Here is a 54158-nt window from a genome sequence, read left to right as displayed (position 1 = left end):
GCGCCAGGGGATGACCGCCCCTGTGTACTGGATCGGAAGTTACCCCGCCAGGCACGCGGCGGCGGTCAGGATAAGATACGGAAGCGACGAAATCCGGAGAGATCAATGGCTTTGCGTGACGGAGCGTATATGGCGCGCTGCAAGGAGCGAAGCCCCTTGTCAGCCGCGATCAATGGCCACGGTCGCGTCTTTCCACAGGCGCGATGCACCGTGGTGAAGGGGCAGGCGATTTTTGATCGCGATGGAAGAGAGCTCTGGCGATGCGATGCCGCATATGCGGAAGTGCATTTCGAGCTTGAGAGGATTGAAGCTTCGCGAGGTTCGACAGGCGAGGGCGCCTGAAAAGCGATGACACTATCTTTCGATGTGGTCAAGACGGTCTACCGGCAGGCGATCGATCCCCGGGCAAGTGACCGCGAACCGTCAGTCTGGTGGGACGCCGTCGCGCTAGAGATGCGTGAGGTCGTGTTGGCCGGCACTGACCGGGAGGCAGCGGCGGTCATCGAGTGGTGGCACAACGACTGGGCATCGGTTTCCGATACGCCAGTGGCGGCGGCGCGGCGGATCCGTCATACAGCCCGCCAGATGATGAGCCGCGTCCGGGAGCGGACATGATGCGAACACATATGCCGTCGGACTATCAGATCGATTCCCCGCAAACCCGGGAAAGGGTGATGCATTTCTTTAGTGAAATTGGAATTCGCGCCCGGTACGAAGGCGGTGCGAACGGCTTTTCCAGAGGCTGCCGTCTTGATCGGGGAGCACTCGCTGTCGATCCCGCATGCCGTATCTCGACGATGCTCCATGAGGCGGGGCACCTGGCGATTACACCACGCTGCTTCCGGTCACTGATGGACGGAAACCTTTACGCCGGCCAGCGCGAAATGCTGAGGATGGTCGAGGACGCCGACCTGCACCCGGACGAACCCCTCTATCGGGCTGTGATTCAATGTTCAGATCCGGAGGCCACTGCGTGGGCGTGGGCTGCAGGCGTCGAGCTTGCGTTGCCCGGCGAAGAAATCATTCGTGACGACGAATACGGCGGCGACGGTGAGGCGATCCGGCTGGCCTTGCAGATGCGTGCGTACATCGGTGTGCACGGGCTCGCGCACGCCGGATTTTGTGCGATTCGTGAGCGTAACGGCAAAGCCGCCTGGCCATGCCTGAATTTCTGGACGCAGGAAGTTGGCTACCCGGCGCCGGGCGAGGCCACTGTTTTGACGAAGGAGGATTGGCAACTTGAAGACGCCAGGTAAGCCTTGCGCATCGTGTCCCTGGCGCCGCGCAGCGGCGGCGGGGGATATCCCAAATTTCAGCCTTGAACTGGCCGAAAAGCTGGCCGCCACTTGCCCTGATCATCGCGGCATGGGACCTGACTTCGGTGCCAGCATGTTTGCGTGTCACCAGTCGCGGGAGGGAGAGGAATTCGCCTGCGCGGGCTGGCTGGCAAAGGTTGGTCATTGCCATCCGGCAGTGCGTTTTGCGGTAGCGTCTGGCCGCCTCGATCCTGCCGTACTGGCGCCCGACGATGACTGGCCCGAGCTGCATGACAGCTATGTGGAAGTGCTGGACAAGCTTCGCGCCTCCTGAGAGCTGCGATGCCAACGACGACGAAGCCTCCACGGCACGGCCATCAAGCAACTTCTCACAAGCTGCTGGATGGACAATCAACGCATGGGGAGATCGTCCCCGGGAATACGGGGGGAGCGCCAGTCGAAGGCGATGGACTGGAGGCCAATGCGGGTATCCAACCAGTGTTCGCGAGGGAAATAGCGCGCTTCCTGCGCTGGCTCAAGGTTTTTGAGGGCGTATCCCGAACACGCCCCATGGGGATGTCGCGATGGTACAGAGGGAACGTGCTCGCCGCGTACTGTAGAAGTGGCACGCCCGGAGCTCGTCTGCGAGGAGGCAAAGCACTTTGCCTCGCTAATATTGAAGTGAGCCCGGAGTACCGCGGCAAGGGCTTCTTTACGTTGCTGATAGAGGCCATAAGCAGCGAATTTGAGTTGCGTTTCGATCGCATCGAGATCCAGGAGGTACAGAATGATCGATTCGCTATTTGGCTGGAGCGCAACGGATTTCAACAAAACGGACGAGCAGGAGCGCTCGATGGTGTTGCTCACACGTTCAGTCGTCCATAAGGTACCAAAACGATGAGTCTTACATCTCTACAGGCCGAACACGTAGCGAAGGTCTACCCGGAGTGTCGTGCCGAAATGACTGGCTACCTTGAAGGTTCTGCTCAAGTGGTCATTTACCGGCAAGACGAATGCGGTGACGATGTGCCGCCCTATGCGATTCGCGTGGAAGGAACCGACTTCTGGATTGATTGTTGCGCAACACCTGAGGATGCGAGGAAGCGGGCGGAAATGCTCGGGCTCATGGTTCTAAAGGCACTGGGCTAGTCCTGGATGTCGGATTTGTGCGAGAGCGTTTCCAGCGCGGTTGTGAGACGTGCATGGAGTCGATCGAGTACCGCCCGCGCGTGTTCCTGGCGATGCGCGCAGCGCTCGTCGGGTGGCTTGTCCCGGATCGCTTCAACATCCAATAGCAAAGAGTCCGCGTTGCGCTGCCCTGCGGCCCGGAAAGGAGCGCTTATCCGCACCACTGCGGCCGGATCGCCTTGGTGACCGTTCGCGCAGATTCTCAGGTGACACTTTCAGTTCGCAGGCGCCACGCTACGGATTCCATTGAGGATCTTGTTGATTTCGCGGCGACGGGTGTGGTTGTTGACACATTTACCGTCGAAGTTGTGACACTTTTAGTACGGTCTACGTCGGCGCGGTGCCGGCTCGTCGCGAACGCGACCAGGATGCGCTGGATGCGGCCGAGCACGCCACGCGCAGACGTCCCCGGTGCCCGGCGGTCGCCGAGATAGTGCGCGACAGCCGTACGGGCATCGAGCCCGGTGTGCCACGCCCGCAATGCGGCCAGCTCGGCGTCGTCGGGAAAGGCGACGGATTCAGTCTCACGCGTTTTCATGCTTGCCAGTTTAGGCTAAATTCGCATATGGACTGATAATATTCCTTATCGGTCCATCTCCGTTCGAAGCCATGATTGCGCTGTCCCTTGGCGTCCGTTCCCGCTAGCCCGCAGGCGAAGGAGTTCGCGTCGCTCCAGGGGGCGAACAAGGAAGGCGCTTTATGCGCTGCGGCGCATAAGCGCTTTCCTCAGTAGCCTCGCGGACGCGCGGCGACACAATGCCGCTCCAGCGGCATTTCAATGCGAAGCGGGTACGCTCGGTGCAGCCGAGCGAGGCTCGGGAAAACTGACCGCTACGATGTGAGGCGACGTTCCCGGCGCGGGATGTTTGCCGGCATGACCAATCGGCTAGTCGCGCTGGAGTGAGCGACTTGGCTGGCGAGGCACGTCGCGACCGACTGGCAGGCCAATCGCCGAAAGAAGGCATCGGGCCTGGGCGAAACCGCTCTCGGGATAGCGCTCGAAAATTCGGTTGAACGCTTCGACGAGCGGACGGGCACGCTCCGGCACGGGCGCGTCGGGCCCCAGCATCAAGGCAGTCTGTCCAAACTTGACAGGTCCAGCCTTTATCAGGGCGCGCAGCCCGGCATTCGCGCTGCCGCGCCCGAACAGCTCGACGCCATATGCACGAATCATGGCGCGCACGATCGCTTCGGCAGCAGGCGTGAGCGGCGGCATGGCCTCGACCAGGCGCAGGTGCGGTGAGCGCACATCCGGCGCGGTGAAACGTCCGATATCGTCGATGTCGGCTTCCAGACGCTGCACCGGCAGATCAGCGCTGAAGAGCAGGAGCCGGATGCGTTCATAAAGCGCGTCCTTGTCGGGATCGATGACTGCGATGTCTGTCATTCTCTTTTCCTCGAGGTGGCTTGAGCCCAATTGGTTCCGGAGGCACAGCGAACTGGAACCGGATCGACCATCAAATCGCACGTGTTCACTTCGCGCCCGGACGGCAGTTGCTGACTGGGAGCCCGGTCCGTCGGACATACCGGTCCGAAACGACTGAGCGTTGCTGGATCCATGCGACGGCGAGCTCCAGCGCTTCATCGCGCGCCTCCTGGGGGGTGGCGAACTCCCGGTCCACACCGAGCGTGCGCGTTTCGTCGGCCCGGTCGGTGACGATGGCCACAGCTGCGTAACGGCCCTTCCCGGTGGCGGTGACCACGGGCCGGACCTCGCAGCCGTGATACTCGATGACTTTGTCCGTTTTCATATCACCCCTCCGGCAGGGCGCTCCCACCCAAAGCGCAAGCGCCCGCAACGACGCTGTTTCCCTGTCAGTTCAACATGGCATTCCACATGGCACCGCAGGCCTGGGCTCCCGTCGGTGCGACCGGGCGCGACCACGACGACTCGTGTCGCCCCGAGCTTGCCCGGGGGGCCCCGGCAACCTCGCGACCGCGCCTCACGGCGAGGACGACAAGCCTGGCGTTGCGATCACGCAGCCATTCAGCCTGCGCGTCCCGGCACCACAATATCCGTCGTGCGGCCAGCCAGCACGGAGGGCGTTTCCGGCCCTTTCCCACCGTCGTTGCCGGCGGTCTTCCGGCTTCGACGCGGTGCGTCGCCCGGGTGGAGCGCGTCGAGGAACGTTCTGCCCTTCCCGGTCAGGTATGCGCGGCGAACGCCCTCGGCGCAATGTTCCAGCATGACCAGCTGGCGCTCGAGCAGCGCGTCGAGCTCGGCGCGATTCATGTCGAGCTGGTCCGGCGCCTGACGGACCAGCATCAGGGTCGCAAATTCGTGTGGACTGAGCATTTTCTTCTCCCGTAAAACAGATCCCGCAAGCAGGGGCCTCCTGCTGAAAAATGACACGTAGTGCAAGCCAGACAAGGGCCGCGCTACCATGCAGCGCGGCGCTGTCACGCGAGGAAGCGCGCCGGCGAACCCGTGTCGTTGAGACAGCCCGCGTTGATCGCGCGTATCGCATACTCGACCGTCTCCCGGTGCGCCTCGTCCACGCTTGCCCAATGCTGGGCGTAGCGTGGCAGGTGCCAGTCCGCGACCGTCTGCTCCGCGCGCCGGATGCGCACGACGGCCACGTACGTATCCCGGTCGGCAGGAGGCAGCGCGCAGTGCCGGACCGGAAACGCGCTGGTCTCGATCAGGAAGCCCTTCCAGCTTTGGCTGCGTACGTTGTCCATAAATTCCTCCGCGTGGCGGGTCATGCGGCGCGGGCCGTGCGGGCCACTCCGCATGACCGGACTTGTGCCTGGGCATACGCCTAACCAACGCTCACCTGAATGCGCCGCGGCTTTGCCTCCTCACGACGAGGAATGGTGAGCTTCAAGACGCCATCGCGCAGCTGTGCGTCGATGCGCGAGACGTCGAAATCGGGGCTGAGCGTGAAGGCGCGCCAGAAGTGCGGGTGGCGCACCTCGCCATGCTGCAGGCGCAGCCCGGATGGGGTCGGGATCACCGCCTCAGCCTCGATGTTCAGGCTGCCGTCCTGCACCCGCACTTCGAGCTTTTCGCGCGGCACACCCGGCAGGTCCGCGTACAGCGTGATGCCGTGGCTGTCCTCGAAGACGTCCACCGCAGGTGCGATCCGGGTGAGCTGCTTCGCCGGTTGCGCCCCCTCGCGCGCGGCAACGCCGGTGTGCGACTCACGGGTAGCCAGTTCAGTGCTGTCGTTCATGATGTCCTCCGTAACGCTCATGTCGGGTCGAGGGGCTTACTGGACGGCGATGGCGCGTGGCTTCGACGCCTCGGAACGTCCGACGCTCACCGTCAGACAACCGTTCACGTAGCGCGCACTGACCTTGTCGGGATCCGCGTGCTGCGGCAGCTCGATCACGCGCCGGAACGCACCCATGAAGCGTTCCCTGGCGTAGACGCGCGTCTCATCGTCCGCTGCAGGTCCGGGCGGCTTGCGTTCGCCGCTGATGGTGAGCAGTCCCTTGTCGATCGAAACGTCGATTGCTGCCGGATCGAGTCCTGGCGCGAACGCGACGATCTCGACGCTGTCGTCGGTGCTGCCGATGTTGACAGGAGGAAAGGTTTCGCTGCGCATCGCGCGCAGGCTTGCGGGAAAGCCCGCGAAGACGCTGGCCATCTGCCGTTGCAGGCGGTCGAATTCGCCCAGCAGATCGGTGCTGAAGAAAAGATCGCTCATGACTGGCTCCTTGAAACCGGGGCCTCTCACGAAGAACGAACCGGACCACGCGCTCCAGTCCGCCTGCCGGTGGGAGATCCCTCTGACAAACAAATCGAAACACGCAGCGCTTGATCGCGACTGCCTGAGCGATGAATAAAATAGCGCAAGGAACGGAAATTTCAAGAGGCCCTGCAACATGTCAACCGGGAGGCTTCATGGACCTTTTCGACAGGCTTCAGGAACAGATCGACACCGTGCGCCTGCCGCTCTTTGCCGTCACCGTCACGGCGGCGGCGCAGGTGAATACGCCGCTCATCGCAATACTCCACTGGCACGGATTCCGGCGCGCGACGCCGCTTGTCCTGCCCGGCGTGGAGATCCCGCCACGACCGGTTCCGGGATCGGCGGTCCAGCTCGATGCACCGTGGCACAGCTTCGAGACCGTGGACGCCATGCTTCTGGATGCGGCCTGGCAATCCGGTGCGTGGGATGTCGAGCGCGTCGAGCAGCGCGGCTGCAACGTGATCGGCGCCAGCGCTGCCGAGACGCTCGCCTGCCGGCAAGCGTTCGGCGACTATGGAAAGGACATGGCCCGCGACCCGCTACTTCTCGATGACAAGACCGATCGCGACGGGCTGATGCAGCTTGCCGCGCGCAGGGGCTATGTGCGCTGGCTGTTCCGCCCCGTCAAGGGCGGCCTGTGGCGCACGCCCAATGAGCCGGACGATACCCTTGACGTCGACGGCGGACGCCAGCCGCCCTGTCCCGTTTCACCCCAGCCCCGCCGACCGGATGGGCGCGGCCGCACGGTTTATCGCCTTGGCGCGGTCCATCGCATCCTGCTGTCGCGCTGAAACAATTTGTTACATATGCCGAATTGTACGCCCCCTTGAAGCGCCCGATGGGCGCCTCTATTTCGCTTTCCGCCAGACATTGGCTCGGCTGCACGGAGGCGCATCACGCACCCCGGACCCGCAGCCGGATTCCCTTATTGGTGATCCTTTAATCGCTCAGGAGATGGAAATGCAGGTTCGTCCCCTCTACGACCGGGTTATCGTCAAGCGGATCGCAACGCAGCGGACGACGGCCTCGGGCATCGTGATTCCCGATTCAGCGGCAGAAAAACCCGAACAGGGCGAAGTCGTCGCAGTCGGCAGTGGCCGGCTGTTGCAGGATGGAACGCTGCGCGCGCTCCAGCTGAAAGTCGGTGACCAGGTTCTCTTTGGCAAATACGCCGGCCAGACCGTCAAGGTCGATGGCGAGGAACTCCTCGTCATGCGTGAGGAAGACGTCATGGGCGTCCTCGAGGTCGACGCGGGCGCCGCCCGCAAGGCCGCCTGAAATCCCGTTATGGTCGCGGACACCCGGCCGGTCGTTCGCGACGCGTTGAGTCAACGACTTTACCCGGAGCAGGAACATGAGTGCAAAAGACGTCAAATTCCATGACGGCGCACGTGCCCGTATCGTCAAGGGCGTGAACGTGCTCGCCGATGCCGTGAAGGTCACGCTCGGGCCGAAAGGCCGCAACGTGCTGATCGAGCGCAGCTTCGGCGCGCCGACCATCACGAAGGATGGCGTGTCGGTCGCCAGGGAAATCGAGCTGAAGGACCGCTTCGAGAACATGGGTGCGCAGGTGGTCAAGCAGGTCGCCTCGAAGACCGCCGATGTCGCCGGCGACGGCACGACGACGGCAACGGTGCTCGCGCAGGCTATCGTGCAGGAAGGCATGAAGCACGTCGCCGCGGGCATGAACCCGATGGATCTGAAGCGCGGCATCGACAAGGCCGTGGCTGCCGTGCTTGATGAACTGCGCGCACTCTCGAAGCCGATTTCCACCAACCGCGAAATCGCCCAGGTCGGCTCGATCTCGGCAAATTCTGACGAGGCGATCGGCAGGATCATTGCCGACGCCATGGAGCGGGTCGGCAAGGAAGGCGTGATCACGGTCGAGGACGGCAAGTCGCTCGAGAACGAACTCGACGTGGTCGAGGGCATGCAGTTCGACCGCGGCTACGTGAGCCCCTACTTCATCAACGATCCGGACAAGCAGGCGGCGTATCTCGACGATGCCCTGATCCTGCTGCACGACAAAAAAATCTCGGCCATCCGCGACCTGCTGCCGGTGCTCGAGGCGACGTCCAAGGCCGGCAAGCCGCTGCTGATTGTCGCGGAAGATATCGACGGTGAGGCACTGGCCACGCTCGTCGTCAACGCGATGCGCGGCATCCTGAAGGTGGCGGCCGTCAAGGCGCCCGGCTTCGGCGACCGGCGCAAAGCCATGCTGGACGACATCGCCATCCTGACTGGCGCGACGGTCATCTCGGAAGAGACCGGCAAGCAGTTGCAGAAGGCGACGCTGGACGATCTCGGACGTGCGAAGCGCGTCGAGGTGCGCAAGGACGACACGATCATCATCGACGGCGCGGGCGACGAGGCGCGCATCGAGGCGCGCGTGAAGGCCATCCGGGCGCAGATCGAGGAAACGACGAGCGACTATGATCGCGAAAAGTTGCAGGAGCGCGTGGCGAAGCTCGCAGGCGGTGTGGCCGTCATCAAGGTAGGCGCGGCAACCGAAGTCGAAATGAAGGAGAAAAAGGACCGCGTGGATGACGCGCTGCACGCGACGCGCGCGGCGGTCGAGGAAGGCATTGTGCCAGGTGGTGGCGTGGCGCTTCTGCGCGCGCGCCCGGCGGTCACAAGCCTGAAGGGCGCCAACAGTGATCAGGACGCGGGCGTCCAGATCGTGCTGCGCGCGCTCGAGGCGCCGCTGCGCGTGATCGCCGCCAACGCGGGGGATGAGCCTTCGGTAGTTATCGCGAAGGTGCTCGAAGGCAGGGGCAACTTCGGCTACAACGCGGCCACCGGCGAGTACGGCGATCTTGTCGAGGCGGGTGTGGTCGATCCGACCAAGGTCACACGCACGGCGCTGCAGAACGCGGCGTCGATTGCCGGGCTGATCCTGACGACGGACGCGACGGTCGCCGAGGCGCCGAAGGACGAGAAGCCGGCGCAGACCTCCGCACCGGAGTTTGACTACTGATCCGGCAGCGTTTCCTGCATGCGCGGGCCAACAGTCGCGGCCGGTGCAACCCGTTCGGCGCTGCACGCTGTCTCCGTCATGCGGCGCCGCCTTTTACCGGAGACCGACATGAAACTTGAACTTCGCATTGACTCAAGGCCGCTCGACATCGAGATCGACGACGTGGTGGCGGGACTGCTGGCTGTCCGGCTTGATCTGCCCGCAGGCGCAGACAATCAGGACGCCCTCGCGCGCTATCTCAGCGAGAAGGGTGCGCCCTGGACTCTCGACGAGCAACACATGCGCAGGCGCATCCTGCGCAGGCTCATTCTGGATATCGCTGACCCGGCACTCGTGATTCGCCATCTCATGGCTGACGAGTGAACTGGGCTGGTCAGTCCCGGTCGGGAAGTTACGGCACGACCAGGTTTTCCATTCGTATAGTTGTCCTTCGGAATCTGACATCACGATGCCCAGCGATCCTCGCTCGCCTGTCAGCCCATCAGGCAGGCTTCCTGCTGGTGTGCTCGGCAGGGACTACCTCAAGTTTTTACAGCTCTCGGTGGATGATGAGTTCCCTGTTGAGGAGTCACTCGACGATGTAGCGCTGGAGGACGCTTTGGCCGCCATCCGCTGCGGTTCAATGCGCGCGGTGCGGCCGGCCATGAAGATTTTCTTTGACGGCTGCCAGTTCTGGATTGCCAGTCACTTTCACCGCTATGAGGCGGCCCGCCGTCTCGGTGCCCGTCATCAGGAATTCTGGTGTGAGATTCAACCTGGCCCGAAGGACCACGCCGTGCGATATGCGTCGAGAATCCCCGGCATCCTGCGTTTCCGTCGAGATCCTTCCACCCCGGCTGGCTAATCGCTGTCTGTAGCCTGGTCGAACCTGGCGCCGTCCTTGCCCCGAGGCGGGCGCTTTTAATGTCCCAGATGCCGGGGGGCTGTTTTGCTGCCTGCGCCTGGTCGACGGCAGCAGTCAAGCGGAGCCGCGAGCCACGTGTGCCGGGTGGCGTCGGATGCCCGGTTCATGTGGGCCGTACTGGATTCGAACCAGTGACCAACGGATTAAAAGTCCGCTGCTCTACCCGCTGAGCTAACGGCCCATTCCTCTTTTTCGCCCGCCGCCTGGCGCTTTGCATGCTCGCCCTAACCGATATCGATTGTGCGACTCGTGGATGGCGCCGGCTCCGTTTTCGGCACGGTCAACGTGAGTACGCCGTTATCGAACTTTGCGAGGGCGCGACCGGGATCGGCGTATTCCGGCATCGGGATCGTGCGCACGAAGCGTCCGTGGGCACGCTCCAGCCGGTAGCAGCCGTTTTCCTCACTGCGCACATCCTGCTTTTTCTCACCGCGCAGCACGATCGCGCCGTCCTCGACGCTCACCTTCACGTCTTCGCGCTCCAACCCGGGCAGTTCTGCGGTCACGCGCAGCACCGGTCCCTCATCGACGACGTCGATGCGCGGCTGGAAGCGCGATGAACTGAAGTCGCCGAACCATCGTTCGAGCGCGCCACGACCTGCAAACGGGTCGTGAAAAAACTCCTCCACGGCGCGCCATGGTTCTCGTGAGAACAATCGCGCAATGTCGGGCAGGGAGGCGCGCCATGGTTCGTTTTCGTTCGCCGGCGGGCTCTCCGGGCTGTCCGCATCGGACTTGCGCACAGCGCCGCGAAGGAACTTGAAGGGATTCCACTTTTTCGGATCGGGGTTCATCGTTTCCTCCTCTGGTATCTGGCAGGAGAACCGTATTCCGGTCATGGCGCCCGCGCCGCCGCTTTTCCGCCGTCGACGTTTTCAGACTGGGGCTCGGCAGCGGTGGCCGCGGCCACCCTGCGCTGCGCGGCCGCCTGTTCCCTTTCCAGTCCGCCTGACGGCGCAAGACAGCGCGTCGCGCTGCGTTTGTGCAGCGCCCAGCCACCGCCGTGCAAGTCGGTGCCGGTGCCAGACGGCCATCGCACTTAATCCCGGCCACGGACATCGCTGTCGGGAACGGCGGGCTCACCCGGGCCTGCGCTGTCGGAGGGTGGCAGCCAGGCAGCCGCCACCCGGTGTGCTTCCTGCCGTTGCTGCCCGCGCGCCGACGTCAGCCCGTACGCACTTCGATCCGCCGCGGGCGCGCCTCGTCGCGGCGTGGGATCGTGAGCTTCAGTACGCCGTCCTTCAGACTCGCCTCGATCTTCGACGTATCGAAGTCCGGGGAGAGCGTGAACGTGCGCGCAAAGCGCGGCTCACGAACCTCGGCATGCTGCAGCCGCAGATTTGCCGGTGTCGGCACAACCGCCTCGGCCTCGATGGCGAGATTGCCGTCATGGACCCGCACATCGAGCTTGTCCCGGGTGACCCCGGGCAGGTCGGCCCACAACGTGACGCCCTGGCTGTCCTCGTAGATATCGACGGCGGGAGTAATCGTCATCCGCCGCGCGGACGGCGCACTTTCGCTGCGCGTGACCGCCGACGGGTCGCGCTTGCTCAGTTCGGTGGTATCACTCATTTTCGGCTCCCCGGACTACTGGACGGTGATTGCACGAGGCTTCGAGGATTCGCGCTTGCCGATAGCGATCGACAGGCAACCATTCTCGTAGCGCGCCTGAACCTTGTCGGGCTCTGCGTTCTCCGGCAGCTCGATGACCCGCCGGAACGCGCCAGTGAAGCGCTCCTGCGCATAAACCCGTGTGTCCTCGCTGGTATCCGGTTGTGCCGGCTTGCGCTCACCGCTGATGGTCAGCAGCCCCTTGTCGATCGATACGTCGAGTTCCGTCGCACTGATGCCCGGGGCAAACGCGACGATCTCGATCGAGTCGTCGGTGGCGCCAATATTGACGGGCGGGAACGTGCCGAAGCGGCTCGCCCGGAGACTGGAGGGGAAAGTACCGAAGAGGTTCGCCATCTGCTGCTGCAGCCGGTCGAACTCGCTGAAGAGGTCAGTTCCAAAGAGATCGCTCATGACGCTGTTCTCCTCAAGGGATGCATGGAGGCGAACGGGCCCACGCGCTCCAGTTCGCCTGCCATCTGGCAAAACAAATCGAAACACGCAGCGCACGGGACGTCGGGACCCGCGCGTCTGCCTGGGCGAATCCTAAGATAGGTACTCTGGCGAGGATTTCAAGGAGCAAAAGCAGCGTTGCGCCCCTGGAAAATTTTTGCCGGTTCCTGGCATCGCAGCGGAACAGCACCGCGACCGGAGGACAACGTGGAATTCGATACCGACTGGCTGACCCTGGGCCGGCACCGCGTGCGGCTGCGCTCGACCAGGGGATTCCGACGCAAGCAATGCGCACGGCGGTCGAAGTCATCCGCATTGCGATCGACCACAACATGAGTGTCCGTGCCTGGCTGGTCGAGGTGATCGGCCGGCAGGAAAAGAGCGATGACGTCCTGATCGGAACCACCTTGACCGAGGACAAGGTTTGTGCGCCGCAACTTGAAGCCGCGATTGCCGTCGTGCTGGGCGTCCTGCCGGACCAGATCGACCCGACGGTCACGACGGTGGCGCAGACCGGGGTGGAGCTTCACTTTGGTGTGTACGAGCGGATGCTCGCCGGGAAACCGGGAAACCGGGAAACTGGGCGCGGTGCTGCCGATCCAGTGATCCGGGCAGCGAACGGTATGGTCGGGCCGGCTGCCGGAGTGTGCCTCCAGCGTGACCGGAACATGACCCTCGGGGAAGGAATTCCGCTACCCGCCACGCGCAATGAACAGCGCCAACGATCCGACACCCTGCGGAGGCCGGCAACGTGCAGCAAAGTCGGGATCGCATGTAAAGGTCTCAAGCATGCTTCGCGCCGGAGCCGACTGGCCGACAGGTCGACAGCGTGTGCGGTGCCACCCGGCGGCCCACAGGACCTGGTCATCGGGCCGCCGCCTGCCCTGGGCGCGGCGTCAGCCTTGCGGCTTCAAGTCGACTGGAAAGCGGATTTCGAAGGTCGTGCCTTGCCCCTCGCGGGACTCGAAGTGGATCTCGCCCTCGAGTGCGCGGCACAGCTCCCGGACAATCGCCAGACCCAGACCGGCGCCCGGGATGTCGTTGCCGGCGACCCGCTCGAACTCCCTGAACACACGCTCCGTGTCTGACGGCGCAATGCCGACACCGGTATCGGCCACGCGCATGAACCACCGGCTGTCACCGCACCTCGCGATGACCAGTTCGACTTCCCCCTCCCGGGTATATTTCGTTGCATTCGACAGCAGGTTCAGCGCAACCTGCTTGAGCCTGATGCGGCTCGACTGCACGCGGACCAGTCCGGCATCAAGAGAGGCAGACAGACGCAGGCCCTTCGCTTCGATCGCTGGCCGGGCGCTCGTGACCAGTTCGTCAAACAGCATGGGCAGATCAACCGGCTCGACGCCGATCGGGCTGCGGTCGCCGACGACAACCGAGTATTCCACCATTTCGTCGACCAGCTGCTTCATGTCCTGCGCCTGCCGGGTCGCGAGCGCGAGTCCCGCCTCGGCTCTGGATGGAACGCGCGCAATCAGTTGCAGGTCGATCGAAAAGGCGTTCAGAAAGTTGCGCAGGTCGTGCACGAGGCTGCGCGTGATCTGCATGCGCGAGCGGTGCAGTTCACTGACCTCGCGTTGCTGCTCCCGCAGCTCCCGGTTGGCGCGCTCCAGCTGGGTTGTGTATTGCGCAATGGTGCGGTCACGCTCGCCGATGACCTCGCGGATCGATGTCAGGGTGACAAAACTGAGCGCCTCGTCAATCAGGCGCCGGGCACGGGATTCGTGGTCGCGGTTGAACGCGCCGTCGGACTCCGCAAAGGCCCGGACGGCGTCGGCCAGTTCCTGCCGGAACAGCTCCAGTTCACGCACGAGTTCATCAATGCGGTAACCCTGCTGCCAGCGCACCTTCCCGTGTTCCCTCGCATTGCGTTCAATGGCCCGTTCGGCCGGTTGGAGATCCTGCTCTTCGAGCGCGAGGCAGATGCCGCTCAGGATGGCGGGCAGGTGATCGGCCAGCTGCCCCCAGGTCAGCCGGTCCGCCTCGACGAGGTCGGCATCGGCAGCAACGGCCTGCATCCATCTCTGCGTCAGGCGCGCCTGTTCCCGACGGAGAAATCCGGCAAGGGCGTGCAGATTGCCCATTTGAGAATCGGTCATGATCCGCCCACAATGTGTGACATCGTTGTGCAAGACGTGCATGCGAAGAGCCATTATCGTTCCCTCGCACCGCCTGCGGGCCAGCATTGATCCAGACGGTGATCGGGAACGCTATTTGCTTCGCGTGGCGGAAACAAGTCTACCGACTCGCAAAATGCCTTCTATCCTGCTTGTCGACGATCAGCCTGAGCTGCTCGATGCGTACCGCCTCATGCTCACCGCCGAAGGGTATGCGGTACGCTGTGCACACAACGGCGTGGAGGCGCTCGACCACGCCCTGCGCCAGCCGCCAGATTTGATCATAACGGACTGGATGATGCCGCTGATGGGTGGCGGTGAACTGTGCCGCCAGATCCGGGCGCATCCGGCGCTGGCACACATCCCGATCCTTGTTCATACGGCGATGCCGCCGTCTTCGCCGGGGCCGGCGCAGTGGGACGACCTCATCAAGCCAGTCCCGGCGGCGCTGCTGCTCGCCACCGTGAAAAGGTGGTGTCCGCCTTGAAGCACGGCCGGATATCCTGACGCGATCCGGTCCGCACAGGCAACGCCGGTTTTCCGCCCCCCGGATAACCGGGTGCCGGCGCGCGCCAGGCCGGGTTGGCGGGATCCGTCGCACCACCTTGAAAATTTTCATCAGTGAAACTAACTTATATCCAGCTCAGGCAGTGTGCCCGGTGATCGACCGGCCGCACACTGCGTGTTTCGATTTGTTTGCCCCGCAGCACGGCAGGCGAACTGGAGCGCGCAAGCCCGTTCTCGTCCTTGCTGCGTCGAAGGAGAAGACGATGAGCTGCCTTCATCTCCGCTCGGCTTCGACTACGTTGTTCGAGCGCCTCCACCGTACGATCGTCGTCCTGTCCGGCGTTTTCCGGCCGGTCGCGGAGCGTGCGCGGCGCACGCTGTCAGACCGCATCGCCGCCGTGCGGCAGACGTTTCGCCAGCTCAAGTCGCACCTGCGCCGCCGTTAGCAGCGCGGTTGCCCTGCGGGCACGGTTCGCGACGACGGTATGCTGTCGATCGTGCCGTACGCCGGCTGCGGTTGCGTGAAGCGATGAGCGCCTCGATCGGAGCGGCTTTCGCAGGAGCACCGCGCGGACGGTGCGATACCGGTGCACGCGCGAGGGGGGGAGCGATCCAATGGATCCGGTAAGAGTCGAGATGCGCAACGGCCTGGAGATCCGGATGCACACCCTGGGCGTGAGGGACGTGCGCACGGCGGCATGCCCGGAGCTAACCGCGGTGAACGGATACCTTGTATTTGTGCAGGTTGTGAGGGATGGCGAGGTTTTCGTGAACTGGCACCTGCCATGGCTCTGCCGGCGCTGGCCGAGTCGCGAGGAGGCGGAATCGGAAGCCCTGGAGTACGCCGTGCGGCTTGTGGACCGTCGGCCGTTTCGCGGACCGCGGCCGGATGTCACGGAGGCGGTCTGGCGGTGGCGCCGGTGAGGAAAGCCTCGCAGATCCCGAGGAGGTCATGATGGAACTTCACATGCATTCGCATCATTTCGTTCGCCGCATGCCTGAGTGGCCCGCAGCAGTCATCGGCGGATGCGTGGCGGGCGCCGTTTTCCTGGTGATCGAACTCTTTGCCATGCGGGTGATGGGGCAAAGCGTATGGGCATCGCTGCGCATGATCGCGGCCATCCTGATGGGCCGCGACGTGCTCGCACAACCCGCTACGTTTGCGACGGGCGTCATGCTGGTGGCGCTGGTCACGCACTTCGTGCTGTCGAGCCTCTTCGCGGTCATTCTGGCGGTGATCATGGCGCCGTTCAGCCTGGATTCCAGTGTCGGGATGGCCTCGCTGGTGGGTGCCGTATTCGGCGTGCTGCTGTACGTGATCAACTTTTATGGCATGACCCAATGGTTCCCGTGGTTTGCCGACGCCCGAGGCTGGGTGAGTTTCCTCAATCACATCGTGTTCGGGCTGGTGGCGGCCGACACCTACCTGAGCCTGGAGAGAAAGGGATCGGACGCCAGTGGCACGGGGGGCACGAGTGAATGAGACGGTCGCGCGGCGCATCGTCCGGCACGGCGTTGCGCGGCGAGGACGCGGGCGGCAATGCGCGGCTTCGCTGCCGGAGTGCCCGACTCGTCAGGGAGGCTCGCACCGCATGACGTTGCGCCCGGTCCCGATGGGCCCAGCGTCGCTCGCCATCGAGGCGCGCCCGGACATGCACAGGTTTGAGATGAAAACGTCGATCAGTTACCGCAATGTTGCGATGCTTTCCCGCCCGGAGCAGGAAGACCTGATTGGCCGGCTCACGGAACGGCGCCTGAAGCCGCATCTGTCGCATTTCCCGACCGGACTGGTCCGGCTGCATGCGACAGTGGAAAGAAGCCGGCATCGCAGTGTCTACCGCGTCCGGCTCCGGTTGGTGTTGCCGGGGGGAACACTCGCCTGCGGGAACGATTCGCCGGAGCCCGGGCCGGCGATCGAACGCTCCATGACCGAACTGGAGCGGCAACTGGAAAGACACGTCGCACATCTGCGTCACGAAGATGCCTGGCGCCGCAAGGAACGGCGCGCCGGGTTGCGGCAGCTCAAGGCCGCACTGGCAGAGCAGACGGACGCCGGATCCGCGCTGTTCGGCGAGTGCGTGCGTCCGCTGCTCGCAGCGCTCCAGCGCTTTGTACAGCGGGAAATCGCGTATCTCCAGGCACGAGGCGATCTCGCCGCAGGCGACCCGACGGTCGACGACATCGTCGACGAGGCCCTGGCCCGTGCCTGCGAGCGACAGGCACAGCGCCCGCGCCGGCTCGAACCGTTGCAATGGCTCTATCAGATCGCGCTTGAACGGCTTGCCGACGAAGTGGCGCATCGACAGAGCGAGGAAGGCCGGTGCATTTCACTCGAAGGCAGGCTACCCGTCCAGCTGCACGAGCCACACGACGACGACGACGAGCTTCTGTTCGAGTACTGGCAGCCCGACGAAGTCCTGCGCCTCGAGGACGTGGTGCCGGCAACGGACGGCTCGCCGGAGGATGCGGTCATGACCCGGGAGCTTCGCGAGCTGGTGGCAACGCTGCTCGCGGAGCTGCCGGAACCCTGGCGACGCGCCGTCACGCTCTGCCGCCTCGAAGCGCAGCCTGCGGATGCCGCAGCGCGGGTTCTGGGCATTACGGAGCCGGAACTTGAAGACCGGCTTGCGCATGCCGACGCGTTCCTCAGGGCCAGACTCGCTGACCTGAGACTGACACCCGGGCCGTCGGTCGAGCCGGCGGGTTACATCGTGCCGGGGACGCTGCCGCTGGCGTCCGGGCTTTCCAGGGATTTTGACGAGGCGACACGACGCGATGTCCCATAAACACGCAGGCGCGGCCAGATCATGGTTGATCGCGGGAAGACCGCAATTTCCTGCGTGACGACGGAGGCCGACGATGGAACCCACCACGAGATCGACGCGAGATCGCGCGGATGACATCGACAACATGCTCGACGAAGCGCTCCAGGAAACGTCTCCCGCGAGCGATCCCGTCGCCTGCACGCGGACGCCTTCGATCCGGCCTGCGGAGCCACTGCGCCGCGCTGGACAAGCCGGCCATGCGGCGAAGGCGCTTGCCGCACCGCCCGGACCGGCCCGCAGACGATCCAGGAACGGGCATCCTAGTGCGCACGCGGGGTCGGGCCAGGCCCTCGGCGTGTGGGCGGCACCTGTCGTCCGCGCCGTTCTTGAGCCCAATCTGATCAGAGGGAGCAGGATCATGAAACTCACGCCCTTGCATGACCGGGTCGTGGTCAAGCGAATTGAACAGGAGCGCACGACCGCGGCAGGCATCGTCATCCCGGATACCGTCGGCGAGAAACCCGATCAGGGCGAAGTCCTCGCTGTCGGCCCCGGCAAACGGCTCGAGGGCGGCCCACGTGGCGTCCCGGACGTGAAGGTCGGTGACCGCGTGCTGTTCGGCAAATACGCCGGCACCACGGTCAAGGTGGAAGGCGAGGAACTGCTGGTGATGCGCGAAGACGACCTGCTGGGCGTGGTCACAGCGGGAGCCGCGCAGTAGGGCACCCAGCAGGTTGTGCTTCTTCCGACTGATCAGGAGGTACCGGAAAATGTCCGCCAAAGATGTCAGGTTTCATGAACCCGCACGCCAGCATATCCTCACGGGCGTCAACATCCTGGCCGATGCGGTGAAGGTCACGCTCGGACCCAGGGGGCGAAATGTGGTGCTCGAGCGATCGTACGGCGCGCCGACGGTCACGAAAGACGGTGTGTCGGTCGCCAAAGAGATCGAGTTGGGCGACAGGCTCGAGAACATGGGAGCGCAGATGGTCAGGCAGGTTGCCGCCAAAACCTCGGATGTCGCCGGTGACGGGACGACCACCGCCACCGTGCTCGCCCAGGCCATCGTGCGGGAAGGCATGAAGTATGTCGCCTCGGGCCTGAACCCGATGGACCTCAAGCGTGGTATCGACCAGGCGACGGCCGCGATCGTCGAGGAACTCAGGAAGCTTTCCCGTGCGGTCACGACCAGCCGCGAGATCACGCAGGTCGGCACCATCTCCGCCAATGCGGACGAGGAGATCGGCAGGATCATTGCGGACGCGATGGACAAGGTTGGCAAGGACGGCGCCGTTACCCTCGAAGAGGGCAAGTCGTTGCAAAGCGAACTCGAGGTCGTCGAGGGCATGCAGTTCGATCGCGGGTGGCTGTCCGCGTATTTCATCACCGATCCCGAGAAGCAATCTGCTGTTCTCGAGGAACCGTACATCCTCGTGCACGACAGGAAGATCTCGTCGATCCGTGATTTACTGCCCGTGCTCGAGGCCGTAACCAGGGAGAGCAAGCCGCTTCTCATCATTGCCGAGGACGTCGAGGGCGAAGCCCTGACCACGCTGGTGGTGAATTCCTTGCGCGGCATCCTGAAAGCAGTGGCCGTGAAGGCCCCGGGCTTCGGCGACCGGCGCAAGGCAATGCTGGAGGACATCGCGACGCTGACCGGCGCTCTGGTGATCTCGGAAGAAACCGGCAGGAAGCTGGAGAACGTCAAGCTCGAAGATCTCGGACGGGCGAAGCGGGTGGAAATCGAAAAGGAGGCGACCACGATCGTCGACGGCGCAGGGGACCGCAAGACGATCGACGCACGCACCCAGGCAATCCGTCGTCAGATCGAAGAGACGACCAGCGACTATGAGCGGGAGAAGTTGCAGGAGCGCATCGCGAAGCTGTCCGGCGGCGTTGCAGTCATCAAGGTGGGGGCTGCCACTGAAGTCGAGATGAAGGAGCGCAAGGCGCGGGTCGAGGATGCGCTGCACGCGACCCGCGCAGCGGTCGAAGAAGGCATCGTGCCGGGCGGCGGCGTTGCGCTGCTGCGAGCCCGGGCTGCCCTCGGCGACATGCGAGGCGCCAATCCCGACCAGGACGCCGGCATCCGGATTGTCTTGCGGGCGCTAGAAGAGCCGCTGCGTCAGATCGCCACCAACGCGGGAGAAGAATCCTCGGTCGTGGTCAACAAGGTCCTCGCGCAGACAGGCAGCTTTGGGTGGAACGCGGCTTCGGACACCTACGGCGATCTGATGGAAATGGGTGTGGTCGACCCGACCAAAGTCGTACGCACGGCACTGCAGAATGCCGCCTCGGTGGCCGGGCTGATCCTCACCACCGACGCCGTGGTCGCCGAATTGCCAAAGGACGAGACCAGGGCACCCGTGTCGCCGCCGGCAATGGACTACTGAAGCACGTGTGCACGGCGGCAGGGCGTGTCCGGACGCGCTGGCGACGCACTGAAACCCTTGAGCACCGGTGAAGACATCATGGGCAGGATCATCGGCATCGACCTCGGCACCACGAATTCGTGCGTAGCGCTGATGGAAGGCAAGCAGGTCAAGGTGATTGAAAACTCGGAAGGTGCCCGTACGACGCCATCGTTCGTCGCGTATCTCGACGAGGATCAGATACTGGTCGGCGCATCCGCCAGGCGTCAGGCCATCACCAATCCCGGGAACACGCTGTACGCGGTCAAGCGCCTGATCGGCCGCCGCTTCGACGAGAAGGAAGTGCAGAAGGACATCGGCCTGATGCCCTACAGGATCATCAAGGCCGACAACGGCGACGCCTGGATCGAAGCGCACGACCAGAAGCTTGCGCCGCCGCAGATCTCGGCGGAGGTGCTGCGCAAGATGAAGAAGACTGCGGAAGACTACCTCGGCGAGCCGGTCACCGAAGCGGTGATCACGGTGCCCGCGTACTTCAACGACAGCCAGCGCCAGGCCACCAAGGACGCCGGCCGCATCGCGGGCCTGGAGGTCAGGCGGATCATCAACGAGCCGACCGCAGCCGCGCTCGCGTTCGGTCTGGACAGGCAGGAAAACCGTGACCGCAAGGTCGCCGTGTTTGACCTCGGCGGCGGCACCTTCGATATTTCCCTGATCGAGATCGCCGACGTCCACGGCGACAGACAGTTCGAAGTGCTGTCGACGAACGGGGACACCTTCCTCGGCGGCGAAGATTTCGACCAGCGCATCATCGACTACCTCGTCAGCGAGTTCAGGAAGGCGCAAGGCGTCGACCTGTCGAAGGACGTACTCGCGCTGCAGCGCCTGAAGGAAGCGGCCGAAAAGGCCAAGATCGAGTTGTCGTCGAGCCAGCAGACCGAGATCAATTTGCCCTACGTCACGGCAGACGCATCGGGTCCGAAGCACCTGAGTCTGAAGCTCACCCGGGCCAGGCTCGAAGCGCTCGTGGAAGATCTCATTGAGCGCACGCTGGAACCTTGCCGCATCGCGATCAAGGATGCGGGGTTGTCCACCGACAGGGTCGACGACGTGATCCTCGTGGGCGGCATGACGCGCATGCCCAAAGTGCAGGACAAGGTCAGATCGTTTTTCGGGCGTGAACCCCGGAAGGACGTCAACCCCGACGAAGCGGTCGCCGTGGGCGCTGCGATCCAGGGGGCGGTGCTGTCCGGCGAACGAAAGGACGTGCTGCTGCTTGACGTGACCCCGCTGTCGCTTGGCATCGAGACGCTCGGCGGTGTGATGACGAAGATGATCGACAGGAACACCACCATTCCGACCCGATTCTCGGAGGTTTTCTCGACCGCCGATGACAATCAGCCAGCCGTCACCATCAAGATTTATCAGGGAGAGCGCGAGATGGCAACCGGCAACAAGCTGCTCGGCGAGTTCAAACTGGAGGGCATTCCTCCTGCGCCGCGCGGCATGCCGCAGATCGAGGTGATGTTCGACATCGATGCGAACGGGATCCTGCACGTGTCGGCCAAAGACAAGGCGACCGGCAAGGAAAACCGGATCACCATCAAGGCCAGTTCGGGTCTGTCAGAACGCGAAGTTGAACAGATGGTGAGAGACGCCGAAGCGCACGCCGCGGAGGACCACCGGCTGCGCGAACTGGCCGAGTCGCGCAATCAGGGTGATGCCCTGATCCACCGCACGCGCGGGGCGCTCTCCGAATACGGCGGGAAACTGGACGCCGCCGGAAAAGCGACAATTGAAGCCGCAATCACGGAGCTGGAGGCCGCGCTCAAAGGATCCGACCGGGACGAGATCGATGCGAGGGTGCGTGCACTGGCGACCGCCTCACAGCAACTCGGGGAAAAGGTCTACGCAGACGTGCAATCACAGGGAAGCAGCCCCGATGCGGCGACCGGCCCACAGGGCTCCAGGGGCGCGGCGCAGGAAGAGGACGTGATCGATGCCGACTTCAGGGAAGTGAAAAGGAAACAGTGACATGCCGGCGAGCGTCACTCGACGTCAGGAGGCTTGCGCCATGAAAACCCGATTGTGTATCCTGGTCCCGGCAATTGTGATCGCTGGGCCATGGTCAGGGACCGCCATGTCAGCCACCCCGCCGCTACCGACGTTGCCCCTGCAACATGACATCTGGATCACCGGGACAGTTCAGCGTGGCAGCGGGGAGTATGCGCCGGGTGACTATACGACAATCATGCTGGATCGCCCCTCCACCTCGCCCTGCAACGACAAGGTGGTGTCCGACATCCTTCTTGGCGAGGGAGGCAAGCCAGCCCCCACACTCCTGCTGTGAGCGTGAGCACGATAAATGATGGGCCAATGATCGAGATAAATGATGTTGTATAGACGAGTTGGGCGGCGCCCAAGGTGGGCACTAGATCGAGAGGGGGCCGGCTGCGAAACCGGTCCCCATTGTTACGGCTCGGGCTATTTGAGTTTGGGCGGGGGGTGTTTGTCTCGCGTTCGTCCAGGCCGATTTCCTGAACTTCAGCGTGAGCATCGTGCGATGCGGCGGACATGAGATAGGCCGGTACTCCTCTGTTATCGTGAGACGGCTCTCACACCAGCCCACGAACGCAGAACAGCCCGGCCTATGCTTCGGATCGTACATTCCTTTCTCACGCTCGAACAGCATCTTCGCTCCATCGTCACCACGCCCCAGTCCTATCATCCCGGCCGCTGCCCGCACTGCGGCCGCACGTGCCTGTGGGCGCACGGCTTCTACGAACGCAAGGCCGACCGGAGCGTCGCCGGCGCGCTCAATCCGGTGCCCGTGCCACGCTATTGCTGCGCCGCCTGCCGACGTACCTGTTCGCGCCTGCCGCTGTGCATCTGCCCGCTGCGCTGGTACGGCTGGGCGTTGCAGCAACTCGTGCTCTGCCTGATCCTCTTTGGCCTGTCGCTGCGCCGCATCGCAGCCCTGGTCGGCATCGATCGCCACACCGTGCGCCGCTGGTGGCAATGGCTCATGCGCTGCAGCGAGGACTTTGCCTTCGCCCTGCGAAGCCGCTTGCCCGAACTGGGCCGCGCGGCCGACACGGCGAGCTTCTGGCGCGCCTGCTTCGCGCTCATGCCCCTGTACCGCGCGATGGCCTGGCTTGATCTGGACGGTCTCGATGTCCCGTGATCGGCTGAACGCAATTCCACACGAGACGCGCTGTCTGGCACGGTAACGGGCAACCCACAGAGTCTGCCCACTGCCGCCTGCCCGGCATCAGGCGTTTCATGAGGTCTCTTCCACTTCAACGGAGACTTCATGAACGACATCGACCCCGTGGCGCTGTTCCGCTTGTCCGTGCTCGGCCCCATCGTGAGCCGCGAGCGACTCGAACGCGGCGAGCTGCTACAGCTGTTGCGTCAGCTCGCCCTCAAGGAGTACGCGATCCCGGGCTCGCGCCGGCGTCACATCAGCGAGCGCACGTTGCAGACGTGGTACTACGCCTGGCGACGCGAAGGCATCGCAGGGCTGGGCATCCGGCCGCGCACCGACACGGGACGCTCGAAGCTGCCCGAGGCCGTGCAGGCTGCGGTGCTCGCCGCCAAACGCGAGAACCCCAGCCGCTCGGTGCGCCAGATCCGGCTGTTGCTGGAGGCCACCGGCGTCGTGGCGCGCGGCACGCTCTCACGCTGCGCCGTGCACCGCCTGCTCAAGTCTCACAACCTCTCGCGTATCGCCAGCCCTACAGTCGTTGCCCAGGAGAAGCGCCGCTTCGTGGCCGAGTACGCTGGCTCCATCTGGTACGGTGACGTCATGCACGGCCCGACGTTCTCGTTTGGCGGGGCGCGCCGCAAGACCTATCTCGTCTCGCTCATGGACGATGCCTCGCGCCTCGTTGCACACAGCGCCTTCTGTCTGTCCGAGACGGCCCTCGAGATCGAGGGTGTGCTCAAGCAGGCGCTATTGCGCCGCGGAATTCCAAAGATGCTCGTCGTCGATAACGGCGCAGCCTATCGCGCCGCGAGCCTGCAGACCATCTGCGCAGACCTGGGCGTGCGTCTCGTGCATTGCCAGCCTTACCAGCCCACAAGCAAGGGCAAGCTCGAACGCTGGCACCGCACCGTACGCGAGCAGTTCCTCGCCGAACTGGACACCACACACATCCGCGACCTGGCTGACCTGAACGCGCGGCTGTGGGCGTGGCTCGAACAGGTCTACCACTGCGAGCCACACAGCGCGCTGGGCGAGAACGTGACGCCGCTCTCGCGCTACCGGCAGGACCTGCCGCGCATCCGCGCGCTCGGCTCGCTTGCCCCCAGGCTTGACGAGCTGTTCCTGCACCGCGTCGAGCGCCGCGTGCGCCGCGACGGCACCGTCTCGTACGAAGGCGCCGTCTTCGAGGTGCCCTATGAACTCAGCGGCCAGTACGTCGTGCTCGTCGTCGATCCGCACGCCGGTACGGTGGTGCGTGTCCAGAGCAGGGAGGGCGCTCCACTGGGCGCGGCCACCGCGCTTGATGCGCTGGCCAACAGCCGGCGCCGGCGCAGCAGGACGCCCGCCGTTGCCGCGACTGCAGCGCCCGCTGCCACAGCCAACCTCATCGAACTCGTCCATCAACATCATTACCGTCGCGAGGACTGACACATGTACCGCCAACACTTCGGCCTGCGTTGCGCGCCGTTGGACACCGACGGCATCGATCTGTGGGACGATGGCGCGCTCGCGCGCCTGTCCGAACGCTTCCAGTGGCTGCTCGACAGCCCCGGCATCGGCCTGCTCACCGGCGAGCCCGGCGTGGGCAAGACCGCCATGCTGCGCCACCTCACGCGCAACCTCAATCCGCACCGCTACCAGACCATCTACCTGTCCGAGACCGAGTTCGGGCGCATCGACCTGTACCGGTCGCTGGCCCGCGAACTCGGGCTCGAACCCAGCTACCGGCGCGCAGACCTGTGGCGCGACCTCAAGCAGCGCATCACCGAGCTGGCCAACGGCAAGCAGGTCCTGCCGGTGTGGATCATCGATGAGGCGCAGAACCTGCCGCCGGAGTTCTTCCGCGACTTCCCCTCGTTCCTGAACTTCGCCTTCGACGCCCGCAGTCTCATCACCGTGTGGCTTGCCGGCCATCCGGAGCTGGCCTCGATGCTCGAGCGCAACGCTTACGCCGCGCTCTACAGCCGCATCCAGACCCGCGTGCAACTGCAGCCCGTCACCGAGCACGCCCGCTTCGCACAGCTCATCGCCCACGCACTCAAGGCCGCGGGCTGCAACCACACGCTGATCTCCGAAACCGGGCTCGAACTGCTGCGCCAGGCTTCGCGCGGATTGCCGCGCAACGCCGGGCGCATCCTGCGCACCGCCATGCAGCTGGCTGTGCCCAAAGGGCTGAACCATCTGCCCGACGAACTGTTGCAGCAGGCGATTGGGGAAATGCGATGAGCCGCCGCCCTCAGCAGCCAGGTCAGTCACGCACCCCGTCCACGCGTATCGGGCCACGACCGCCGCCGCTGCCCGCGCTCACCGACGAGGCGGCGCTCCAGATCCAGCAACTGTTGTGCGACTGGCTGCTGTGGTTCAGCAGCGCATACGCAGAGCAGATCCAGCGCAGCAGGCAGCCATGGGCTGCCCCGGTGCGGCATCACATCGACGATCCGTTCTGAGCAACGGCCCCGGGCGAGCATCCCGGGGCCGTTGCTCTTGCAGCGCGCGACAATATTGCGCCGGGTGTCGATCTACGTCTCGCGCTCGACTGCGGTTCATCCATTCTCGCTGAGCGCGAGACATCCGCCGCTGTCTCAACGCCAAATATCTCGCACTACAGAATACCGTTTAGATCGCGACGGAACACCCATCACGCGCGCGACTGACAGGTGCGCGATCCCCTTGATTGACGCGTTATCCGGTAACTGCTGCTCACCGGCCCGGCGTGTTGAAGTAGCTATTCCACTGTGGCGTATAAGGATCGAGCTCCCGGACGATCGCATCATCTGCGTTTGCGATGAGCTGTTCGAGCATCTGGCGTTTCGTTACCGTGTGACGGCGCGCCAGACGTGCCAGCGCGAGATTCGCCTCGGCGCTCACCCACACGTCCAGCCTTCGATCGCCATTGCCGGAATTGCCGGCCGTCGGTCGGCGGCCTCGCCAGGCGGCCTGTCTCTGCGCAGTTGATTGCGCCATTCCATCCTCCAGATATCGTTACCGGGTGACGGCGCCGGAACTGCGAGCGTCACGGCACGGCACCGCGCCCTTGCGCCCTCAACTGATCGAGCGCGTTGACAGAAGTAAAACGGGGAGCCGATGCTCCCCGCGGACGTTTCGGTTTCAGAACGGCTCGTCAGCAGTCCTGTGTGGCGATTGTTCCGGTCCGGGATACCAGGGCTCGCGATACCGCCGGATCTGGGTGGCGTAGGCGCGGCTGAACCACAGATAGAAATCCTCGAGGAAGAACTGCATCATGTAGGCCGCTTCATCGGAGAGTTCGGGCAGCGGCAAGCGCCGGGAGGCCCCGTCCGGGCGAGGAGATGTTTTACGGGACATGCTATCGGGCTCCATTGGGCTGGCGCGCCGGTACGCGGCGCGGGGATGACGTTGAAGGGGCAAAGACGTCGAAGTACAGCTTCTCGTCGAGTTCGGGCAGTTCACGGTGAGCGGCGGTGGTGAGCAGTTCGTTGGCGAGCGTGGTGAGGACTCGATAGTTGCCCAGGGCGTGCTCGCACAGCGTGTGTCGCAGCGGTGGTGTCATCAACTGCGGCGCGCCGGCGCTGGTGAGCAGATGGTCGAGACAGGCCAGCAGGTCATCGGTCGAAGCCTTCTCGGTCGCCAGACGCGAGCGGATACGGCTGCCCAGTGGGAGCAGTTCGTCGCATCGCAGCTTGTCGGTCAGGCGTGTGTCGCCGGAGAGCACCACGCACAGAAGCGGTTGCGAATCGAATCGGGCGCTGGCCATGAGCCGCAGTTCGTTGAGCACACCGGCGCTCATCTCCTGGGCTTCGTCGATCAAGAGGATCGGACGTCGGCGCGTGCTTTGCAGATGCGACAGCCATCGGTCGCGCAGCGACCGGAAGCCGCCCCAGCGGTTGTGCGGCTTGAGCTCCAGACCGAAGATGTCGCCCATCTCGCGATAGAAGTCGGCGAGGTTGCTTTGCGGGTGATTGATCGAGACGACCGTCAGGTCGGTCAGGCGCTCGAGCTTCTCGGCCAGCACGCGCATGACGACGCTCTTGCCAGTGCCGGGTTCGCCGTGAATCATCGCGAAGCCGCCTTCACGCACGAGCGCGTTCTCGATGCGCCAGCAGAAGTTCTCGACGCGCGGCGGCACGTAGATGGCCTCCAGCGGCAGCTCCGGCGAGAACGGGTTCCACTTCAGGCCATAGAGGGCTTGCAGACGCTGGCTCATACGTACTCCTGCCAGTCGGCGGGAATCCAGGCCGGCGGCAGGCCGGTTGCGGCGTGCTCGGCCAGCAACTGGCGCAACAGCGGCGCGATGCCGGGTGCACTGTCCGGAATCGGCTCGACGACATCGACGGCATCGAGACGACGGCGGTGCCCGTCGGCGTTCGCAGCCTTGTCCAGTGGGTGCAGCGGACACAGTGCTGCGCCGCTGCTGGCATCGACGAGATCGACGCGGCTCAGGTCCCAGCGTGCATAGCGCAGTTGCACGCGCTGCAGATGCCGGTAAGCCGAGGGGATCTCAAAGCGTGTGCCGTCCAGACTGACCGTGCCATCCGAGCGCCGCTGGGTGCGCGTCACGTCGATACGGAACGCGGCGCGAAGCACGTCACTGGACGGGCATTCGCGGCCCACATCGGGGCCGGCCAGATAGCGCTTGAGCGGCGTGGCGCCGATCTCAGAATGATGCGCGTGGTGATACTCGCGCTCGATCCAGGCGTGGGTGGCCTGATTGAGCAGTTCGAGCGTAAGATTGGGTTCGCCCTCAAGCATGGCCATCACGCGGCCTTCGATGCGGGCCCAGAACGTCTCCTGCTTGGCGTTCTGATAGGGGGAATATGGCAGCGTCGTCTGATGCAGCACGCCAAGCGTGTGCAGCCCGGCGGTTGTTTCCTCCGCAAGCATTGCCGCGCCGTTGTCGGTCATCAGGGCGCGCGGTCGCCCTCGTCTCTGGAACGCCTGGCACAGTCCATGAATCAGACTGCGCGCGGTCTCGTCGAGGAACCACTGCGCATGACAGACGACGCGCGAGCGGTCATCGAGCACGCACAGCAGCATCGGTGTAATCCACTGGCCGTCGTGCGTGAGCAGCTTGCGCGAACCGTGGTGGAAATCGAGATGCCAGAGCGCGTTGACGTGTTCGACCTCGAAGCTGCGTACCTCGAGCTTCTCGAGACGATCGCGGGCGAGCATCGCGCCGGTGCTCGTATGACGCGGCTTGCGTTCGCGATACATCCCCTTGGCGCGCAGGTAACGGCGAAGTGTCGTATAGGACGGTACACCCGCCTCGCCGAGGATGACCTTCAGGTTATCGAAGTGCAGCTGCATGGTCCAGCCCGGGTGCTGGTGATATTGCGCGCGGATCGCCTGGACCGCTGCGGGCGACAGGAGTGCGCCGGCGCCAGAAGGACGTTGGCGGCTGCGAAGGGTGTCTACCGGGTCGTGGGCGGCCTTGCGGGCCTTGTAGAACCATCGTTCGATGGTCGAGCGGCCAAACTGGACGTCGTCGCCAGTGACGGGATGACGCCAGCGTTTGGTGGCCAGTACGGTGATGAGTTCGCGCAACTGGCCGGGTTCAGGTGGTGCGGCAAGCAAGGGGCCCACGATCGCGAAGCGCAGCCGCGCCCAACGATCCCGCAGGGGTAAATCGTGAAGTTCAGTCATGCTCTCTCCAGGGATGCGGTGCGTCGCACCGCGATTCAGGGGAGAGGCGAGACTACCGGCGCGTTCCGAGGGGGGCGAGTGAGAAGTTCTGCGGGCGATCACCGTCCATCACGCACGGCGCCCATTGCGCTGGCGCTGGTAAGCGGAGAAAGCCACTGCAGCAGGCTCAGCAGCGGTCCGGGAGGTCGCCTGGCAACGAAGCGTTCGAGCAGGCTTGCCGGTGCCAGCGCGGTATCGATAGGCGGCATGAACGCCGCCCGTCCGAGCGTCCAGAATGGTGTGCTGACGAAGTCGGTGGTCCACCAGTCGCGCCATCGGGCAATCGTCGCGGGCGGCACGCCAAGGTCATCGAGCTGGCGCATTGCCGCGGCCGAACCCGCGCTGGCACGGGTGGCACTGACGGCGACCATGATTGCGCCGACGTAGACGCGTCGGCCAAGAAAGCGCACGGAGACAGGCGTGGTGCGGCGGCGGCAGTCGGCACAGCAGAAGCTGTAGCGGAAATCACAGTGGTAGCGGGCTTCGTGTGAAACTCCGCGCGGCTTGCGTGGGTAACGGGCGCTATGAAGTACGCCGCCACAGAGGCAACCCTGTTCCCGTGTCTGGTCGGCGTAATCCTGATCAATACGTAGCAGCAGTTGATAAAAGTTCGGGTCGTTGGCTCTCACGTGGCACACTGGCGAAGTCTCTGGTCTTGGCAGACGTGAGACTCTCCCTTGGGCGTCGTTTGTGCAAGATGCCTGAGGGAGATCCCCCTCGCTACATCACGCTGGACGCCCAAAACACCCCGAATTCCCATCAACTAACGCGCTCATGCTCACTGCTGCCGTACCGGAACCAGCGGGTTACCGTCAAGGGACGCGTAACCTGCCCCGATACGGGCATTCAATTTACGCCGCAACCGGACGTCGTGTTTCCGGTCTGGTAAAGGTAAGCAGGGGCTGGACGCCGCCATACGGCAGTCAATTCACTGACTGCAAATCCGTCGGTCGAACCGGGGCAATCTCAGTGCGCGATTGACAGAGGGAAGCGCCCATAACGGTTCCAGGACGGCGGGCGGTGCGAGTTGCGATCAGATCAGGTGCGATCGGCCGCCTCGCGGAGCGGGACGACATGCGTGCGCGAACGCACAATGCCCAGGGCACCCCCGTCGTCGGCGTAATCCATCCAGAGCATGCGCGTGGGGAAGAGCAGTGGTGAGACGACGTAGCAGCCGCTTTCCTGCATGCCGGATGCGATTGTGCGCCATGCGTTCCAGGTCTGGTCAAGTGCGTGAACGAAATGGCGATGCAGCCAGTCCTGCGGGCCGACTGTGGGCGGCAAATGGGCCGGCATGAAGGCCAGCCATTCAAGCAATCCAAAAGGCGGATAATTTCCCTGGCAGCGCGTGAGTGTCTGCATACTGAAGCGCCTCTCCCAGGACAGGCGCCATCCCAGCAGGGCAATCGACTGGGCAGCGGTATTGCCGTCGCACAGCAACAATCCGAATTCAGGCGAATGGCGAACGGAGACGGCCTCTGGCTGTACAGGCCGGACTGAACGCGCCAGACGGCGCACACGATTTTTCCGGATCTTCCTGTAAACGGCGCACAGCATGATGCATGTGTGATCGAGGTGTGGCCAGTCGTCCGCCCAGGCGAAGCGGGCCGGCGGACACACTGAAGGACGAGGGCCGTTCCCGCTGTGTACACTGGCGCGGGGTGCGGGATCGACGCGGGGCAGCTCTGGCGGCCGGCGAAGGTGTCGCTCCAGCTCGCCGATAAACATGAGTCGACGGGGAATATCCGAGCTCGCCTGGATTTCGTCGCCGGGAAGGTACTGTCCGGCCGCATCGCGCATACGCCGCCTGCCTGGGCCGAGCAACTGCACATACCGGAAGAAGTACTCATGCCATGCGCGCAGGCGATCCAGCCCCGTCGCGTCGATACCGGTCTTCGTGCGCAGGCGGCGAAGCGAGGCCGCGGCGAGCAGGGAGCGACCGCAGACCGGGCATGCATATGGATGGCGTACGAGCCCAGCGTGGAGGCGATACGCGAGCGGTTGGCCGCAACCCGTGCAGGCCTCGCATAGCACGCATCCATGAATGGGGCAATGCCGGAACGCCGTGAACTGAAAAAGCGTTGCATGAAAACCCACCGACGCACAGGTCAGGCAGAATCGCAGCGACGGGCTCGCCGCGTCGAGCAACGCATCGATACGATTCGCAGTGCAAAACGAATTTTCAAGGTCGTGCAGGCCAATGTGCAAGGTGTCGGCCAGGTCGGGGAGCCTGAATGCATCGGCCGCCCGGAGATCAATGCCCTCGCCCGTATTGATTGCTGGCAGGATCGCCAGGGCCTCGCCGAGTTGTGTCCAGTTCAGGCGGTTGAGCAGCTGAAATTTTGCGAACCGCGACCACGCAGACTCCACCGCGCAAGTCCATGCCGCACGCGTCGTATAAGTTCGCCGCTGAGCGACAGAAACCGGACTGCACACCTGCCACGGCAACGTTTCGGCCACTGGCCGGGCGTCATCATTTCCTGGCGCGCACATAGCCGGACACGTCGACACCTTCGTCCCAGACTGCCCTGGAAAAGGCAAAACTGGTGGAATCGCGCTTTGCATACTGGTAAAGAATGTGCTGGACCGCGCGCGTGAAGAATTCCATGGGTATCTCTAATTCCCCCACCAGCTGGGCTCGTTTATGCGCGTCGTCGAAGGCATCCCAGAGGGCACCGCCTTCGGCCGCCAGACGCATGCCCGCTTCCCAGGCGCGTGGGAAAAAGAAGCGTGTATGCGTCCAGCCGGAGTTCTCGGGATATTCGCCCTGATCGTATCCCTGCAGACACGCTGAACACTCGTGCGCGGAGCGCACACCGTGAAAGGGTAATTCTTCGGTCATGAAGCGGGCGACAATCTGTTCTTCGCCATCACGCTGGAAAATGCTCTTCCTCGCCCGCAGCGAGGGCTGGCCGACGAGCATGGTCACAAGGCGCACGCCTTCGAGCTCGAGTTCGTCGTGAATGTCACGCAGCCACTCGAACTCCGAGCTGCCCAGATGCTGGGCTTCGTCGAGGAAAACGAGGATATCGCTGCTGTGTGACTGATCGGCGATTTCGAGCAGACGCTGTGAAAGCCGGTGCCGCAGCTGTGTCGGATCACGTCCGGAACTCGCCTTGTGCCGGGCCATGGTCAGCAGGGCACTGAAGAAAGCCGTCTCGGTCGCAATGCGCTTGTGCTGGCAGCGCATGCGCAGGATCGGCAAGGCGGGGCGCTGTGACGCGAGCAGGGACTCCAGAAAGAGGATCGCATAGGTCTTGCCGACCCGCGAGCGGGCATAGACCATCGCTCCGGTACGCAACGACAGGCAGCGCACCAGCAACGCATAGAATTGCGCGATCGATGGCGTCGGGATGCGATACCTGCGCAGCACAACCGGATGTTCATCGATCGGCGATGGCCGTAATGAGTCGGTCGTCATGGTCAGCGAAAGATCTGCCCCTTGCCGAGCTCGGGCAGGCTCACGGCAGGGATATTGTCCGATTCCGTCGATGCTGTTTCCGCGGTGATTTCGTCACGCGTGTCGCGCTGTTCAACGGCACGTGCGGCTTCGGCGATGCGATGGGGCATTCGCCGCTGTCTCGTGCGGGATTTGCGTTGCTGATACTTGAGGTAGGCCTCGACGGGATCGGAGAGATCGCCGTAGTCGATTTCCTTGAGACGCTTCAGCCTGAGGATTTCCTGTCGAAGCCGCAACGAATGAGGTGTCTGGTCCCATGGTCTGGCCGCCCTGAGCGGACCGATCTCCTCACCGCTCGCGAGAAACGCCGTCACGACACGCATGTCCTCGGGATCGAAATATATCCGCAACGGCTTGCCGATCCGTCCGGACGCTTCTCCGAGCACGCCGCTGGAATACCGGACCCCGTAAAGGTTGACATAGGGACGCACGCCGCGACGCAGGTTGCCGCGCACAATGGCCTCATGAACGGGCTGCAGCAGCATCAGGTTTTGCCGGTAGCGTTCGGCAAGTGTTCGCCATAGCACGCCAGGTTTCTGTGCGAAATGCTGCATCATCTCAATGGGGGAACGGCCGCCCAGGCCGTCATGCGGTGTTCCGTTGTAATTCGCGAAGCTCACGTCGAGTAATTCGGCAAGTTCTTCGCTGCTCACCAGAAGGCTGCGTTTGCCGTCCGGTTCGCACAGGGCCCGCCGCACATCCTGGGCGCTGGAGCCTGTTGTACCGGGAAGCCGATGCGACAGCGTGCTGCCAACCGTGCCGAAGAACCGTTCGATGTACGGCCGCTCGTTGGGCTCCGCGTAGGGGCCGGCATCGACGTGGCTGCCGATCATGTCGCATACGGTGGCGAGTGTCTCGCCGGCGAGGTGACTGCGCGCATTGTCGTAGCGTAACCAGTCCCACGTCGCGTATTCGGCCGCGCGAACGGCCTCGCTGATAAACCCGGCGCGCGATTCGTAACGCAAACCGGCAATCGAGAAGGTCGTTCGCTTGCGGCGGGGTTGCAGGGCGTTCTGTACGGTCCTGATGACGTCGTGCCGGTTGTATTCGGTGGCCAGCGCGAGGTGCCAGCCCAGCACCGCCCGCGTGCATACATCGATGACAACGAGCAGCCACACGCGTTCGAGTTCGATATCCCTGTCCAGCCCAATGGGGTCCGTCATCCGGATGCACAGACGGATATCCAGTTTATGTCCGTCGAATTCGACCGCTTCGAACGGACGTGTCACCGGCGGACGCGACATCTGATCCGGTGGAGGACGAAGTGGCTGGACGCGCAGCGCGCCTGAGGCTCGCGCCGCCTGCGCAAATGTCTGGTTTGCCACCAGGCGACGGATGGCTGCAGCCAGGCTGCGGATGCCCTGAAGATCCTGATTGAAGGGATAATGCCTGCCCGTCAGATTAAGCTCGCGACAGCGGTTGAGGAATTCCCGGTGCGTCGCCCGCAGGCCGCGCAGTTCGCCACGCGCGCCGAAGTAGACCTTGTGTAGCTGGATCTGCCTTTGCAGGAACTCGGCCAGCACCTCATGCCGCGCGAGCAACTGCGCCATCGCTCCCGCCGCGCCGCCCCGCTTGCCGGGGACCGCCGGTTGCGTGGGCCGGGTACGCACATAGCCCCGCGTGCGCACATGAGGTACCAGCGCGCGGAAGCCCTGGATACGTCCGTCGGCATGTGGCGTGGTGCAGCGGGCGAGCAAGCGGTACAGCTGCGCGCGCCGGATTCCGGTCGCACTCTCGATCAGTGTCAGGCTCCGGTCTTCCAGGTACTGACGAATCGCCTGTTCACGGCGCAGAAAAATCGTCCGGCGCGCTTCCGGCAGTGCAGACGGATCAACTGTCGGCCAGCTGTGCAGATCACGCAGCTCCGGGGCGAGTGCCCGACGCGTAAGGCAGTCCGGCGTTTTCACGACGCGCCCTCTGTCGCCACAACCTGCCTGAAACGCGTATGCCTGTTAAGCTCGCCGGCGCGCAGATCCGGGCTTACAAGCCGACCTCGTCGAGTCAGATCGAAGACAGCGGTGCGTGTCAGGACTGGATCGGTCGGCAATGCCTCGTATTCGATGGCGTACAGCGGCTTCGGTAACGCCAGGCCCTGTTCGATCCGATCGAGAAATTCATTCGAGAGGAACGGGCCGTTGCTTGTGACATAGGGCAACATGCGCATCCAGTTGTCGATCCACTGGCGATGCGGTTGTAGTGCATCAGCGTTCACCGTCGAGACAGGCAATGGATCGAGGATTTCTATCAACCCGGCGTCAATCGCAGTGAGGCGCGTGGTTTCCACGACGACGAACTCGGTTACATCGTCCCGACGAAGCACGAAGTCCACAATACGGGGCTTCTGGTCAACAAGAATAAGTCCCGGATACTCACAGAACGTCAAAACCGAAGCGTACGACTCGATCATGGCCCAGAAGTCGACAGCCGCATGCGAATAAAGCGAGAGGCGTCGGGAGAGCTTGGGGCTCCAGACGTGGAACTGGTGCGTCCATTTCGAGCGCTGAATGGCGACCGGGTGAAAGTCAAACTGCAACGCAGGATCGACCGGACGAACGTCAGCCACCACCATTCCTCCGCAAAGTTCCAGCTTTACTTCCCTTCATCAACAAGGTCCAAGTTTAGTTCGCATTTCCGGAAAGTAAAGTTGAAAAACTGTCCGGTTGGCTTACCGCAGCGCGGGGCTTTCTTTGGGGGAGGATGAAACAAAATTACTTCGCGGGACGCCTCCTGGCCGCCCCCTCTGCTGGGCGGCCAGGAGGCCTCTCAATGATTGTCAACCTCAGCCTAATCGATGGCGGAACGGACTCGCCGGGCAATCTGATGATGCTGCACCCGGCGTGTCATCGGCATGCGCGTGTTCACGGATTCTCGGTGGTAAAACCGGCCCGGGCTCCCGGGCTTTGAAAGGCTTGAGCTGTATGCGGCTGACGTCGCACGCACAGTTCTTGGGAGCGCGTGCCGGCAACCGCGCGCTTACCCGGCAGGTGCCGATGTGCGCTGCACTCATTGATCACCCGGGAGGTAATGATCGCAACCGCCCCGGACTTGAAAAACACCGGTATAGATATACAATTCAATTTTCGTATATCCACCGGAGGTGGTAATCATGCAAGTCGCAAAATGGGGCAACAGCCTCGCTGTCCGGCTGCCTGCGAGTGTCGTGGATGCACTCGGTCTGAAGGAGGGCGACGACATTGAGATCTATGCCGACCAATCCGGCGCGTTCTCGCTAAGCAAAAAGCCGACCGTCGCCGAGCGGATCGCGCGCCTGCGCAAGTACCGCGGGCGCCTGCCTGCCGATTTCAAGTTCGATCGCGAATCGCTCAGCGACAGGGGAAACGCTGAATGACCGTTGAGGCACCGACGCGATTTGCCGTCGATAGCAACGTCATTGTCTACCTGTTCTCTGGCGACGTCGCGAAGGCTGACCAGGCCGAGGCGCTGGTGTCGCGGGGGACTCCGAAACCTGTCATCAGCACGCAGGTCATGAACGAGGTCGCACTCGTCATGAGCCGGAAAATGGGGCTCTCGTGGCCTGAGATCGATGTCCTCCTGGGCGATGTGGAATCGTTCTGCGAGATCGTGCCAATGACGCTTGAAGTCCACAGGGAAGCACGCCGTATCGCCGGACACTACGGATTCAGGTTCTACGATTCGTGCATCATCGCCTTCGCGTTGCTTGAAGGTTGCGAAGTGCTCTACAGCGAAGACATGCAACATGGCCAGGTGATATTCGATCAGCTCACGGTGATCAATCCGTTCCGGTCACCCAGTTGACCACCGTCTGATTCATCAGCCGGCCTCGCGCTGCGTGTGCCGTCGATACTTCGGGCCGATCATGTGCAGCATTTAAGAAATTTACCAGGTGAACTCCCTGGGTGAGGCGCGCGTCGGCGTGCCGATCGGAGTCAGACTGGAAAGGGCCCCGCCCGGAAATGTAGTACAGCCGCGTCGCGACTGACTACGGTGTCTGCCCGGGCAGGGCTGAATGCTCATTGAGAATCAACGCCAGTTCATCCGATGATTCGCGACCGTGTCACCGTGGCGGCGGTCGTCCTCTTCGTGCGCATACTGGCTGGTCGTGTTGATCGAATCGTGCCCGAGGTTATCGCGCACCGTGCGCAGATCGAGGTCGCTGTCCAGCATGTGCGAGGCGGCCGTATGCCGAAGCCAGTGTGCCGACGCCTGCCGGATGTGAGCCGCGTGCTCGACATGCTCGCCGCCCCGGGCCTCGGCCCAGTCCGCCGCTTTGGCGAACACCGCCTTGATCGCGTTATGCACGGTCTTGCGGTCAACGCCTTCACCCGCGGCGTTGCCCTTGCGGCGACGATAAGGCAGGAGCAGGGGGGTGAGCTCGCCCCGCCCGGGCAACGGTTCGAGGCCATGCGCCTGGCGGTAGCGCTTCAGCTCAATGAGCAGTTCCTCGGACACCGGGATGCGCCGGTACTTCAGCCCCTTGCCCACGACCTCCAGCCACCAGCGCGGCGTGCCGTCGGTGCCGAGCTCACGCACGAAGTGGCCCATCGTTCCAGCGGCGACTTCCGAGATCCGCAGGCCGAGCAGATAGAACAGGGTGGTGAGCCACCGCGCGCGCGCCTTGCCGCGCTGTTGCTGCGGCTCCTGCTCTGGCATGGCCGCCACGTAATCCTTGACGTGCTGCCACATGACGGCCGGCAGATAGCGCGTGACCCGCCGGGCCGGCCGGCGCCGCCGCTGCCGCAGCAGGCCGAGCGGATTGCCGCGCAGGTAGCCGGCCTCGACCAGCCAGCCAAACAGGCTGTCGAGGATCACGACGGCCTGCCGGATGCTGGCCGGCTCGAGCCTGCCCGCGAACGGCCGCCAGCGCGGATCGTCCGTGGCATAGCGGGCGCCGCCTTCCGTGATCCATGCCGAGGCCGGCTGGGGATCGGCCAGGAACTGCCGGTAGCGCGCCAGGTCCTCGTGCGTGAGGGACGAGACCGGCTTGAGCTCGGCAATCACCGTCCAGATGGGGTTGCGCCGGTCGGGGGCCGCCAGGAAGGCGCGGAACAGGTGCAGGTCTTCCTGCGCGATCGTGCCCGGCCCCTGGAGGGCGTCCGCGAGCGCCCAGAGCAGCAGACGGTCGGCTTCCTTGCGATAGCTCGCGTGCGTCGCCGGGCTATCGACATAGTTGGCCAGCCACAACGAGACGGCTTCCAGGTCGGTCTCGGCGCGGATCTGCCGGCGCGCCGCGTCGCCGAGATTTGCGCCGACGCCGCCGGTCCGGCCCGCGCGCCGCTGGATCGCCGAGGCATATCGGACAGGTAACGCGAGGGGCAAGCCGGGTTCCGTCGTCATCGACCATCCTGGTCAGGTTTGCGGTTCATTCTGGCGCCCTGACGGGCTGCCGTGCCTGCGCACATTCTGCCAGACTGGCGGCTACAGTCAATTCCCCATAATAAGCATAATGTGAATTATCGTACAGATATCGTTAGATTTAAGGCGTATTACGTTGTATTTTTTATCTAGCCGATGGCGAAGCGCGCTTCCGGCATCCCGGACCCCGCGCTCGTGCGATCCGGCCCGCCGGCTCCGCGGGCGGCCCCGTCGTGTCGCCTGACGACGCCGGGACGATGTGCCCACGCGATGACCGGCAGGTTTGACGGAGGCACGTCCTGTGGTTCGGTCGCCACCGACGGGCCCGCGCAACCACAGGCGGAATTTCACCGCGGCACGCCCGGCGCGATCCTGAAACTGCGCAAAAGGCGCGACGTTCCGCGCCCGAGGCGTGCCAGGCACGACGTCGACCAGGGGGGGAATCGCGCGAGCTGTAGCCGGCCATGACGCGCTACCTGCCTTGCGGGGCCATCCGGCGCCGAGCTCTCGTTCAAGGCAAGCTCCAGACGGGCACGAGCGGATGCGGAAACTCCTCCCAGTGTGAACGGCACGCTGTCGAAGTGGCCGGCCCAGCCGATTTGCCGTGCTCCGCTCCCGGTGCGCCGCCACCATGCCTTGCGGACAAGCCCGCGCCGCGTCCGCCAGCCGTGATGGACCAGAGCGCAAGCCGTCGCGCCGGCGACAAAGGCGATCTGTCGACCCGCTTGTGATATCACTTTTTGATTGCACGTGGATATCACTTTTTGCTATCATTTGGACATGAAGACGAAACACGCCCGCACCCTCGCCGCGATCTACACGAAACCGACCCTGGGTAGCATCGTGTTTTCGGACATTGAATCGCTCGTCGTCGCCCTGGGCGGCGAAATCCACGAAGGCGCGGGGTCGCGCATCGCCTTCGCGCTGAACGGCCAGCGCCGCTACCATCACCGCCCGCACCCGGGTAAAGAGGCGAAGCGGTATCAGGTGGAAGACTTGCGCGACTGGTTTAGCGAAATGGGGATCAAGCCATGAGCAATGCAATGACCTATAAGGGATATTTCGCCCGCATCGACTTTGACGGGCGCGACAACATTTTCGTCGGGCATGTACTCGGCGTTGACGACAAGATCAGCTTTCACGGCTCGACCGTTGACGAGCTCACAGTCGATTTTCATGCGGCGGTCGATCATTACCTGACGGACTGCGAGCAGGCCGGCCGCAAGCCGCAGAAACCCGCGTCGGGCAAACTCATGCTCCGCATTGATCCTGACATCCATGCACGCGTGGGCATTGCGGCGGCTGTCTCTGGCGAGAGTGTCAACCAGTGGTCAGAGGAAGTGCTTGGCCGCGCCGCGCGCGAAGTGCTGGAGCGCGCCGCGCACGCCTAGAATCCGGTTCGCCCTGACGAAAAGGCTGGCGCCGCGCGCGCTCAAGCAGTTGGGCCCGGCCCCTGCGGGGCCCGCCGGCCGATGAACTGGCCACGGGCGGCGGGAGAGATGCGGGGCCGCGCATGACCCGCGTTGTCAGTCCTGCGGGAAAGTCGCTTTGCACATCAAGAAGGTACGGCGTGTTCGCCCTGCTTTTGCCCGTGTTGGCTCAACGTCGAATCGCGCCATCCAAACGTCCGCTAACCGCTCGTTGCGATCGGTCTTCAGTTCGACTGCTTCATTGTCGGCAATGGTATCGAGCCCGCCAGGGAGCCACCGCGAATCGCGCCGGAACAGGTCAGCCAGCATTGGTTCAAGGCGAACAGTCCGGTCGTTGACGGTGATCCCCATCTCGACATCGAACCAGCCATCGCCCGCCCGCCGCAGGCCGCCGTCGATGGGCTCGATCTCGATGGCGTTGAACCGGAATGCCTCGCTCATCGTCACCTGCCAGCCATTCCTGCGTAGCTCGGGAAGGATGCGCGTGGCCATTGTGATGTCCTTTCGGCACGCGATGCGGCGCTTTCAGCCCGCCGCGTCCGCGCCGCCCAGCCGCATCCGGTAGTCCACCAGGAGCTGCTGCTGTGCTTCGAGCTGCGCGGCCAGCTTCGTGAGGTCCGCGCGGAGCGAGTCGCGAGCCTCGCGTACCTGGAGCAGCTCGGCTGCCCGCGCATCGGCTGCCGAGTGCGCTGCGTCGCGCTCGGCCTCGGCGCGCGCCCGATCGGTGAGCGCACGATTGAGGGCGGACTGCAGCGCCTCGCCATGTGCCTGCTGATCGCGTGCGAGCCGGGTCGTGGCCGTCGCTTCTGCGACGAGCCGCGCGTTGTCCCGGTTCAGCTGTGTGATCTCGTTCTGCCGGACGATGCCCGTCTGGTTCGCCTGGCGTAGCTCAGCCTGCACCTGCTGGACCTGCTGCTCATGTCGGTGCGCTTCCTGTTCGCGCTGCTCGCGCGAGGCCGTACGGAAGTGCTCAAGGGAATCGCGCGCATGCACGAGCTTGGCCTCAAGCGACAGGCGGAAGCCTTCCTGCTCGGCAAGGCGCTCGGTCTGGTCGCCTACCTGCTGGGTGAGCCGCTCGACGTCCAGGTCGCGCTGATGCAGCGCCACGCGAGTCCCGGCGTGCGCTTCCTGCTCCACGGAAAGGGCGGCGGTCGCGCCAGAGAGCTGCTCCCGCACCGTGGCCAGCTCAGCACCGAGCCTTGCGATTTCGGACTGCGCCTGCTGGCGCTGCGCGGCCGCAGCGGCGGTCTGCTGGTCGACGAGGGCTTGTGCTTCTTCATGCAGGCGGGCCGCGAGCCGGGCCACCAGATCCTGGATCGCGTCCGAGAGCGACCCGGCGCGTGTGAGTGACGCGCCCTCATCTTCCTCCAGTTCCTTCAGGTACCGGTGGATCGTGGTTTTCGAGCCCGTGTTGCCGAGCGCGATACGTATCGCGTCGATCGATGTGTGCTGCCCCTGCGCGAGCAACGCCTCGCGGGCGCGCTTTACGTCCATGCGCGTAAGACCGGTGCGGGCCATCTGCTTCCTCGCTCGAATATCGTACTGTATTACGTACCATGTATATACGTATCAACGCACGCGGTCAAGCTCGGTCTGATTTGGGCGCTATTGGCCTGCGATAAAGGAGGGTTATACAATGTGATGGGCCGAAAGCCGCCCCTGGAGGCCGGAAGCGGTACGGAATGTGGATCGGTAGCCCGATTTCAGGCGAGCGCCAGCTGGAGCGCCTCTCCGGGCGGGCATACCTGGTAGCCCGTCGCCCGGTAGCCGCGCTGGCGTTTCTCCCACATGCGCTGCAGCATCGGATGGCCGCCGTCGACATAATCGAGCACCCGCACGCCAGTCTTGCCTGCATGCTCGCGGTGCAGCCGGCCGGCGTACTGCTGCAGCGTGCCCTTCCAGGCGGACCGGCATGCCCAGTACCAGCGTGTCCAGCGCCGGGTGGTCGAAGCCTTCCCCGACCAGGCGGCCGGTTGCGAGCACGACGCGTGGCGTGTCCCTGTGCAGCGCGTCAAGGACCGCCAACTGGGTGGCGCGCGCTTTTCTACCGAGCCGTCCGTGCAGCACGAACAGCGACTGCACCGTGTCTTGCAGCATCTGCTGCAGGCTTTCGAGATGGTCCGTCCGCTCGGTGAGTACCAGCACGTTACGCCCCTGCCCGTACTGTTCACGTACCGCCGCCGCAATCATCTGCGTGCGCGGTGTGTCCTGCGCGAGCTGTGCGAACACCGCCTGGATTGGCGCGTCGGCCGCGACGTCCACCGTGGAGGTGAGCCTTTGCGGGAAGACCTCAAGCACCTGCGGCGCGCCGGCGGGCGATTTCGCCGCATGCCGGTTCGGTCCGCACAGCATGAACATCACGGGTTGCTGGCTGTCGCGCCGCACCGGCGTCGCCGTCAGGCTGAGCACGTAGCGTGCATTGACGCCCTTGAGCACGGCCTCGAAGGAATCCGCGGAGACGTGATGACATTCGTCGACAATGACATGGCCGCAACGCTGCAACAGCTGGCCGCGGATACCATCGGGCGCCACCGACTGCAGCATCGCGACATCGATCTGGCCCGTCGCTTTCGACTTGCCGCCGCCGATCGTGCCGATCGCGCGCGCGTCGAGTGCGAGAAACGACTGCAGGCGTTCGCGCCACTGCTCAAGCAGCTCCCGGCGATGCACGAGCACGAGCGTGCTGACACCCCCGCCGGGCAATCATTGCCGCTGCCGTCACGGTCTTGCCGAACGCTGTCGGCGCATGCAGGATGCCGGTGTCATGCCGCAGCAGATCGGCCACGGCCGTCTGCTGGTCATCGCGCAACGTGCCGGCGAACGACACCACGAGCGGCTCGCCCGCGTAACGTTCGTCGCGGATGTCGCAGGTGACGTCGTTGTCGCGCAGCAGCGTCATGACGTCGTCGAGGCAGCGCCGCGGCAACGCGATGTGGCGCGGGCAGTTCTCGGCACGACCGATGATGCGCGGCTTGTCCCATACGCTGAAGCCGCGTGCCTGGGCCCGGTAGAACGCCGGATTCTGGAAAGCGGCCAGCCGGATGAGACGGTTGAGCATCGCCTGGGGAAGCTGCGCCTTTTCGAAATAGAGCTGGTTCGCGAGCGTCACCGCCAGTCGCGCATGGGGGGCGGATGCTACGATTTCTGAAAATCGCTGCGGAGGTCTATGCCGCGTCAAACGATGCCGACAGGCGAAACAGACGGAACCGACGGCACCGACGGCACCGACAGCAAAATTGTCTAAAATTAATCTGGTCGATCGTGATTTGAACAAGGGGAAGATAATGATTCGATTGATTGCATGGATGCTGATTGCTGGTACCGCAGTTCTCGCCGGCTGCAGCACGATGGCGGGCGCAGGCCAGGACATTTCGAAGGGAGGCCAGGCGATTAAGAATGAGGCACAAGAACCCAAGTAAAGGAACCCACTGAGGGGGTGCGCCAACGAAGTCAAGAGCCGAAGTCAACAAATCCATTCGCTCCCAATCATCGCAGCAAACGCGGCGCCTCGACGGGCCGCGTTTTCAATTGCGCTCGGTGATTGTCTTATTGTGGCGTGAGCTCGGTTGCCGACGTATCCGCCTCGTTGCCTTGCGCGACGTGACGTGAGGCGCGGTCATGCTCTGCCGCGCAAGTGTCAGCCGGCACGATCGATCCATGCCGCGAGCCTGCCGTGTCGGGGTGACGGAAGTGCCTTGGCACAGCTCGTCTTGGCATCGCGCATCGCAGGCGCCGGTGAGGCTTGGCCGGACATGACCGGCATGGTTTGCCCGGTCAAATCGAACCAGTGGCGCAACAGGCACTCGGGCGCCGCTCTCGCGACGCGGCCACTTCAACCGACGTTCTGGCATGGGTACAGCAGCGTACCGACTTCCAGACAGGCCGCACATATCGTAGATCGACTTGCTTGAAATGTGTCCGCGACGCAGCGTTATCGCCATCGTTCGGAAAGCGCGGGATCGACTGGCACGCACCTGAAGAAATCATCGTGGATGGAATCACGCATCCGTCGAGAGCCCGCGTGATTTGCGAAGCCATCAGAGTCCATGTCATCGAGGCCGAAACTGGACTAAGAGGTGTTAACAGAATGACTTTTTCAGGTGTCGCCAGCATATGATGCAGCAGGCGATTCTGAGGAAAGCCTCGTGGATGAAAGCGAGCTGTTCGAAGCGGATGCGCAGTCGGCGGAAGTTGTGAAGCCACGAGATGGTCCGCTCTACAACCCAGCGTGTTTTGCCTAGCCCACTACCATGAGGCTGGCCACGTCGAGCGATTTCGGTTGCAATGCCGGCGGCATGCAGTGGACGGCGATATTTGTCATGGTCGTAGCCTCTGTCGCCCTGAACGACCCGAGGCTTTGATAGTGGTTTGCCGCGCTTGCCGCGGATTGGCGGAATTGCCTCGACCAGCGCCTGAAGTTGAGTGACGTCGTTGCGGTTGGCGCCGGTCAGAATCACAGCGAGCGGGATGCCCTGCGCTTCGGTGATGAGATGGTGCTTCGAACCGGGTCGCGCGCGGTCTGTGGGATTCGGTCCTGTTTTTGACCTGAGCCCACAGCGCGGATTGAAGAGGAATCGACGATGACGCGAGACCAGTCGATTTGGTCGGCTGCGCGCAATCGCGCAAGCAGCACCTCGTGCAACTGCTCCCAGACGCCAGCGGCTTGCCAGTCACGTAGGCGACGCCAGCAACTCATGCCGCTGCCGCAACCCATCTCGCGAGGCAGCAGGTCCCAGCGCAGGCCTGTCTGCAAGATGAAGAGAATGCCGGTGAGCACCGCACGATTGTCGAGCGGCTTGCGCCCCGGATAACGGGTTCGCCGTAGTTTGGGAGGGGGCAGCAACGGTTCGATGAGTGCCCAAAGTTCGTCGTCGAGTATCGGCTTGGCCATGTCCTTTTCGTCGTCGAAACAATGAAAAGGTTAACAGCATTCGTCGAGGGTTAACAGCCCCTTCATTCATTTTGTTAAGGGTTCTAAGTCGCCCGAACCCGGAGCATTACAGACGAATAGGCGAACCCGTTCCGGACGGGGTGCATGAGGATCTCTGAACAGCAGCGGCGACTGACATGCGGGGACCTCTTGTCAGCTTTACAGGCACCCTGATTTCGGGCTTTGGCGATTGACTCAACAGATTGCCGGGCTAACGCCGCGCCCTTAAGCGACTATAGAAGACGGCCCCACAACCGGGCTGTCCACTCCTTGAGCCGCAGTAGCAATGACCTGTGCTTCCAGCTTTCCCGGCTGATCTCATCGGAAGCGGCCATATCCTCGGTGAAGGCGGTCTCCATACTTTGTGCGAATGTCTGGCTCAGGACGACCGCATTGATTTCATCGTTGTCCAGCGCACTGCGCCAATCCAGATTGCTGGAACCGACACACGACCAGACACCATCCACGATCGCGGTTTTGGCATGCAACAGCGCGCCGCGTCGCTCGTAGATTTTGACGCCGGCTTCCAGCAGATCCTCGTAGTGCGAGCGGCCGGCATAAAACGCCGATGCCGAATCGGAGTTTCTGGGCAGAATCAGTCGGACGTCGACGCCACGCTTCGCCGCGTCGACCAACGCCTTGACCAGCTGCGGATCGGGGACGAAGTAGGCGTTGGTGAGATACACACGTTGTTCCGCATTGCTGATCGCCGCGATGAGCATCAGATAAATGAGACTGAACGGATCATCTGGCGTGCTTCCAACGGCGCGAACGATCTCCGAGCCTTGACGCAACAGCTCGGGAAAATAGTGAAGCTCGGTCAACGGTTTTCCGTTCTGATTGTTCCAGGTCTGCACGAACAGTTTCTGAAATTCGGCGACAACCGGGCCGCTGATCTGCACGTCCGTGTCGCGCCACCCGCCCGCCGCGCCTGCCTTGGCGGTCGAGTCCGAACGACGCCTGCCGGAAGAGCCGCTCGAGTAGACGCTGCTGATGTTGATGCCACCGAGAAACGCGGTGCGCCCATCGACGATCAGGAGCTTGCGGTGATCGCGATGATTCAGCGTCCAAGGCTTGCGCGTCGACAACGGATTTACCGGATTGAATTCCACTACCTGTATTCCGGCGGCCCGTAGTCGATCGAAATAGGTTCTGGGCGTGCCGAGTGCACCAACGCTGTCGTAGATCAGGTTCACCTGGACGCCGCGCGACTGCTGGGCGATCAGCACATCGGCGAATTGTCGCCCTACGTCACTGTCGTCGATGCCGAAGGTCTCCAGGTTGATGTGATCTTTCGCCGCGGCCATGGCCGCGAACATGGCGTGATAGGTCGCCGGGCCATCCTGCAACAAGCGGACCTCATTGCCGACCACGAGCGGACTGCCACTGATGGCTTGCTCGAGTGTGATCTGCTTGTCCAGAAGCGCTGCATCTCCGGCGTTTCGCTTGAGATTCGTGACGATGGCAGAGCTACGCTTCGCCGATAACGGGCCCCAGGCGTTTTCAAATCGCGCCGCCTGGGTGGCGTAGCGATCTCCCAGGAACTGGGTATCGGGCAGGCTCGCGCAACCACCTGCGATCGCCAGGCAGCAGGCCGTTGTCGCAATCCCTGTCAGTGAGCGAATCATCATCGACTTTCCCGAAAAACCGGCGCGGCGGGTCTGGCTTCATCTCATCACTCGAAGCGGCACCGTACCTTCCATCCACACATTTGCGCAACGATTCCCATGACGAATCGCAGTGCACCGGCGCTGGCGCTTGCTTATCTCGCCAGCGCATTCCCCAGGCTACTGCTGGGTCTGCTGGCGCTGGTATTCGTCATATTTCATCTGCATGTACTGCTGTCGATCCATTTCGTGCAGTTGCAGCGGATATCGCTCGCTAGCGTCGAACCAGTCGGTCAGGCGTTGCTCCAATCGCTTGTCGGGCGGGCTGGACAGCGCGCCGAGATAGGCATCGATGGCCAAGTAGTAACGCATCGTGTTGCGCTCCATGAGGCCGCGCATCCCGCCGATGTATTCCGCCTGAGCCGCGGACGGATCGGCGATCTCGGTGAAGCCGACCTTGCCGCGACCGAAGGCGGCCAGATAGGCCTTCATGGCAAGACGCCCGATCACGCCGTAGCTATAGGCATAGGTCAGATGCAGAAACGTGCGGTCGCCGCCAAGCGCCACCGCTTCCAGAGCGATCCGATAATCCCGGGTGTTCAATGGTCCTTGGTCCGCATGGAGCTTCACCTGCAAGTATCCCGGGCCGGTGGTCGCCGCGTCGTATTCGAATTGCACCCGGTAGGTCGTGCTGAGCGCTTCGGCAACTTCCTTCGTGCTGACATTCACGATCAGCGTATTGCCGCCGCCGCTGGTGGTACGACAATACTTGATGTTCGGATGCAAGATTAATGCATCGCACCAGTTCAACGGGCCTTGCGACAGGTCATTGAACGCGCCATTGACGGTCGCGAACGGGTAGTTCATCACTGCGTAGACCTCGCCCTTGAGCGTGGAAGTCGATTCCTCAGAATCGAGATACAACTGGCGCTTGAACTGGTTATGCTCGAGCCGGGGAATCAGCTTCTGGTACGTTTCGCGCAAGTTGACCGCGTCGTCCACGCCGCTTGCCGACGCTCCTCCCGGGCATAGCAGGCAACACGTCACCAGTATCGACGCCATCAGCGCCGCCTTGCGTAGCTTGCGGCCGGCTGGGGTTCCGGCAGTTGCATTCATCGATATGCTCCGGCTCGTGACGGCATACGGGTTGGGCTGGTTGCACGCGTGACACTTCGTTCGTCAGCGCCGCTGGCGAATGTCACCGCGCGTCGCGCCGCGCACGGGCTTCCATGGCGCCAATGCATTGGGCGGAAAGTCTTCGCGTGATCCGTGCCCCTACGTCCTGTCCTGCAATCTGCGATACGGGGTAACGCCAGCCTGCGGCGATTGTGCGGCGATCGGATGCCGCAGTATCGCGGCATCCCTCTGTCGTGACTGACGCAGCGATCAATGCGCCTTCTTCGCCTGCTTCTTGATCGCTTCCTTGGCGTCACCGTACTTCTTCTGCACTTCGCCGATTGCTTGCTGGACATCGCCTTTGACTTCCTGCTTCGTGTCACCAGTGGCTCGGCCAATCACCTCGTTGACCTTGCCCTTTGCCTTCTCTGCGACGCCCTTGACTTGATCCTTGTTCATGATGAATGCTCTGGAAAAAACTGCTGGCTGGATGACCTGCCGCCCGTCGCAATCAGCGTGTTGAGCGACGCACGCGATACGGCGGAATTTGAAAAAGCAGCAATCGCTCGCCGCATTCCGCAGTCACGCTGGTGCGTGTATGGCGGAATGCCGGCCGAGCCTCTTGCTGACGTGTCACTACATCGGCGGAGTGTTGTCCGAACGAAGCGCCCACCCCCATTGCGAATCTGCCATCGCAGGCCAATGGTCCTTGTCGAATCCGGATGCGCTCTTCATCCGCTCTTCCGTCGCATCGAGCCGGAAGCATTTCTCGTCGGTATCCAGTGTGAACGCTCCCCACGGCACGGCTAAAAGTTTGTCGCCCATCCCGAGAAAGCCCCCACAAGACAGCACGACGTACGCGATCCGGCCGCTGCGTACGTCGAGCATGATGTCGGCAATCTTTCCGATCTCCTTGCCATCCGACGATAGAACCTTGTCGCCAGTCAGCGTGGTGGCCGCCATGACGTTCGGGCCGGCCCCGCCTCTGCTGGTTGCGTGACCGATGATCCGGGCGCCGCTACTGTCGCTCGGCAATTGATTGCTGGGAGAAACTGGTGTCATGACCCACTCCTGTGTTCATTTCGCGAAATGCCGGCGAACTTCGCCGGCCAGCGTGACGGTGCGACGCGCGCGCCGATCCGACTCTGTTCCGGGCCAGGGCGCCGAGCGCTTCGCCTGCAATCGCCCGCCGTCATGCGGGCCTAAAAACTTGTTCGATTCGAGCAGTTTTCGTGCTGGCATGCGCGCCGGTTTCGTCGACATGCTCAGCCGGCATCGTTGTTGTATCGCACCACGCATCGCTTTGAGCAGCACCGGCTCGCGGCCCCTGGTATCCATTGCTGTCGAGGCGATGACATTTGAAGCGCGGCACATGAACGATGCTCATCGAGGCGCCCTACCGAGGGTGCTCGGCGCCGATGTGTACTCTGTCTGCATACCGGGCATGCGGCAGGAGAACGAATCCGAAGCGTCGCGGAATGCGTTCGAGTCGAGTCAACCTACCCTATGCGCGATCAGCCCGGAAGTCGGTACGCTGTCGTACCCATGCGGGAACGGCTGTGAAGCGGTCGCGTCACTGGAGCGGCGCTGTCGTGGTTTCAAGTGGCGATTGCAAATGGCATGCTGATTCGACCCATGAGGACTTCGACAATGGCATACACCCCTCTGCCCTCCGAATGCTGGAGTCTTCCAAAATAAGTTGGGAACTGTAAATCGGTGACGGGTGACTTAACTGAAGTGATTCAGCGATCCGGGGCTGGAAAGCGTGCTGCCAGTCAGTCCCGGTCGCTGCGCACCGCGAGAAATCATGCTGTCCTCGAGGATCCCGCACATCGCGACGAGCAGCATGATCGCGACTGCCACGAGACCCGCATAGCCGATGATCCTGAGCGTCCTCATTTTGCTTCCTACGATAAACGATGTCGCTGTCGCGACTTGGATCATTTTGCGGTTTTACTGCCACATATGTGATCGCAGTCGCTGACCAGCCATCGTGTGACGAGCACGTGAACGAAACGTCCTATCTCAATCCGAAATAGCCGAGGACGAACAGAACGATGACCACGGCTCCAACGAGCCAGACAATGTTGTTCATGACAACTCCTCTCAAGTTAGACACCGGCCTGATCGGCGGCGCGACGTGTAGGTCGCAGAGCCACGCTGGCGAAGCGTGCAGCGGTACCCGGCGTTCTGTCACAACAAAGCCTTGCGCGGTTGCGCCGGTTATCGGTTTCGAATCCGCAACTCGCGACAGAGACCAGGGAATCCCGGTGCGCGATGGACGCAACGTGACGTTCTCACATGCGACAGGGCATGTCTGTACGGTAGTCGCTAAAGTGAGGTACCACACAATGCGTTCCGTACCACCATAGGATGGCGGCGGAACAGCCTCGTACAACGGAGCGGTCTGTGCAATATGCGTTCGCCAACCCGTTTGAGCGCATCCCACGCTCGGTACACGGACGTAAGTGGTCGCGAACGCCTGTCGGACCCGTCAATGGAGCAGGCCGCGCTCATCGACGAGTCGCATTTCGCGAGTGAGGCCTAGCCCCACTGCCTGAAGCACGTTGCGAGGGAGAAGAGTCCCCCGCGAAGCCTGCGTGGTCAATCAGGCTTTTTTGACAACTTCCATGACGTCCCCAAGATTCTTTCGCGCCTGGCCGGCCGCTTGCTGGAGATCGCCTTTGACTTCCTGTTTCGTGTTGCCCGTGGCCCGGCCAATGGCTTCATTCACCTTGCCCTTTACCTTCTCTGCAGTTCCGTTGACTTGATCCTTGTTCATGGTAGACCTCCAATACGTAACTGATCTGTGGATGATGCTGCTATCTGTTGCCGTCAGGTTCTGATGCAGTGCAACCGGTGAATCGGTATTCGATGAAAATCATCGGCTATCCATACAATACGAGCACCAGCACGACGATCGATATTGTTCCCAACATGGACCTTCTCCTTTCGACTCCGTGTTTCGACGAACCCGTCGTCGCTCGCGCCCCAGGGACCCGGCATCTTCCGTGCCTTGCACGAGGTATCTCCGCACTGTTCAATTTGATGTCGTTGGACAGCCGCAATGCGTCTGAGAAACCTGCCCGGCAAAGTGAAATTGTCATTGATTAGCCACGCAGTCGGGTACGGCACCGTACCGACTTCAATCCAGATTGCGAGCAACGTATGCCGTACGCTCGAAGTGCCTGTTTTAGCGCGTTCGATACGCACCGCCCCGTCACCGACCTCACAGGAGAAATCCATGAAGAAGGCAATCGTTCTAGCCTGTGCGCGCTTGGCGACCGCTGCAATGCCAAGCCTTACCTTGGCGGAACAACCCTATCGCGACAATCATGGGCACCATGATGTGCGCTTTCCGCCACGCCATGCCTACTTTTATCACCATCGCCACGCCGCGCCACATGACATGCACGAGAGTGATCGCTGACGCAGCGCGCCTATTGTCAGACGCAATGCCTAAATTGACCGGCTGATCGCCAATGAGGTTGGCAAGTCGAGTTTTTCGGCCTGCATGGGACGCATCTGCACCGGTGCGAAAGCACGCACCAGAATGGACGATATCGCGGGCACTAGCCGCCATGTTCGATTTCACAGGGTCGCGCCCCGCGAGGCCAGCGGCGCGCATCAAGCCTCCTGAACCGTCCAGCGTTCAGGGTTTAATTACGCTTGCCGTTGGCGTTACGGTCGTCGCTGCCCTCTATTTTGCGCGCGAGATCCTGATCCCGTTCACGCTGGCGATTCTGCTCAGCTTCCTGGTCGCTCCCCTGGCCAATCTTATCGGCCGCATCAAGCTTGGCCATGTGGCCTCGGTTCTCCTTGCAGTGACGATGTCGGTCTCGGTGATCGTCGTGCTTGGGGGGATGATCGCCACCCAGATCACGGACCTCGCTGTTGGCATCCCCCGTTATCAGGTGACGATCGACAAAAAGATCTCTGTCGTGCATGGACTCACGGTTGGAAAATTGAACCGGCTGGCGGGTACCGCTGGCCAGGCGCTCCAACGGGCAACCGTTGATCCGCCGAAAACGATACGCGAATCTGCCTCATCCTCGTCTGGCGCCCAATCGCCCGTGGCGTTTCCCGTCGAGGTGCGCGAGCCAGCCCAGACACCATTCCAGCTTGCAAGGCGCATACTGTCTCCCGTCGTCAGTCCGCTCGAGACGGCCTTCATCGTATTTGTCGTCACCATCGTCATTCTGTTGCAGCGCGATGATCTTCGGGATCGGGCTATCCGGTTGTTTGGTTCGAGAGATCTCCATCGGACCACCACCGCAATGGACGAAGCCGCGCGGCGCCTCAGCTGGTATTTCGTTTCGCAACTCGGCGTAAACGCAGGCGTGGGCATCGTTATCGGAACCGGACTGTTCATCATTGGCGTACCCAGCCCCGGTGCTGTGGGGGATTCTGGCCGCGCTGTTGCGTCTTGTCCCCTATGTCGGAATCTGGATCTCCGCCATTTTGGCTACCGCGCTCGCCGCAGCCGTCAGTCCGGAGTGGTCGATGGCGATCTGGTCGATGGTGCTTTTCCTGACCGTCGAGCTGCTGGCCGGTCAGGCCGTCGAGCCACTGCTGTACGGCCATAGCACCGGCCTTTCCCCATTTTCGGTCGTCGTAGCTGCGATTTTCTGGAGCTGGATATGGGGGCCAATCGGGCTCATTCTGTCCACTCCGCTGACACTTTGCCTGCTGGTCCTCGGTCGCCACGTAACGCGGCTCGAATTTCTCGATGTGCTGCTTGGCGACCAGCCCGCGCTGACTCCAGTCGAAAACTTTTACCAGCGAGCGCTCGCCGGCGACCCGGACGACGCAGTAGAGCAAGCCGGAATACTGCTTCGCGACCGGCCGCTCTCCTCCTATTACGATGAAATCGTTCTCAAGGGGTTGCAGCTTGCGGCCGACGATGTCTTGCGCGGCGGCGTAACGCCTGTACAACTGGCGCGAATCGAGACCACAGTAAACGACCTCATCGAGGGCCTGGATGGCTTCGCGGACGTTGATCCGGCCACCGACGCAGCAGCGGGCAACTGGGGCACGCTGGCGCCAGCTGCTGCCGGACAAAAGGTATCGTGCCAACCGGCTCCGAATGCTTCTTCGCGTGGCATCGAAGCTCCCCCGGTTCGGCGTGCTGACAATCAGGTCCTTTGCATAGCAGGCCGGGGGCCGCTCGACGAGTTAGCATCGGCCATTCTCGTCCAGCTTCTCGGCAAGCACGATCTCGATTGCCGGGTGGTCAACCATGACGCGGCCTCGCGCGGCCGGATCGACGGTCTGGACGTGACTGCGGTGACAATAGTGTGCATTTTTTATCTGGGCATCGATGGAATCCCGTCCCACCTGCGTTACCTTTTGCGACGGGTGCGGCAACGCTTGCCGGACGCGTTGATCGTCGTCGGCCTCTGGCCGGCAGGCGATACCGATCAGTGGAGCAAAGATCTCCGGAGTGCGATCGGCGCCGATCACTATGCCACTTCGGTCCGGGATATGGTCAACGCATGCTCTGTCTCGACCGGCACGGCAAGCGCGTTCGGCCGTGAGCCAAAGCTTTGACGGCGTTGCAGCGTAACGGGCATATGGTGACAAGGACGTGTGGGTGCTTGCATTTGCTGCGCAGACACCTGTCTTCGAGTTGGGCCACGAGCTGCTCCGTCGATTCAGTAGTGTAACGCCAGCGCGCAAGCGTCCGGCACCGGACAGACGTCGGTCGGGAGTCAGCGCACAGATGATCTATTCGATCGAACTCGCCCGCAATGACGGCAATCCCCTCGTGAGTCCATCGAATTCCTTTGGAGATCGATCATGAGACTCGTTGCCCCTCCATCCAAACCGCGAACTGCACCGGCGCTCGCAATAGCGGTTTTTCTCGCGATAACGGCACTCGCCAATCCTGCGAGCGCTGCCTCCCCCGCCCAGACTCAAGCACCTGCGAGCGCGATGACCGTTGCGACCCACGACCGGATCGATACACGCATCAATAACCTTCACGCCAGGCTTCAGATCACCGCGGCGCAGGAAGAGCTTTGGCACAAGGTCGCGCAGGTCATGCGCGACAATGCGGGCACGATGGACTCGCTCAGACAAGCGCGAACCAGTCATGCCAACAGCATGAGCGCCGTCGACGATCTCAAGTCCTATGGCCAGGTCGCCGACGCCCATGCGGACGGCATCAGAAAGCTCACTCCCGCGTTTCAGGCGCTGTACGAAAGCATGCCTGACGCCCAGAAGAAAAATGCCGATCTGATTTTCCGGACTGACCATCACCACTCCGCAAAGAAGGGGTGATCTCGAGACACCCGCAGCGGGAAGCGGACCGGTACCGCACTCCGGTCCCGGATCGCAGACAGGAGAACATCATGAAAATCCCAGAAGTACGAGCCGCGTTCATAGGCTCGATGATGACCAGAATCATGACGACTGTTAGCTTCGCATTGGCTATTGGCGGCATGTCCATGGCGCCGGCTTTCGGCGCAGACTACGGCAACCACGAGGACCAACAGCAGCATGGCGAGAATGATGGCTATCAGCATAACCAGAGCCATCCACAGCAACATCGCATGGCTAACGGTTATCAGCAGAACCACTGGCATCAGTGGGATCACGGCAATCGGCAGGCTTATCAACATCCGGGCAATGACTACCGTCGCGGCGACTACTACGACAACCAGGACTATGTGTATGCGCCACCACCTGTGGTCTATGGCCCGCAGTCGGCGCCAGGCATCAGCCTGTTCATACCGCTCCGGTTCCGGTAGGGTGCAGGGGACTTTGTCCACTGGGTCGGAGCGGGTTCAACTGGCCTTCCCCGTTCTCCTGGACGGGTGTATTGGCCAGTCATGCTTTGCTCGAATGAACTGGGCTAACTGGGACTGAGCTGGATGGCAACGAAACTGGGGGGGACCGCTTTTCCGGCTGTTTCGGTTTCTTTGCTTCGCGATTGCTGCGCAACCAGCCTTTTGCCATGACCTTGCTGCGGTTCCATTCTGTTCGGATTGCGCGACCGCGCGGAGGGCAACATGCATAAACCTGCGGAGCTTGCCGAAAAATTCTTTGGCGTACCCTATGAATCATTGGACGAGCGCGCGAAGAATGTTGCACGTCTCATCTCGGAACGAAAGCACATAGCGAGAGACTCCACGAAAGAACTGGATGCAGCGACGACGCATGGCCAGCGCGCAGCAGATGCCGTTGCAGCCTTCGGCGGGTCGTGGATATTCATCACGTGCTTTATTGTCGTCATGGTCGTCTGGGTCAGCCTGAATTCGCTGATTCTGGCAACGCACAGCAAGGCTTTTGATCCTTACCCGTATATCTTGCTCAACCTGTTTCTCTCGATGCTGGCAGCTATCCAGGCGCCCATTATCCTGATGGCCCAGAACCGGCAGTCATATAAGGACCGGGTGTCTGCCGAACACGATTACGAAATCAATCTGAAGGCCGAACTCGAGATCATGTTGCTCCATGAAAAGTTGGACGGGTTGCGCGAGAAGCAATGGACTGAATTGCTGGACATGCAGAAGGAACAGATGGCGGCACTGAAGAACCTGCTCGAGTC

General features: G+C 63.0%; 64 protein-coding genes, 1 tRNA gene and 4 pseudogenes (2 of these 69 running past the window's edge). 34 read left to right on the top strand and 35 right to left on the bottom strand.

Going from position 1 to position 54158, the window contains the following annotated elements:
• The 5 genes from L5014_RS25205 to L5014_RS25185 form a co-directional block, all read left to right on the top strand.
• A protein-coding gene (locus tag L5014_RS25205) for a DNA-binding protein (RefSeq protein WP_238466529.1) crosses the window boundary here: on the top strand, window positions 1-14 show its end. Its footprint begins 1021 nt before the window's first position; only the last 14 of its 1035 coding nucleotides appear in the window; the start codon falls outside the window, past its left edge; the stop codon is at window positions 12-14.
• A 91-nt stretch (window positions 15-105) separates the two neighbouring features.
• Window positions 106-342 (top strand): hypothetical protein, encoded by a 237-nt coding sequence (locus L5014_RS25200; protein ID WP_238466528.1) that lies wholly within the window; start codon window positions 106-108, stop codon window positions 340-342.
• 6 nt (window positions 343-348) lie between these two features.
• A complete protein-coding gene (locus L5014_RS25195) occupies window positions 349-615 on the top strand; it encodes a hypothetical protein (protein WP_238466527.1) in 267 nt (88 codons plus the stop codon).
• Window positions 612-1256, top strand: coding sequence for a hypothetical protein (locus L5014_RS25190; RefSeq protein ID WP_238466526.1), 645 nt, complete (start codon window positions 612-614; stop codon window positions 1254-1256). Before L5014_RS25195 ends, L5014_RS25190 begins: the two co-directional genes overlap by 4 nt.
• Complete coding sequence (locus L5014_RS25185; RefSeq protein WP_238466525.1) at window positions 1240-1590, top strand: DUF6283 family protein; 351 nt, start codon at window positions 1240-1242, stop codon at window positions 1588-1590. The genes L5014_RS25190 and L5014_RS25185 overlap by 17 nt, the downstream gene beginning before the upstream one ends.
• Window positions 1591-1667: 77 nt before the next feature.
• Here L5014_RS25185 and L5014_RS25180 read toward each other — a convergent pair whose 3' ends face one another.
• Window positions 1668-2123 (bottom strand): hypothetical protein, encoded by a 456-nt coding sequence (locus L5014_RS25180; RefSeq protein WP_238466524.1) that lies wholly within the window; start codon window positions 2121-2123, stop codon window positions 1668-1670.
• Window positions 2124-2216: 93 nt separating this feature from the next.
• Between L5014_RS25180 and L5014_RS25175 the strand changes: the two genes are divergently transcribed.
• Complete coding sequence (locus L5014_RS25175; RefSeq protein WP_238466523.1) at window positions 2217-2405, top strand: hypothetical protein; 189 nt, start codon at window positions 2217-2219, stop codon at window positions 2403-2405.
• Between the two features lie 367 nt (window positions 2406-2772).
• Here the strand turns inward: L5014_RS25175 and L5014_RS25170 are convergent.
• The 7 genes and pseudogenes from L5014_RS25170 to L5014_RS25140 form a co-directional block, all read right to left on the bottom strand.
• Window positions 2773-2982 (bottom strand): annotated as a pseudogene (locus tag L5014_RS25170) (integrase); the annotation flags it as partial.
• A 348-nt stretch (window positions 2983-3330) separates the two neighbouring features.
• Window positions 3331-3912, bottom strand: coding sequence for a hypothetical protein (locus L5014_RS25165; RefSeq protein ID WP_238466522.1), 582 nt, complete (start codon window positions 3910-3912; stop codon window positions 3331-3333).
• Window positions 3913-3916: 4 nt separating this feature from the next.
• Entirely contained in the window at window positions 3917-4195 is a 279-nt protein-coding gene (locus L5014_RS25160) for a hypothetical protein (protein ID WP_213308969.1), read from the bottom strand.
• Window positions 4196-4431: 236 nt separating this feature from the next.
• On the bottom strand, window positions 4432-4740 hold the full coding sequence (locus tag L5014_RS25155) for a hypothetical protein (protein WP_238466521.1): 309 nt from the start codon (window positions 4738-4740) through the stop codon (window positions 4432-4434).
• Window positions 4741-4844: 104 nt separating this feature from the next.
• On the bottom strand, window positions 4845-5126 hold the full coding sequence (locus tag L5014_RS25150) for a DUF6566 family protein (RefSeq protein WP_238466520.1): 282 nt from the start codon (window positions 5124-5126) through the stop codon (window positions 4845-4847).
• Window positions 5127-5206: 80 nt separating this feature from the next.
• Window positions 5207-5620, bottom strand: a complete 414-nt coding sequence (locus L5014_RS25145) for an Hsp20/alpha crystallin family protein (RefSeq protein WP_238466519.1) — start codon at window positions 5618-5620, stop codon at window positions 5207-5209.
• A gap of 36 nt (window positions 5621-5656) precedes the next feature.
• Window positions 5657-6097, bottom strand: a complete 441-nt coding sequence (locus L5014_RS25140; protein ID WP_238466518.1) for an Hsp20/alpha crystallin family protein — start codon at window positions 6095-6097, stop codon at window positions 5657-5659.
• Between the two features lie 197 nt (window positions 6098-6294).
• Between L5014_RS25140 and L5014_RS25135 the strand changes: the two genes are divergently transcribed.
• From L5014_RS25135 to L5014_RS25115, 5 genes are all read left to right on the top strand, one after another.
• Window positions 6295-6933: a diguanylate cyclase gene (locus L5014_RS25135; protein WP_238466517.1), complete on the top strand. Its 639-nt coding sequence runs from the start codon at window positions 6295-6297 to the stop codon at window positions 6931-6933.
• 169 nt (window positions 6934-7102) lie between these two features.
• Window positions 7103-7420, top strand: a complete 318-nt coding sequence (locus L5014_RS25130; RefSeq protein WP_213309297.1) for a co-chaperone GroES — start codon at window positions 7103-7105, stop codon at window positions 7418-7420.
• 76 nt (window positions 7421-7496) lie between these two features.
• Entirely contained in the window at window positions 7497-9119 is a 1623-nt protein-coding gene (gene groL, locus L5014_RS25125) for a chaperonin GroEL (RefSeq protein WP_238466516.1), read from the top strand.
• A 108-nt stretch (window positions 9120-9227) separates the two neighbouring features.
• Window positions 9228-9482: a hypothetical protein gene (locus tag L5014_RS25120; protein WP_213309295.1), complete on the top strand. Its 255-nt coding sequence runs from the start codon at window positions 9228-9230 to the stop codon at window positions 9480-9482.
• A gap of 85 nt (window positions 9483-9567) precedes the next feature.
• The gene (locus L5014_RS25115) at window positions 9568-9963 is read left to right on the top strand and encodes a hypothetical protein (RefSeq protein ID WP_238466515.1); all 396 of its coding nucleotides are present in this window, start codon (window positions 9568-9570) and stop codon (window positions 9961-9963) included.
• Window positions 9964-10131: 168 nt separating this feature from the next.
• Here L5014_RS25115 and L5014_RS25110 read toward each other — a convergent pair.
• The 4 genes from L5014_RS25110 to L5014_RS25095 all read right to left on the bottom strand — a co-directional run bounded on the left by L5014_RS25110 (window position 10132) and on the right by L5014_RS25095 (window position 12048).
• Window positions 10132-10204 (bottom strand) — tRNA-Lys (locus L5014_RS25110).
• 43 nt (window positions 10205-10247) lie between these two features.
• Complete coding sequence (locus L5014_RS25105) at window positions 10248-10817, bottom strand: Hsp20/alpha crystallin family protein (protein WP_238466514.1); 570 nt, start codon at window positions 10815-10817, stop codon at window positions 10248-10250.
• 370 nt (window positions 10818-11187) lie between these two features.
• Window positions 11188-11595, bottom strand: coding sequence for an Hsp20/alpha crystallin family protein (locus tag L5014_RS25100; RefSeq protein ID WP_213309292.1), 408 nt, complete (start codon window positions 11593-11595; stop codon window positions 11188-11190).
• A gap of 15 nt (window positions 11596-11610) precedes the next feature.
• Window positions 11611-12048 (bottom strand): Hsp20/alpha crystallin family protein, encoded by a 438-nt coding sequence (locus L5014_RS25095; protein WP_213309291.1) that lies wholly within the window; start codon window positions 12046-12048, stop codon window positions 11611-11613.
• Between the two features lie 246 nt (window positions 12049-12294).
• Between L5014_RS25095 and L5014_RS25090 the strand changes: the two are divergent.
• A pseudogene (locus tag L5014_RS25090) lies at window positions 12295-12656 on the top strand (hypothetical protein); the annotation flags it as partial.
• A gap of 327 nt (window positions 12657-12983) precedes the next feature.
• Here the strand turns inward: L5014_RS25090 and L5014_RS25085 are convergent.
• Window positions 12984-14201, bottom strand: coding sequence for a sensor histidine kinase (locus L5014_RS25085; protein WP_213309290.1), 1218 nt, complete (start codon window positions 14199-14201; stop codon window positions 12984-12986).
• On the opposite strand from L5014_RS25085, the gene L5014_RS25080 reads away from it, so the two are divergent.
• The 12 genes from L5014_RS25080 to L5014_RS25025 all read left to right on the top strand — a co-directional run bounded on the left by L5014_RS25080 (window position 14200) and on the right by L5014_RS25025 (window position 25518).
• Complete coding sequence (locus tag L5014_RS25080) at window positions 14200-14706, top strand: response regulator (protein WP_238466513.1); 507 nt, start codon at window positions 14200-14202, stop codon at window positions 14704-14706. The two genes, L5014_RS25085 and L5014_RS25080, sit on opposite strands and share 2 nt — an antisense overlap.
• A 283-nt stretch (window positions 14707-14989) precedes the next feature.
• Window positions 14990-15172 (top strand): hypothetical protein, encoded by a 183-nt coding sequence (locus L5014_RS25075; RefSeq protein WP_213309289.1) that lies wholly within the window; start codon window positions 14990-14992, stop codon window positions 15170-15172.
• Window positions 15173-15681: 509 nt separating this feature from the next.
• Window positions 15682-16209 (top strand): hypothetical protein, encoded by a 528-nt coding sequence (locus L5014_RS25070; protein ID WP_213309349.1) that lies wholly within the window; start codon window positions 15682-15684, stop codon window positions 16207-16209.
• A gap of 109 nt (window positions 16210-16318) precedes the next feature.
• Window positions 16319-17512 (top strand): RNA polymerase subunit sigma-28, encoded by a 1194-nt coding sequence (locus tag L5014_RS25065; protein ID WP_238466512.1) that lies wholly within the window; start codon window positions 16319-16321, stop codon window positions 17510-17512.
• Between the two features lie 397 nt (window positions 17513-17909).
• On the top strand, window positions 17910-18212 hold the full coding sequence (locus L5014_RS25060; protein ID WP_238466511.1) for a co-chaperone GroES: 303 nt from the start codon (window positions 17910-17912) through the stop codon (window positions 18210-18212).
• 49 nt (window positions 18213-18261) lie between these two features.
• Window positions 18262-19884: a chaperonin GroEL gene (gene groL, locus L5014_RS25055; RefSeq protein WP_238466510.1), complete on the top strand. Its 1623-nt coding sequence runs from the start codon at window positions 18262-18264 to the stop codon at window positions 19882-19884.
• Window positions 19885-19962: 78 nt separating this feature from the next.
• Window positions 19963-21897 (top strand): molecular chaperone DnaK, encoded by a 1935-nt coding sequence (dnaK, locus tag L5014_RS25050; RefSeq protein ID WP_213309347.1) that lies wholly within the window; start codon window positions 19963-19965, stop codon window positions 21895-21897.
• Window positions 21898-21937: 40 nt separating this feature from the next.
• A complete protein-coding gene (locus L5014_RS25045; RefSeq protein WP_238466509.1) occupies window positions 21938-22213 on the top strand; it encodes a hypothetical protein in 276 nt (91 codons plus the stop codon).
• A gap of 300 nt (window positions 22214-22513) precedes the next feature.
• Window positions 22514-23047: a DUF6431 domain-containing protein gene (locus tag L5014_RS25040; protein ID WP_238466508.1), complete on the top strand. Its 534-nt coding sequence runs from the start codon at window positions 22514-22516 to the stop codon at window positions 23045-23047.
• A gap of 129 nt (window positions 23048-23176) precedes the next feature.
• Window positions 23177-24499, top strand: a complete 1323-nt coding sequence (locus L5014_RS25035; RefSeq protein ID WP_238466507.1) for a DDE-type integrase/transposase/recombinase — start codon at window positions 23177-23179, stop codon at window positions 24497-24499.
• A 3-nt stretch (window positions 24500-24502) separates the two neighbouring features.
• Window positions 24503-25297, top strand: coding sequence for an ExeA family protein (locus L5014_RS25030; protein ID WP_063599709.1), 795 nt, complete (start codon window positions 24503-24505; stop codon window positions 25295-25297).
• Window positions 25294-25518, top strand: coding sequence for a hypothetical protein (locus L5014_RS25025; RefSeq protein ID WP_175657767.1), 225 nt, complete (start codon window positions 25294-25296; stop codon window positions 25516-25518). The genes L5014_RS25030 and L5014_RS25025 overlap by 4 nt, the downstream gene beginning before the upstream one ends.
• 253 nt (window positions 25519-25771) lie before the next feature.
• Here the strand turns inward: L5014_RS25025 and L5014_RS25020 are convergent, their stop codons facing one another.
• From L5014_RS25020 to L5014_RS24980, 9 genes are all read right to left on the bottom strand, one after another.
• Window positions 25772-26035, bottom strand: coding sequence for a hypothetical protein (locus tag L5014_RS25020; protein ID WP_238466506.1), 264 nt, complete (start codon window positions 26033-26035; stop codon window positions 25772-25774).
• 144 nt (window positions 26036-26179) lie between these two features.
• Complete coding sequence (locus L5014_RS25015; RefSeq protein WP_238466505.1) at window positions 26180-26395, bottom strand: hypothetical protein; 216 nt, start codon at window positions 26393-26395, stop codon at window positions 26180-26182.
• Window position 26396: 1 nt separating this feature from the next.
• Window positions 26397-27254 (bottom strand): ExeA family protein, encoded by an 858-nt coding sequence (locus tag L5014_RS25010; protein ID WP_238466504.1) that lies wholly within the window; start codon window positions 27252-27254, stop codon window positions 26397-26399.
• Window positions 27251-28690 carry a DDE-type integrase/transposase/recombinase gene (locus tag L5014_RS25005; RefSeq protein WP_238466503.1) on the bottom strand — a complete coding sequence of 480 codons (1440 nt, stop codon included), beginning with the start codon at window positions 28688-28690 and terminating at the stop codon, window positions 27251-27253. The genes L5014_RS25010 and L5014_RS25005 overlap by 4 nt, the downstream gene beginning before the upstream one ends.
• A gap of 98 nt (window positions 28691-28788) precedes the next feature.
• Window positions 28789-29358, bottom strand: a complete 570-nt coding sequence (locus tag L5014_RS25000) for a hypothetical protein (RefSeq protein ID WP_238466502.1) — start codon at window positions 29356-29358, stop codon at window positions 28789-28791.
• A gap of 409 nt (window positions 29359-29767) precedes the next feature.
• The gene (locus L5014_RS24995; protein ID WP_238466501.1) at window positions 29768-31099 is read right to left on the bottom strand and encodes a hypothetical protein; all 1332 of its coding nucleotides are present in this window, start codon (window positions 31097-31099) and stop codon (window positions 29768-29770) included.
• Window positions 31100-31202: 103 nt separating this feature from the next.
• Window positions 31203-32150, bottom strand: a complete 948-nt coding sequence (locus tag L5014_RS24990) for an ATP-binding protein (protein ID WP_238466500.1) — start codon at window positions 32148-32150, stop codon at window positions 31203-31205.
• Between the two features lie 2 nt (window positions 32151-32152).
• The gene (locus L5014_RS24985) at window positions 32153-34096 is read right to left on the bottom strand and encodes an integrase (protein ID WP_238466499.1); all 1944 of its coding nucleotides are present in this window, start codon (window positions 34094-34096) and stop codon (window positions 32153-32155) included.
• On the bottom strand, window positions 34093-34758 hold the full coding sequence (locus L5014_RS24980; protein WP_238466498.1) for a hypothetical protein: 666 nt from the start codon (window positions 34756-34758) through the stop codon (window positions 34093-34095). Before L5014_RS24980 ends, L5014_RS24985 begins: the two co-directional genes overlap by 4 nt.
• Window positions 34759-35295: 537 nt before the next feature.
• On the opposite strand from L5014_RS24980, the gene L5014_RS24975 reads away from it, so the two are divergent.
• Window positions 35296-35538 carry an AbrB/MazE/SpoVT family DNA-binding domain-containing protein gene (locus L5014_RS24975; RefSeq protein WP_238466497.1) on the top strand — a complete coding sequence of 81 codons (243 nt, stop codon included), beginning with the start codon at window positions 35296-35298 and terminating at the stop codon, window positions 35536-35538.
• A complete protein-coding gene (locus L5014_RS24970) occupies window positions 35535-35966 on the top strand; it encodes a PIN domain-containing protein (protein ID WP_238466496.1) in 432 nt (143 codons plus the stop codon). Before L5014_RS24975 ends, L5014_RS24970 begins: the two co-directional genes overlap by 4 nt.
• A gap of 225 nt (window positions 35967-36191) precedes the next feature.
• Here L5014_RS24970 and L5014_RS24965 read toward each other — a convergent pair whose 3' ends face one another.
• Window positions 36192-37505, bottom strand: a complete 1314-nt coding sequence (locus L5014_RS24965; protein ID WP_238466495.1) for a tyrosine-type recombinase/integrase — start codon at window positions 37503-37505, stop codon at window positions 36192-36194.
• 798 nt (window positions 37506-38303) lie between these two features.
• Between L5014_RS24965 and L5014_RS24960 the strand changes: the two genes are divergently transcribed.
• Together L5014_RS24960 and L5014_RS24955 are read left to right on the top strand one after the other, a co-directional pair.
• Complete coding sequence (locus L5014_RS24960) at window positions 38304-38558, top strand: type II toxin-antitoxin system HicA family toxin (protein WP_238466494.1); 255 nt, start codon at window positions 38304-38306, stop codon at window positions 38556-38558.
• Window positions 38555-38914 carry a type II toxin-antitoxin system HicB family antitoxin gene (locus tag L5014_RS24955; protein WP_238466493.1) on the top strand — a complete coding sequence of 120 codons (360 nt, stop codon included), beginning with the start codon at window positions 38555-38557 and terminating at the stop codon, window positions 38912-38914. The genes L5014_RS24960 and L5014_RS24955 overlap by 4 nt, the downstream gene beginning before the upstream one ends.
• Before the next feature lie 240 nt (window positions 38915-39154).
• Here the strand turns inward: L5014_RS24955 and L5014_RS24950 are convergent.
• From L5014_RS24950 to L5014_RS38825, 4 genes and pseudogenes are all read right to left on the bottom strand, one after another.
• A pseudogene (locus L5014_RS24950) lies at window positions 39155-39430 on the bottom strand (hypothetical protein); the annotation flags it as partial.
• A 48-nt stretch (window positions 39431-39478) separates the two neighbouring features.
• Complete coding sequence (locus L5014_RS24945) at window positions 39479-40471, bottom strand: DNA-binding protein (RefSeq protein WP_238466492.1); 993 nt, start codon at window positions 40469-40471, stop codon at window positions 39479-39481.
• A gap of 111 nt (window positions 40472-40582) precedes the next feature.
• On the bottom strand, window positions 40583-41629 hold the full coding sequence (locus L5014_RS38830; RefSeq protein WP_338019323.1) for a DEAD/DEAH box helicase: 1047 nt from the start codon (window positions 41627-41629) through the stop codon (window positions 40583-40585).
• Window positions 41601-42062 carry a hypothetical protein gene (locus tag L5014_RS38825; RefSeq protein WP_338019322.1) on the bottom strand — a complete coding sequence of 154 codons (462 nt, stop codon included), beginning with the start codon at window positions 42060-42062 and terminating at the stop codon, window positions 41601-41603. The genes L5014_RS38830 and L5014_RS38825 overlap by 29 nt, the downstream gene beginning before the upstream one ends.
• A 175-nt stretch (window positions 42063-42237) precedes the next feature.
• Here L5014_RS38825 and L5014_RS24935 point away from each other — a divergent pair, with 175 nt between their 5' ends.
• Window positions 42238-42372 (top strand): entericidin A/B family lipoprotein, encoded by a 135-nt coding sequence (locus L5014_RS24935; protein ID WP_154565978.1) that lies wholly within the window; start codon window positions 42238-42240, stop codon window positions 42370-42372.
• Between the two features lie 660 nt (window positions 42373-43032).
• On the opposite strand, the gene L5014_RS24930 is transcribed toward L5014_RS24935, so the two are convergent.
• From L5014_RS24930 to L5014_RS24895, 8 genes are all read right to left on the bottom strand, one after another.
• A protein-coding gene (locus tag L5014_RS24930) for an IS5 family transposase (protein WP_238466491.1) occupies window positions 43033-43844 on the bottom strand; the annotation gives its coding sequence in 2 pieces (ribosomal slippage) (window positions 43033-43496 and window positions 43496-43844; 813 coding nt in all).
• Between the two features lie 272 nt (window positions 43845-44116).
• A complete protein-coding gene (gene cls / locus L5014_RS24925) occupies window positions 44117-45514 on the bottom strand; it encodes a cardiolipin synthase (protein ID WP_238466490.1) in 1398 nt (465 codons plus the stop codon).
• A gap of 156 nt (window positions 45515-45670) precedes the next feature.
• Window positions 45671-46606: a hypothetical protein gene (locus L5014_RS24920; RefSeq protein WP_238466489.1), complete on the bottom strand. Its 936-nt coding sequence runs from the start codon at window positions 46604-46606 to the stop codon at window positions 45671-45673.
• 270 nt (window positions 46607-46876) lie between these two features.
• Window positions 46877-47065 carry a CsbD family protein gene (locus tag L5014_RS24915; RefSeq protein ID WP_238466488.1) on the bottom strand — a complete coding sequence of 63 codons (189 nt, stop codon included), beginning with the start codon at window positions 47063-47065 and terminating at the stop codon, window positions 46877-46879.
• 177 nt (window positions 47066-47242) lie between these two features.
• On the bottom strand, window positions 47243-47668 hold the full coding sequence (locus L5014_RS24910) for a PRC-barrel domain-containing protein (protein WP_238466487.1): 426 nt from the start codon (window positions 47666-47668) through the stop codon (window positions 47243-47245).
• A 15-nt stretch (window positions 47669-47683) separates the two neighbouring features.
• The gene (locus L5014_RS24905) at window positions 47684-47980 is read right to left on the bottom strand and encodes a hypothetical protein (RefSeq protein ID WP_238466486.1); all 297 of its coding nucleotides are present in this window, start codon (window positions 47978-47980) and stop codon (window positions 47684-47686) included.
• 354 nt (window positions 47981-48334) lie between these two features.
• Window positions 48335-48505, bottom strand: a complete 171-nt coding sequence (locus L5014_RS24900) for a hypothetical protein (RefSeq protein WP_238466485.1) — start codon at window positions 48503-48505, stop codon at window positions 48335-48337.
• A gap of 709 nt (window positions 48506-49214) precedes the next feature.
• Window positions 49215-49388 carry a CsbD family protein gene (locus tag L5014_RS24895; protein WP_238466484.1) on the bottom strand — a complete coding sequence of 58 codons (174 nt, stop codon included), beginning with the start codon at window positions 49386-49388 and terminating at the stop codon, window positions 49215-49217.
• Window positions 49389-49850: 462 nt separating this feature from the next.
• On the opposite strand from L5014_RS24895, the gene L5014_RS24890 reads away from it, so the two are divergent.
• The 5 genes and pseudogenes from L5014_RS24890 to L5014_RS24870 form a co-directional block, all read left to right on the top strand.
• On the top strand, window positions 49851-50036 hold the full coding sequence (locus tag L5014_RS24890; RefSeq protein ID WP_238466483.1) for a hypothetical protein: 186 nt from the start codon (window positions 49851-49853) through the stop codon (window positions 50034-50036).
• Window positions 50037-50187: 151 nt separating this feature from the next.
• Window positions 50188-52156: pseudogene (locus L5014_RS24885) on the top strand (AI-2E family transporter).
• Window positions 52157-52405: 249 nt separating this feature from the next.
• Complete coding sequence (locus L5014_RS24880; RefSeq protein ID WP_238466482.1) at window positions 52406-52888, top strand: Spy/CpxP family protein refolding chaperone; 483 nt, start codon at window positions 52406-52408, stop codon at window positions 52886-52888.
• A gap of 71 nt (window positions 52889-52959) precedes the next feature.
• Complete coding sequence (locus L5014_RS24875; protein ID WP_238466481.1) at window positions 52960-53358, top strand: hypothetical protein; 399 nt, start codon at window positions 52960-52962, stop codon at window positions 53356-53358.
• Between the two features lie 261 nt (window positions 53359-53619).
• On the top strand, window positions 53620-54158 hold the 5' portion of the coding sequence (locus L5014_RS24870) for a DUF1003 domain-containing protein (RefSeq protein WP_238466480.1). 13 nt of this gene lie beyond the right edge of the window; the window shows 539 of its 552 coding nt (coding positions 1-539); its start codon is at window positions 53620-53622; its stop codon lies beyond the right edge, outside the window.

This window comes from Paraburkholderia tagetis, assembly GCF_022213065.1.
In the GTDB taxonomy this organism is placed as follows: domain Bacteria; phylum Pseudomonadota; class Gammaproteobacteria; order Burkholderiales; family Burkholderiaceae; genus Paraburkholderia; species Paraburkholderia tagetis.
Note: the sequence above shows the minus strand (reverse complement) of the source record. Positions and strands in the feature narration are given on the sequence as shown.

Bases quoted from the DNA above. Each gene is read 5' to 3' on its own strand.
- L5014_RS24905 (WP_238466486.1), bottom strand. From the start codon at position 47,980: ATGTGCCGCGCTTCAAATGTCATCGCCTCGACAGCAATGGATACCAGG.
- L5014_RS24970 (WP_238466496.1), top strand. From the start codon at position 35,535: ATGACCGTTGAGGCACCGACGCGATTTGCCGTCGATAGCAACGTCATT.
- L5014_RS25140 (WP_238466518.1), bottom strand. From the start codon at position 6,097: ATGAGCGATCTTTTCTTCAGCACCGATCTGCTGGGCGAATTCGACCGC.
- dnaK (WP_213309347.1), top strand. From the start codon at position 19,963: ATGGGCAGGATCATCGGCATCGACCTCGGCACCACGAATTCGTGCGTA.
- cls (WP_238466490.1), bottom strand. From the start codon at position 45,514: ATGATGATTCGCTCACTGACAGGGATTGCGACAACGGCCTGCTGCCTG.
- L5014_RS24975 (WP_238466497.1), top strand. From the start codon at position 35,296: ATGCAAGTCGCAAAATGGGGCAACAGCCTCGCTGTCCGGCTGCCTGCG.
- L5014_RS25175 (WP_238466523.1), top strand. From the start codon at position 2,217: ATGACTGGCTACCTTGAAGGTTCTGCTCAAGTGGTCATTTACCGGCAA.
- L5014_RS25100 (WP_213309292.1), bottom strand. From the start codon at position 11,595: ATGAGTGATACCACCGAACTGAGCAAGCGCGACCCGTCGGCGGTCACG.
- L5014_RS25155 (WP_238466521.1), bottom strand. From the start codon at position 4,740: ATGCTCAGTCCACACGAATTTGCGACCCTGATGCTGGTCCGTCAGGCG.
- L5014_RS25190 (WP_238466526.1), top strand. From the start codon at position 612: ATGATGCGAACACATATGCCGTCGGACTATCAGATCGATTCCCCGCAA.
- L5014_RS25130 (WP_213309297.1), top strand. From the start codon at position 7,103: ATGCAGGTTCGTCCCCTCTACGACCGGGTTATCGTCAAGCGGATCGCA.
- groL (WP_238466510.1), top strand. From the start codon at position 18,262: ATGTCCGCCAAAGATGTCAGGTTTCATGAACCCGCACGCCAGCATATC.
- L5014_RS25045 (WP_238466509.1), top strand. From the start codon at position 21,938: ATGAAAACCCGATTGTGTATCCTGGTCCCGGCAATTGTGATCGCTGGG.
- L5014_RS24920 (WP_238466489.1), bottom strand. From the start codon at position 46,606: ATGAATGCAACTGCCGGAACCCCAGCCGGCCGCAAGCTACGCAAGGCG.
- L5014_RS25040 (WP_238466508.1), top strand. From the start codon at position 22,514: ATGCTTCGGATCGTACATTCCTTTCTCACGCTCGAACAGCATCTTCGC.
- L5014_RS24875 (WP_238466481.1), top strand. From the start codon at position 52,960: ATGAAAATCCCAGAAGTACGAGCCGCGTTCATAGGCTCGATGATGACC.
- L5014_RS25105 (WP_238466514.1), bottom strand. From the start codon at position 10,817: ATGAACCCCGATCCGAAAAAGTGGAATCCCTTCAAGTTCCTTCGCGGC.
- L5014_RS25120 (WP_213309295.1), top strand. From the start codon at position 9,228: ATGAAACTTGAACTTCGCATTGACTCAAGGCCGCTCGACATCGAGATC.
- L5014_RS25080 (WP_238466513.1), top strand. From the start codon at position 14,200: ATGATCCGCCCACAATGTGTGACATCGTTGTGCAAGACGTGCATGCGA.
- L5014_RS25150 (WP_238466520.1), bottom strand. From the start codon at position 5,126: ATGGACAACGTACGCAGCCAAAGCTGGAAGGGCTTCCTGATCGAGACC.
- L5014_RS24915 (WP_238466488.1), bottom strand. From the start codon at position 47,065: ATGAACAAGGATCAAGTCAAGGGCGTCGCAGAGAAGGCAAAGGGCAAG.
- L5014_RS25200 (WP_238466528.1), top strand. From the start codon at position 106: ATGGCTTTGCGTGACGGAGCGTATATGGCGCGCTGCAAGGAGCGAAGC.
- L5014_RS25160 (WP_213308969.1), bottom strand. From the start codon at position 4,195: ATGAAAACGGACAAAGTCATCGAGTATCACGGCTGCGAGGTCCGGCCC.
- L5014_RS25135 (WP_238466517.1), top strand. From the start codon at position 6,295: ATGGACCTTTTCGACAGGCTTCAGGAACAGATCGACACCGTGCGCCTG.
- L5014_RS25010 (WP_238466504.1), bottom strand. From the start codon at position 27,254: ATGAGCCAGCGTCTGCAAGCCCTCTATGGCCTGAAGTGGAACCCGTTC.
- L5014_RS25035 (WP_238466507.1), top strand. From the start codon at position 23,177: ATGAACGACATCGACCCCGTGGCGCTGTTCCGCTTGTCCGTGCTCGGC.
- L5014_RS24910 (WP_238466487.1), bottom strand. From the start codon at position 47,668: ATGACACCAGTTTCTCCCAGCAATCAATTGCCGAGCGACAGTAGCGGC.
- L5014_RS24895 (WP_238466484.1), bottom strand. From the start codon at position 49,388: ATGAACAAGGATCAAGTCAACGGAACTGCAGAGAAGGTAAAGGGCAAG.
- L5014_RS24965 (WP_238466495.1), bottom strand. From the start codon at position 37,505: ATGACGACGGAACCCGGCTTGCCCCTCGCGTTACCTGTCCGATATGCC.
- L5014_RS24960 (WP_238466494.1), top strand. From the start codon at position 38,304: ATGAAGACGAAACACGCCCGCACCCTCGCCGCGATCTACACGAAACCG.
- L5014_RS24880 (WP_238466482.1), top strand. From the start codon at position 52,406: ATGAGACTCGTTGCCCCTCCATCCAAACCGCGAACTGCACCGGCGCTC.
- L5014_RS25070 (WP_213309349.1), top strand. From the start codon at position 15,682: ATGGAACTTCACATGCATTCGCATCATTTCGTTCGCCGCATGCCTGAG.
- L5014_RS25075 (WP_213309289.1), top strand. From the start codon at position 14,990: ATGAGCTGCCTTCATCTCCGCTCGGCTTCGACTACGTTGTTCGAGCGC.
- groL (WP_238466516.1), top strand. From the start codon at position 7,497: ATGAGTGCAAAAGACGTCAAATTCCATGACGGCGCACGTGCCCGTATC.
- L5014_RS24890 (WP_238466483.1), top strand. From the start codon at position 49,851: ATGAAGAAGGCAATCGTTCTAGCCTGTGCGCGCTTGGCGACCGCTGCA.
- L5014_RS25145 (WP_238466519.1), bottom strand. From the start codon at position 5,620: ATGAACGACAGCACTGAACTGGCTACCCGTGAGTCGCACACCGGCGTT.
- L5014_RS25095 (WP_213309291.1), bottom strand. From the start codon at position 12,048: ATGAGCGATCTCTTTGGAACTGACCTCTTCAGCGAGTTCGACCGGCTG.
- L5014_RS25085 (WP_213309290.1), bottom strand. From the start codon at position 14,201: ATGACCGATTCTCAAATGGGCAATCTGCACGCCCTTGCCGGATTTCTC.
- L5014_RS24935 (WP_154565978.1), top strand. From the start codon at position 42,238: ATGATTCGATTGATTGCATGGATGCTGATTGCTGGTACCGCAGTTCTC.
- L5014_RS25015 (WP_238466505.1), bottom strand. From the start codon at position 26,395: ATGTCCCGTAAAACATCTCCTCGCCCGGACGGGGCCTCCCGGCGCTTG.
- L5014_RS25065 (WP_238466512.1), top strand. From the start codon at position 16,319: ATGACGTTGCGCCCGGTCCCGATGGGCCCAGCGTCGCTCGCCATCGAG.
- L5014_RS25115 (WP_238466515.1), top strand. From the start codon at position 9,568: ATGCCCAGCGATCCTCGCTCGCCTGTCAGCCCATCAGGCAGGCTTCCT.
- L5014_RS25030 (WP_063599709.1), top strand. From the start codon at position 24,503: ATGTACCGCCAACACTTCGGCCTGCGTTGCGCGCCGTTGGACACCGAC.
- L5014_RS24980 (WP_238466498.1), bottom strand. From the start codon at position 34,758: ATGGTGGTGGCTGACGTTCGTCCGGTCGATCCTGCGTTGCAGTTTGAC.
- L5014_RS24945 (WP_238466492.1), bottom strand. From the start codon at position 40,471: ATGGCCCGCACCGGTCTTACGCGCATGGACGTAAAGCGCGCCCGCGAG.
- L5014_RS24990 (WP_238466500.1), bottom strand. From the start codon at position 32,150: ATGACGACCGACTCATTACGGCCATCGCCGATCGATGAACATCCGGTT.
- L5014_RS25195 (WP_238466527.1), top strand. From the start codon at position 349: ATGACACTATCTTTCGATGTGGTCAAGACGGTCTACCGGCAGGCGATC.
- L5014_RS25025 (WP_175657767.1), top strand. From the start codon at position 25,294: ATGAGCCGCCGCCCTCAGCAGCCAGGTCAGTCACGCACCCCGTCCACG.
- L5014_RS25020 (WP_238466506.1), bottom strand. From the start codon at position 26,035: ATGGCGCAATCAACTGCGCAGAGACAGGCCGCCTGGCGAGGCCGCCGA.
- L5014_RS24955 (WP_238466493.1), top strand. From the start codon at position 38,555: ATGAGCAATGCAATGACCTATAAGGGATATTTCGCCCGCATCGACTTT.
- L5014_RS24900 (WP_238466485.1), bottom strand. From the start codon at position 48,505: ATGAGGACGCTCAGGATCATCGGCTATGCGGGTCTCGTGGCAGTCGCG.
- L5014_RS25060 (WP_238466511.1), top strand. From the start codon at position 17,910: ATGAAACTCACGCCCTTGCATGACCGGGTCGTGGTCAAGCGAATTGAA.
- L5014_RS25005 (WP_238466503.1), bottom strand. From the start codon at position 28,690: ATGACTGAACTTCACGATTTACCCCTGCGGGATCGTTGGGCGCGGCTG.